The organism is Streptomyces sp. NPDC051173 (assembly GCF_040689515.1).
In the GTDB taxonomy this organism is placed as follows: Bacteria; Actinomycetota; Actinomycetes; order Streptomycetales; family Streptomycetaceae; genus Streptomyces.
The window spans coordinates 1-55,363 of sequence record NZ_JBFBBD010000011.1; the positions used below are offsets into that span (position 1 = coordinate 1).

Consider the following 55,363-nt stretch of genomic DNA (forward strand, 5'->3'; position numbering starts at 1 on the left):
GGACGTGAAGAAGGTCGCCGACCCCGAGGGCGGCGAGCGCGCCGTCATCACCCTGGACGGCAAGTACCTGCCGACCAAGCCCTTCTGATCCTGCATCAGCCAGGTGGGGGCGGGTCGCGTCGGCCCGCCCCTCCCGCTTCACCGCTTCACCGATTCACCGATTCCCGAGGAGTTTCCGTGGACTTCGCCCAGCGCACCATCGACATCGCCCGCCGCAACGTCGCCGAGGGCGGCCGCCCGTTCGCGACCGTCATCGTCAAGGACGGCGAGATCCTCGCCGAGAGCCCGAACAAGGTCACCCAGACCAACGACCCCACCGCCCACGCCGAGATCCTCGCCATCCGCGAAGCGTGCGTGAAGCTGGGCACCGAGCACCTGACGGGCACCACCATCTACGTCCTGGCCCACCCCTGCCCCATGTGCCTGGGCTCGCTCTACTACTGCTCCCCCGACGAGGTCGTCTTCCTCACCACCCGCGACGCCTACGAGCCCCACTACGTGGACGACCGCAAATACTTCGAACTCGACACCTTCTACGACGAGTTCGCCAAGGACTACACGGAGCGCCGACTGCCCATGCGCCACGAGGCACGCGAAGCGGCGGTCGACGTCTACAGGGCCTGGCAGGAGCGCAACGGCGGCGAGCGCCGCGTGGCCGGTGCCCCCACCGTCTGACGCCTCACCCGTGCGGCGAGCGGTCCCCTGAAGTACGCGGCGCGCCGGCTCAACCGCCCGCAGCGGCGCCGTCACGGCGTGGATCCGCGGCACCGCGCAGGTGGCCTCCCGCCGTCACCTCGATCAGCGCGGCCCCGCTGCGCAAGGGGACCGCGGCGACGCACGGGTGGCCGAGCGCGGTGAGCCGGGGCAGGAGGCGTTCGGCCGCTGTGCCCTTCTCGGCATCGGACCGGACGTCCGGCTGCCCGCCGCAGTCCGCGACGGCCGTCTGGCCGCTGACGTGGCCCTGCGCCAGGGCCTCGCGCGGGCTCATGCCGTGGACGAGAGTGCCGAGGACCTGCTGGGCGACGTAGTCCGGGATGCCGTCGCCGCCCGCCGATCCGGCGACCAGGCGGATCTTGCCGCCGGGAGCGAGGACGAGGGTGGGAGCCATCGACGTGACCGGGCGTTTGCGCGGCTCCATGGCGTCGGGGTCGCCGGTGCCCGGCGCACGGGAGAAGTTGGTGAGGACGTTGTTGAGGGCGATCCCCCGCGCTTCCAAACCGGCCCCGAAGTTCATGTTGACCGTGGTGGTCATGGACAGGGCGTTGCCATAGGCGTCCACGATGCCGACCTGACTGGTCGTGTCGTTGCCGGACCGGGCGCCGGAGGGCCCCGCCGGACCGGGGCGCACGGGGTGCACCGCGGTCGTGGGCGAGATCAGGGCAGCGCGCCGGTCGAGGTAGGCGGGGTCGCGCAGCGCCGCCAACGGCACGCGGCCGAAGGCCGGGTCGCCGGTGAAGGCGCGGGCGTCCACACCCGCCAGCCGGCTCGCCTCGATCACGCCGGCCGTCCCGTCGCGATCGGCGAGGACTCGACGGCCACGGGGCGGCCAGGGGACGAGCCCGCGGCGAACAGCGGGAACACGAGTGAACCGACGGCGAGGGCGGCGAGCGCGCGGCGACAGGTGATCACAACCTGATGGATACCCGGCTTCGCCCATGGAGCCGCGGGGCCGACGGGGAATGCCCCGCCGTGCCGGGCCCCGCTCCGCTCCCCCGGCGAGGACCACCCGGCCCTCCGGCGGACGCCCGGCCGCGCGGGCCCCCGCCCGATCTGCCCGGAGGTCGCTGACCTGCCGTGGTCGCGGACCGGGCCGGCCACCGCGTACCCGTACGGCCGCACCACGATTGGCAGGCGCAATCCGGCCCGAGGATGCTTGAGCGTGTCACGGCACGAGAGAGCGGGAGCGGGCACGTGAGGGCACCGGGTGCGAGGCGCACTGCCGTGGGGCGCTGGTGCCTGCGCCACCTCCAGCTCCTGCCCGTCCTCCTGCTCGTCGTGGGCGCGCTCCTCGACTACAACACCTCCCCGCACTTCAGCGCCGAGGCGTTCTACACCGCCGCGCCCATGACCGCCGCCGCGCTGCTGTCCCTGCGCGCGACGATCCTGGCGGGCATCGGTGCCTGCGCCGCCGACTTCGCGCTGCTCACCCACTTCGGGTTCATCGGGGATTCCGGCGGGCGCAGCGAGCTCGCGGCGGTCGCGACCGTCTCGGTCTTCGCCGTCGTCGTCAACCGCCTCATGTATTTCAGCGACGTCCGGCTGCAATCGGCGCGCAAGATCGCCCTCGCCGTGCAGCGCGCGGTGCTGCCCGAGCCGCCGTCCGCGATCGGGCACCTGCGGATCGCCGTGCGCTACCAGTCGGCCGTGAAGGGCGCGCAGATCGGCGGTGATCTGTACGGCGTGCAGGACACCCCGTACGGCGTGCGCTGCCTGGTCGGTGACGTGCGGGGCAAGGGGATGGACGCCGTCAAGGCGGTGGACGTGGCGCTGGGGGTGTTCCGGGAGGCCGCCGACGAGGAGCCCACCCTCGTCCGGATCGCGGCCAGGCTGGAACGGGCGCTGGTTCGGGAGGCGCGGCGGCGGCAGGGGCCGGAACAGACCGAAGGCTTCGTCACCGGTGTGCTCGCCGAGATCCCGCACCGCGGCGACGAGCTACGGCTGGTCAACCGCGGCCATCCTGCGCCCCTGCTCCTGCACGGCGGCGAGGTGCGCAGCGTGGAACCGTCCGTACCGGCCCTCCCGCTGGCGCTGGGGGAATTCGGCGCCGACGAGGACCGGACCGACACCCTGCCCTTCCCTCCGGGCACGACCCTCCTCCTCTACACCGACGGCCTCACCGAGGCACGGAACCGCGCCGGGACCTTCTACGACCCCGGCACCCACCTCCCCGGCCGCACCTTCCCCGGCCCGGACGCCCTCCTCGACGCCCTGCTCGACGATGTCCGCCACCACACCGGCGGCCGCATCAGCGACGACATGGCACTGCTGGCGGTGACGCGGGACGGGGGCGGCGAGAGGCCGTGACAGCGCCGGGCCGCCGGGCATCCCTGGAGCTCCTCGGCGAGGGTCCGGCGGTCACTCCGCGGGCCGCTGGGCCGGGTCCTCGGTCGTCGGCGGGTCGATGACCGGCACCGGTTCGAGGCCGATCTTCTCCGCTATCCGTGTCAGCAGCGCGTCCTGTGCGGCGAGGTGGCCCTGAAGGTGTGCCATCTCGTGCAGGGTCGCGCTCGCGTCGTGGAAGGTCGCTTCGGAGCGCTTGTCCGACGCCGCGGCCTGTACGTTCTGGCCCACCATGATGACGGACAGCAGGACGAGCTGGAGGAACGTCTGCGCCACCCAGGAGACGATGGCCGCCGCGCCCGCGTCGATCGCGTCCGGGAGGCTGATCAGGTCGAAGAGGGCGAAGGCGTAGGCGCACCACATGCTGCCGACCGCCCGTGTGACGACGATCGCGACCTTCGTGTTGAACCGGGTGACCGCGCTGCCGCGCGGGTGCTGGTCGGTGACCTTCACCGGTCCCCGGGCGTCCCGCGCGGCGATGTGCGGGTGCGGCAGGTGTTGATAGATCGTCATGGCGTGGCTTCCTGTCGAGGGGGTGGCGGCGGGCGCGGGCCGCACGGCCGGAAGCGGCACGCCTCTCCCTGCTCTGCCCGCGATTCGGTTCTACCCTGCAACTCGCTTTTCCCGCGCCCGGGTTTGGTCACGTCTGCGCAAGGTTCCCGGAACCGTTCCGCGCGCGTGCGCGCGCATGGCCGGGACAGCGGATAGCGTCGCGCCCATGGACGAACGAAACGGTCTCGCCGTTCCCCATTCACTGGAGGAGGCGTGCGACCCGCGACGCCTGGCGCTGCTGGTGTACGACATGCAGGTCGGCATCCTGGAGCAGATCGGCGAGCGCGACCGCGTCGTCAGCCGGGTGACGGAGGTGGTCGGAGCGGCCCGCGCGGCGGGAGTCCGCACGTACTTCCTGCGCCATGTCACCCTTCCCGCCGAGCTGATGGGCGTCTCCCAGCTGCGCATGTGGCGGGGCTGGCAGCGAGCCGGGCGGGCGGCCGACGTGGTCTCCCCCTTCCCTCCGGACGCCGCGCACACCCAGCTCCTGCCCGAGCTGCGGCCCACGGAGCGGGAGGCGGTGCTCGACAAGATCACCATGTCGGCCTTCGAGGGCACATGGCTCGACATCGCCCTGCGCGACTGCGGGATCACGACGGTGGCCGTCGTCGGGGTCGCCATGGAGATCGGGATCGAGCCGACCGTGCGCCACGCGGCGGACCTCGGTTACGTCCCGGTCGTGGTCACCGACGCCTGCGGGGCGGGCAACGCCGAGGCCGGCGAGCGCTCGCTGGCCGCGCTGCGCTTCGCGGGGGACGCGCTGCTGACGACCACCGAGGAGTTCCGTTCCGTGCTCGCTCCCCGGTGATCGCCGGCGGATCCGGCCGTGCGATCCGCCGAAGGCAACTAACATCCGGACACATGTCCATTCATGAAGTAGAGATCAACGCGCTCCAGGGCGGCTCCGCGGACCTGCGGCAGTACCGGGGCAAGGCCGTGCTCGTCGTCAACGTGGCCTCCAAGTGCGGCCTGACTCCCCAGTACGCCGGCCTGGAGCGGCTGCACGAGCGGTACGCCGCTCGGGGCTTCACCGTCCTCGGCGTCCCCTGCAACCAGTTCATGGGCCAGGAGCCCGGGACGTCCGAGGAGATCGCCCAGTTCTGCTCGGCCACGTACGGGGTGACCTTCCCCATGACCGAGAAGGCCGAGGTCAACGGGGGCGGCCGGCACGCCCTGTACGACGGGCTCGTCCCCACCCCGGACGCCGGAGGCCACACCGGCGACATCCGCTGGAACTTCGAGAAGTTCCTCGTCGCCCCCGACGGCACCGTGGCGGCACGCTTCGCCCCGCAGACCGAGCCGGACGCCGCCGAGGTCGTGGCGGCCATCGAGAGCAACCTGCCCGCCTGACGGCCGGGTGCCGGACCGGACCGCGCACCGTACGGACACGGTGCGCGGTCCGGTTCACCCAGCGCTGCGGTCCTCGATGATCCTCGCCAGCACCGAGGAGAGCGGCTCACCGCCCAGCACGTCCCGCAGTTCCTCGACACCTCGCGACCGCTGCGCCGGGGTGAGTGAAACGTAGTGTTCGATCCGTTCGTTGAACGTCCGCCGGAATCGCGCGTAGAGGCCGTCGTCCTCCAGCACCGTTTCGCCCCGCCCTCCGACAGCAGCAACGCTCAGGATGGGTGGGGCGGTTCCGGCCAAAACTCGCGGGCGCGCCTCGCCGTGCCCCTACGATCCTGGGCCATCACTCACCAGAGGAACCAGGGGACACCGTGACAACGCTCATCACCGACCATCCGGCATGGACACCCCATGCCGACAGCAGCACGACCCGCGCCGTCCTGGTACGCGATGCCGCGTGGTCAGCCCGCTGGAGCGGGACAGACCTCGCCCTGCTCCCCCTCGACAAGACCGTCGACGCACCACCGCGCATCAACCGCACCCCGGCCAACGACGTGCCCACGACCGCACCCGCCCCATTGCATGACGCCTTGACCGCCCTCGGCACGGTCGTACGCTTGCCGAATCCGTCCCTGTGGGACGCCATCACCACGGCGATCCTCCGGCAGGTCGTACGCGCCGCACAGGCCCGCGCCCTCTACCTCCGCTGGTGTGCCGCCCACGGTACCCGCGACACCCCGCACGGGCCCGTTACGCTCACGCCCGCCCCCGACGTCGCCCTCAGCCTGCCCGACGACGCGTTCCGCCGAGTCGGCGCGGCCTTCCACCGCACCGCCTTGCAGGCCGCCGCCGCGGCCTACCAGCAGCACGGCGACAACTGGGCCGGGCTCGGCGCCGACGACCTCGTCAAGGCCCTCGACGCCATCCCGCGCGTGGGCCCGTGGACCGCTTCCGCCGCCGCCGCGGACTACACCGGCGACTTCGCCGTCTACCCGCACGGCGACCTCGCCGTGCGCACCTGGGCCCGCCGCGCAGCACCCGACGCACCCCTGCCCGACGGCGAGCGCGCGTTCGCCGCCGCCTGGCAGCGCTGCGCGCCCGACCGACCGCAGCTCCATGCCCTGACCCTGTTCACTCTCGCTTGGGGGACCCATGCCCGCACAGCCGAGCACAACGGAGCACCAGCCGACCGCACCTGACCTCATCGCCGGCGCTGACCCCTTACGGGAACTCGACGCCCTGTTCGTCAACGCACCGCTGCGCGACTACAGCCTGCGTCCGCGGATCAACGACTACACCCTGCCCGTCCTCGGGCTCGCCTACATCGCCACCTACGCCGCCCACGCCGGCTACAACGTGGGCGTCCTCGACGCCGAGGCGCACGGGCTCGGCATCGGCCAGACCCTCGCCGTCATCAATGCCGCGCGCCCCCGCTGGGTCGGGATGAACCTGCTCGCGCCGACCTACGACCTGTCAGCCCGCATCGCCGCCGGCCTCGACGAGAGCATCGCGCTCATGGTCGGAGGGCACCACGCAAAGGCCATGCCGCATCGCATCCTCGCCGACCCCCGCATGTCCCGCTTACACGCCTTGGTGGTGGGCGAGGGCGAATCCCGCGTCGCCGCCCTGCTCGACAACGGCAAACGCCGCGCCGAACTCCCCGGTGTCATGTGGCGCGACCGCCTGCTCGGCACCACCGCGGTCGGCATCGCCCACGGCAAGGACACAGCGCAGTGGCTCGCCCCCAACGTCAACGAGTTACCGCTCGTCGACCGCGTGTACCTCACCCAGGACCCCTACCGGGCCGAGGACGGCCGTACCGAGGCGAGCATCGTCGGCTCCCGCGGGTGCCCGTACGACTGCGGATTCTGCGGCGCCGCCGTCTCCGCCAACCCGGACATCACTATCCGCACCCGCTCACCCGAGAACATCATCGCCGAACTTGACCACCTTCACGCCGAGTTCGACACGACCGCTTTCCGGTTCGTCGACGACCTGTTCCTCGGCGCCGCCCGCATCGTCCGCCCCACCATGCAGGCGTTCACCGAGCACCGCATCGGCAACCGCTACGTCTGGGACGCGACCGGCCGCATCAACGTCCTGCACCGCGCCGACGACGCCCTGCTCGACACCCTCGCCCACAACGGCTTACGCGAGGTCGCCCTCGGCATCGAATCCGGCAGCGACCGCATCCTGCACGCCATGGACAAGCGCATCACCGCCGACATGACCGAGACCGTCACCCGCCGACTCCTCCAACGCGGCATCGGCGTCAAGGGGTACTTCATCCTCGGCTACCCCGGCGAGCAGCCCGACGACCTCGACGCCACCGTGCGCCACATCCAGAACCTGTGGCACCTCGCCGACACCCTGCCCGGCCGCTTCCGCGCCTCCGTCTTCGAGTTCCGCCCCTACCCCGGCACCCCCATATGGCAGCAGCTCACCGACGACGGCCACGACCCCGACAAGCTGCTCGCCTATGCCGACGTCGACCTGACCGACCACGGCGCCGACGAGTCCCTGCGCGCCCGCGACGAATTCAGCTTCTCCGTCGGCATCCAGTTCGGCGGCGTCCCCCTGCCCACGCTCCGCACCACCCTCGCCGCCCTCGCCCGCGAACAGCACGCCCGCAGCCGCGCAGAGAGGGCGACAGCATGACGGACGCCTCCGGCCTGTTCATCACCCTCGACGGTCCCGGCGGCGTCGGGAAGTCCACAACAGCCGTCACGCTCGCCGAACTGCTGCACAGCCGCGGCACCCCGGTTCACGCCACGACCGAGCCGTCGCACAGCGCCCTCGGCCGCTTCACCCGCGCCCACGCCGACCAGATCCACGGACGCGCGCTCGCCTGCCTCGTCGCCGCCGACCGCTACGACCACATCAACACCGAGATACAGCCCCACCTCGACCGCGGCGAGACCGTCGTGTGCGACCACTACCTCGCCTCCACCCTCGTCGTACAGCGCCTCGACCAAGTACCCGAGCGCTTCCTGCTCGACCTGAACGCCGACATCCTGCTGCCGCACCTGGCCGTGATCCTCACGGCCGACCCACAGACGATCACACGGCGTCTCACGGCCCGAGGAGCACATCACCGGTTCGAGAGGGACCCCGCGGCGCCGGCCCGCGAGGTCGAGCTGTACCGTCTGGCCGCGCAGACGCTCCGGGACATGGGCGTCACGGTGCTGGTTGTCGACACAGCCAGCAGCACCCCATCGGATGCAGCCGACCGAATCGCCGCCGCCGTCCCGGCACCCCCGGTAGCGTCGCCACCAGCCCCACCCAGCACGCATGACCGCACCCCCTGAAACAGAACTCGGAGCACGACGTGCAAGAGACCTGGGACACCGTCGAGCGGCTCGTCGAATGGCTCGACGCAGAAAGCACCGTCTCACCAGAAATGGCGCGTCTGCTGCGCGTACTCAAGATCAGCGAGGAAGCCGGCGAAGTCGCCGAGGCAGTCCACGGCGTCAGCGGCTCCAACCCGCGCAAGGGAAACAGCCACACATGGGACGACGTACAGACCGAACTCTGCGACGTCATCCTGACGAGTATGGTCGCCCTAAAAACGATCACGCCGGACGCGGCAAAGGTATTCGAGAACAGGCTCGCGCACGTCGCCGAGCGGTCGCTCAGCCGCTAAGGCCTGTCCGGCGGATCTTGTGGTCGGTGCTGCGGGTGGTCGTCGTCCGCACCACCGCTACGCGGCGGTGTCCTCAGAGAGGAAACCCGAGAAGTTCCTCGTCGCCCCCGACGGCACCGTGGCGGCACGCTTCGCCCCGCAGACCGAGCCGGACGCCGCCGAGGTCGTGGCGGCCATCGAGAGCAACCTGCCCGCCTGACGTACGGTGCCCGACCGGACCGCGCACCGTACGGATGCGGTGCGCGGTCCGGTTCACCGGGGGCCGCGGTGCTCGATGATCCTCGCCAGCACCGAGGAGAGCGGCTCGCCGCCCAGCACGTCCCGCAGTTCCTCGACGCCTCGCGACCGCTGCGCCGGGGTGAGTGAAACGTAGTGTTCGATCCGTTCGTTGAACGTCCGCCGGAATCGCGCGTAGAGGCCGTCGTCCTCCAGGACCCGGCCCGCGAGCTCCACGAGGGCGGCGGTCCCGGCGAAGTCGTCCTCGGGTACGGGGTGGCCGGGCAGGACGTCCGCGAACCGCCCGGCGTCCCGGCCGAAGCGGGTGCCGCCGAGTCGCCGCACGGTGAAGACGTGCGCGTAGTGCTGTTCGTGGAGGGCCAAGGGAAGCCGCCCCAGAGCCAGCGACTCGTGCAGCGCGGTCAGTCCGGGGGCGAGGAGGTAGTCGGGTGCGGTCGCCACGTGCGGCAGCAGTTCCCGCTGGGGCAGGAAGCGGCAGTCGGCCCGCCGTCCCGCGGCCGAGACGGTCCGCTCCCGATGCCCGCCGAAGGGGCCGCCGCAGACCAGGACGCGCCGGAACCGCGCCCAGTCCCGCAGCAGGTCCGGAAGCCACCGGTGGAGCAGCCGTACGTAGGCGTTGTTGACGTCGAAATCCAGCAGGAAGTTCTTGAACCCGCCGACGTTGACCAGCAGATCCCAGGTGGGTTCCGCATCGGCCGACACCTTCCGCAGACCTTCGACGTCGATGACCGAGCCGGTCAGATGCATCGTGCGACGCGTGGCCGGACCGGCGAGCTCGGCCATGCGCCGGGTGGCGCCGGGGAAGTTCTGCACCACGCTGTGGGTGGCGAGCAGGTGCGCCGCGATGACGTGCTCGTGCGGTGAGAGGCGTCCCAGGTGCCGCGCGGCCTCCGCGAAGGACGAGCGCGGCATGCTCGCGCACAGCTCGCGGATCTCGGTGAGCGGGCGGCCGGTCTGCCAGAAGCTCAGCAGGCTGTCCACCAGGACCACCGGCCGGCGCGCGACGACGGCCCGCACGACCAAGGCGGCGTCCATCACCGAGACCACCTGGTCACTGGAGTTCACCAGGTCGTCGACCGGATCGGTCCCGGCCCCTGCCGCCCAGCCGCAGGCGGCCTCCCGGATCTCGTCGAAGGCGTCCGCGTTGCGCCACGCGAACGCCGCCGCCACGCCGTCGCCCACGAACACCCGCTCGTGGCCGGAGAGCAGCCGCGAGACCGCGACGAGTTCGGAGGCCGGACCGAAGCCGCAGTTCTGCGCGCCCATCAGGATCCGCACGGCTTCAGCCCCCCGGCCGTGCTGAGGCCGGGGCCGCCGCGGCGGCGAGCACACCGACGAGCAGTTCGGCGAACTCGGCCGGGTGTTTCGCGTAGCCGGCGTGGCCGCCGGGGAACTCCACGAGCGCGCGGCCGAGCCGTTCGGCGAGGGCTCTCGCCGGGCGGTGGATGGCATGCGTACGCGAGTCGTGGCCGCCTGCCGGCACGATCCTGTCCGCCACACCGCGGAGCGCGGTGAGATCGGGGACGAAGCGCGTCGACGGGCGGACCACATGGGCCAGGAAGAACGCGCTGTTGTCGTGTGCCTCGGGCAGCTCCGGCGCGGGGCGGCCGCCGAAGACGACTTCGAGCTCGCGCAGGGCCGGGGCGACGCCGTCGCGGCGGAACACCTCGTGGACGTGGTCGAAGAACGCCAGGTGCCGATCGGCGTCCGGCAGCAGCGTCATCGCGGGCGGCTCGTGCGCGACCACCGACCGGATCCGGTCCTGATGGCGCGCGGCGAGGTCGAGCGCGACCAGTGCCCCCGAACAACTGCCGAACACATCGACCGGCTCGTCCGCCGCGCCGATGTGGTCCAGCAGCCGGCAGGCGTCCTCGGTGTGCGTCTCGATCCGCTGGTCCGTCGGCGGGCCGTCGAGCGTGCTGCGCGAATTGCCGCGCGGGTCGTAGGTGACGACGCGGCGACCCGAGGCGAGGACGGCCGCCGCACGCTCGAAGACGGCCGCGTCGGAGCCGCCGCCCGCGATGAGCAGCAGGAGCGGCCCGGAGCCCCGCACCTCGAAGTGGAGCCTCGCGCCGGGTACTTCCAGCGTGCCGTTCTTCAGGGCGTCCATCACACTCCAGGGTCGGGACCGGCGCGGCTCTGAAGGGCCTCGACCAGGCTACGCGCAGCGGAGACCGCGGAGAACAGGCCGCCGCTCCGGCCGGGCGCGTACGCGTCGTCATACGCCCTCCCGTGAGACCGCCCGTCCCGTCTCACTCCTGCGCGCCTGTCTCACCGGTGCGGGGACCGGGCATCGCCTACCTCACGTCACCCACCTCGAAGGAGACCGCACATGGCCCTCAAGAGAGCATGGACGCGTTCCGCCGCACTGGCCACGGCCCTCATCGCGCTGGTCTCGACCGCACCGGCCTCGGCGTCCACCGGCGAACGCCCGCGCCAGGACGGGCCGTTGCAGTGCCAGGGCACCGAGTCCGTCAGCTACCGCCCGGGAGTCACCCTCAAGCCCCGGGACATCGCCATCACGACCCACGGGCGCTTCACCCGGTGCACCGACGGCACGGGCGAGGTGACGAGCGGGTCGTACGAGGAGCACTTCACCCTCTCCGCCGGCTGCAACGATCTCCTGGAAGGGTTCACCACCCGGCGCACCTTCACATGGAACACCGGGGATTCCAGCGTCGCCGAGCTCAGCGGCAGCAGCACCGCGGTGGCGGGTCAGGTCGTCACCACGATCACGGGCACGGTCGCCGAGGGCCGCTTCCGGGGCCGGACCGTGGTGCAGGTCATCACGCTGCCGCAGCCGGGGGTGCTGGAATGCCTCGCCACCGGCTTCACGGGCGCGACCGGCGTGACGACGCTCGCCGTCACGTGAGGCCGCCCGCGCCTCGGCGCACGCCGTCCACGCAGCAGTTGACGAAGTCCTGGACGGCGGTGTCGGTGTCGTCGGCGGGAGCCCAGGCGACGCCGACGCGGCTGGGGCTGACGCCGGTGACGGGGCGGTAGACGATGCCGGGGCGGGCGTAGTAGCGGGCGGCGGACGCGGGGGCGAGGGCGATGCCGTAACCGTTGGCGACCGCGCTGAGCCAGTCGTCGGGCCGGTCGGTGACGGCGCCGACGCGGACCGGCCGTCCGTCGCGTTCGTCGGAGGCGAGCCAGTGGTCCCGCCAGGGGCCCGATTCGGCCGGGGCCGCCACGAACGGCTCGTCCCAGAGGTCGCGGAAGGGGATCAGCTCGCGGGCGGCGAGGGGGTGGGCCGCGGGGAGCACGATCCAGCGCGGCTCGGTGAAGAGCTCCGTCACCCGCAGCGCGTCCTGGCCGGGGAAGGGCAGCCGCAGCAGGGCGACGTCCACGTCCCCGTCGGCGAGTCCCGCGGTCGGGTCGGACCAGGCGGCCTGCCGCATGTCGACCCGCCGGCCCGGCCGGCGGCGGGTGAACTCGGCGACGATGTGCTGCGTCGCCTCGTTGGCGGCGCTGGCCAGGAAGCCGACCCGCAGGACGCCGGCCGCCCGGCCCGCCGCGTTCTTCGTCTCCCGTGCCGCGCGGTCCCACGCGGCCAGGAGCGCCGGTGCCCGCGCAGCCAGCGCCCGGCCCGGTTCGGTGAGGGTCATGCCGGTCCGGGACCGCGTGAACAGCCGCGCCCCGAGCCGGGTCTCCAGCTGCCGGATCTGTTTGGTCAGCGCCGGCTGGGAGACGAAGAGCAGTTCCGCGGCGCGGGTCAGGCTGCCTTCGTCCGCGACGGCGACGAAGTACCGCAACAACCGGGTGTCCACATCCATGCCGTCAGGTTATAGACGCAGGTATTGGACGCCAACGCGGGGTCGGGGGAGGCTCGTTGCAGCGTGCGGGCAGCGGCTCGCCGACATGTGCGTACGGATGCGTACGGAAAGGAAGGCGCATGTTCCTCGCCTATGTGGTCATCACCTCCGTGACCGTCCTGGCCAATGCCGGCATGGCCATGGCGGACTTCTCCCGGGCCGGGTTCGTCCTCACCAACTCGGCCGAGGTGGCCCTCCCGCCGTCCTGGCTGCCATGGCTGGCCACGCTCAAGGCCGCCGGGGCGGCCGGGCTCCTGCTGGGGCTCCTGGGTATCAGGACCGTCGGAGTCGCCGCCGCGGTGGGACTCGTCCTGTTCTTCATCGGAGCCGTCGTCGCGCACGTCCGCGCTCGCGTCCACCGCAACATCGCTTTCCCGGGCGGATACTTGGCGCTGGCCGTGGCGTCCCTTCTCCTCGCCGTCGCGCGGTAGACGCCCGGAGGCGAGAGCCGTCGAGGGAAATTGAGGAGCGCCGCGAGGGCGGCGGGGAATACCGTCCCCCCATGACCTCTCCCTCACGTATCCGTCCGCCCTATGACGCCGACGAGCGCGCGCAGTTGATCACTTGGCTCGATATGCAGCGGGCGATCGTCCAGTGGAAGTGCGAGGGGCTGTCCGCCGCGGACGCCCACCGGTCCCTGGTGCCGACCTCGCCTCGGATGACGGTCGCGGGCCTCGTCTCGCACATGCGGTGGGTCGAACACTGCTGGTTCGAGGTCATGCTCATGGGGCGGCCCTCGACGGGGAGCCCCCTCTTCGACAAGGAGACCGAGGACGCCGAGATGCGGGTCGAGGGCGTCCCGTTGGAGCGGTTGGTCCAGGAATACCAGGCGCAGTGCGCCGTCTCGGACGAGATCATCGCGGCCCACGCGCTGGACGACACCGGGCGGCAGAAGGACTTCCGGGCCGGGGCCGCGACCCTGCGCTGGATCCTGATGCACATGATCGAGGAGACCGCGCGGCACGCGGGTCACCTGGACATCGTCCGGGAACTGCTCGACGGCGGTAAGGGCTACTACTGAGCCCGGCGCCACCGCCCTGCCGTCGGCAGGGCGGTGACCACGGTGACGAGGCCGTACGTCAGGGCGGCGAAGCCGTCGTCCCCGGTCCCGGGGGGCGGTGAGGGGCCGCGGTGAGGGAGCGTGCCCTACCGTTCCCCGGTGAGGGCCGCGTACGCCTGGAGTTCGTCCGGGCGGTGGCTGTCGGTGTCGATGCGCAGGGCGGCGAAGGGCCCGGCGAGCCCCGCGAGGCGGGGCACGGAGCGCAGGGTCAGCCGGTCGCCGGGTGCTATCAGTCCGTCCATCACCGCCTCCACCAAGAGGTGGTTGAGCTGGACGAGGAGCCGGGCGACGGTGACGGAGGCCGTGGCCACGTACAGCTCGCGGTGGACCGGCGGACGGCCGCCCGGGCCGTCCGCCGGTGGTATCTCCACCGTCGTCGGCTGCCAGGAGCCCAGTGCGCGGGGGCCGTCGAAGACCTTGAGCAGTCTGCGCAGTGCGGTCGTGCTCCCTTCGGGGGCGGGGCCGAGCCAGGCCGCCGAGCCGTCCGGGGCGATGTGGTCGAAGGTGAAGCGTTCCCGGAGGTTGTCGGGCCGGCCGGAGAGGAAGACGGTCCGGGTGAAGGCGTGCTGCCAGGGTGCGCGTCGTTCCGGCGGCACCGACAGGGCGAACCGGCAGGTCTCGCGCACCCAGTGCGGCAGGTCGAAGCGGCTGACGACGGAGACGGCCAGGGCCGCGTCGGTACGGCCGGGCGCGCCGGGGTCGGCGATCTCGGCCTTCGCGGCCCGCAGGCCCTCAGGGGTGGTGAGGTCCAGCCGTGCGGCCAGCTCCGGGCGGGCGGCCCGGACGCGCCGTGCCGCTTCGGTGAGCAGGAGTTCGGGGGACAGGGTCATAGGAACACCGTGGAGAGGAGCTCGCGGTCGGGGGCGGGGCTTCGCTTGCCGAGCAGGGACGAGGTCAGCCGGTAGGGGTCGATGTAGGTGTGCTCGCGCCGGTGCCTGCCCAGGGCGGCGACCATCGCGTCGTGGCCTGCCGCCGGGGCGGTGGCCGAGCGGTCGAGCAGGCGCTCGGCGCGGGTGAGGCACTGGCGGAGCAGGTCGTGGCGGAAGGACTGCTGCTGTCCCGGGCCGAGGGTCGCGATGAAGTACAGGCGCATCCCCAGCCGGCACACCTCGGGCTCGTGGTCGGCGCTCAGCGAGCGCAGCAGGGCGGCCACGGTGTGGCTGTGCCAGCCGCCGTGCCGGGCCGAGAGGATCTTTCCGTCGATGGGCACCCGGCCGATCGGCACGCGGTGCACGGACGGGCCCGCCTGGCCCAGCACGCGCTCCAGCAGCTGGTAGTCCGGGTCGAGTTCGTTGTCGTAGAGGAACACGACCTCGTCGTACCGGGGGGCGAGCGGCATGAGCTCGCGCAGGGCGCAGGCGAGGTAGTTGGGCCGTCCGTCCGCGGAGACGATCTGCCGCAGGGGCAGGCCGTACCGGGTCGCGTCGAGGTAGACGGGACCGCCGAGGTCGCGCTGGTCCAGGCCCATGCCTGAGGCGACCAGCCGCTCGATCATCTCCTCCAGCGCGAGGCCGGGCGGCTGGTGTTCCTGCAGGCCGGGGTCGTGCAGGCCCAGCCGGCCGTAGTGCCCGGCCCACAGGCCGAGGACCCGCGCGGCGGCCGGGTGCACCCAGCCGCCGCTCTCGACGGCCTCCGCGTAGGGCCGCAGCGCGGCGGCCTCCGGGCGGCGGCCCTCGGCGCGGTAGCCGACGTAGAACTCGCCGATCTCCTCCTCCGTGAGCGCGGAGTAGTCGGCGTCGCCGTTGGTGCGGTCGAGGTACTCCCAGAAGCCCAGTGTCTGCTCGGTGGGGTGGTAGGTGGTGTGGCTGAACCGGTAGGTGACATCGGCGAGGTGTGCCGTGGCCCGGTAGAGCGCGTCCGCCCAGAACAGTCCCTTGAGGTGGCTGGGGGTGAGCGGCTTGGACGGGGTGATGGTGACCGGTGCCACCAGCACCCGCGGCCGGGCCGCGGCCGCGCTCCCCGGCCGGTCGGTGGCCCCGGCCGGTGTGCGGTCGTTCAGGGTGGCGGTCGGCACGGTCAACGGCGCTGTCCGTGGACGAAGAACACTCGGCGTACGTCCTTGACGTGCCGCTCGGGCACTGGGTCCGGCCACCGGTCGTACGACGCCTGCGGCTCGCCGGGCTGCACGGCCTCGGCCTCGTAGCCGTGGCGGGCGAAGAGTTCCTCGGGCTCGTCGGTGCCGGACACCCAGGGGCAGCCCCAGCGCGCGAAGACGTCCAGCAGGCCCTTCATCTGGGGAAGGGTGAGGGCCGCCTCGTTGACCATGTCGGCGGCGATGCGGCTGCCGGGGGCGGAGAGGGCGGCGACGCGTGCCAGCAGGCGCTCGATGTCCGCCTCGGGGAGGTAGTAGAGCAGCCCTTCGAGCAGCCAGGTGGAGGGCAGGGCGGGGTCGTAACCGGCTGCGAGGAGGCTCTCCTCCCAGTGGTCGTCGGTGAGGTCGACGGCGACGGCGCGGCGGTCGGCCCGGGGCTCGGCCTCCCCCAGCCGGTCCTCCTTGAAGGCGAGCACGGCCGGCCGGTCGAGCTCGAAGTAGCGTATGTGCGCGGGCCAGTCGAGGCGGTAGGCGCGGGAGTCCATGCCGGCCGGGGCCAGGACGATCTGCGTCATCCGCTCGTCCGCGGCGGCCCGCTGGAGGTAGTCGTCCAGGAAGCGGGTGCGGATCGCGTTGTAGTCGGGGGTGCTCGGCAGGGTCTTGGGCCTGTCGGGCGGGAACGTCGCCGCGCGGACCTCGGCGAGCAGTTCCGGTCCCGTCTCGCCGACGAGCAGGGCGGCGTACGGGTCGTCGTAGAGGCGGTCCTCGCGGGCCGACTCGGCGGCGCGGAGGGCGGCGGTGAGCAGAGCGGTCCGCTCGACGGGGTTCAGGAGCTCGGTCATGTCGTGGGGTCTTTCGTCAGGCCGATGTCGTACGGGTCAGGCGCTGCCACAGGCTCTCGTCCTGCCGGAACAGCCGGTCCTTGACCTGGGTCGGGCGGATGCCGCTGCCCACCGCCTCGTGCCAGTCGCGGTGGAAGGCGTCGGTGTCGAGCAGCCGGAGCGCCGGGGCGGTGAGGCGGCCGTCGGCGCGGGCCGCCGCGTACTCCGCCGACTCCTCGGCCAGGGCCGTGTCGAGCAGGGCGGTGAAGCGCTCGCACTCGGCCGTGTGCCAGGGGCTGCGGGGCGCCACGGCGAAGGTGTAGTGCTGCCCCGTGCCGGCGGTGGGCTCCACCCGGCAGGCGATGTTGCGCAGTTGGAGGCCGGTGCGGGAGAGCGTGCCCCGCAGTGCCCGGATGACCTGGGCCTCGCGCAGTCGCTCGCCGACCGCGTCGGAGCGGGTGTTGCGGCCCGCGTACTCGACGCGGGGCACGCCGTCCACGTGGTCGAGGACGCGGACGACGTCGCCGACCGCGTAGCGGTACAGCCCTCCGACGTGGCTGAAGACGACGTGGTAGTCGCGGCCGGCCTCGAGCTCGTGGGGCAGCAGGGTGGCGGTGTCCGGGGAGAGGTCGGCCTCGGCGGGTACGAACTCGTACACGGCGGCGGACGCCACCAGGCCGCCCGCGGAGGGGTGCCGGTCCAGGGCGACGCCGACGGGTCCCTCGGATGCTGCCACGGGCGCGGGCAGCGCGCTGACGCCGACGCCGAACTCCTCCCGCAGCGCGGGCATGTACAGCGACGCGACGCCGGTGGTCCAGCAGAACAGGGCGCGGACGTTCGGCCACACGTGGGCGGGGCGGACGGTGCCGAAGTAGTCGGCCAGTTCCTCGAGCTGGGCAGCGCGCGCCGGGTCCGGGGCGCGGTGCGGCACGCCGCCGAGGGTGCCGTCGCGCACCTCCTTGACGATGCGGGGCCACCACAGGTTCAGCTGGTACGGGACGGCGGCGACCATCGCCGGGTTGATGCCGATCAGGCAGCGCACGTCGCTCTGCACCGCGAGCCGCAGCCGGAGGTACATCTTCTCCAAGTGGTCCCCGGGAGCGACGTCGACCGGGAGGGTCGCCCAGGGTGCCCTGGTGCCGAGTTCGGCGGAGAGCGACTCACCGAACTTCTCGCCGAAGTCGACCTGGCTGGCGCCGACGTGGGGGCGGCCGTTGGCGGTCGTGGGAGGGGCGGACAGCGGGTCGTGCTTGAGGTTGAGCACCGCGTCCGGCCGGTCGAGGATCTCGGGGTAGGTCTCCACCAGCGGCGCCCAGGCGGCGTAGTAGAAGGGGAAGAACGTCGTCTCCATGAAGCGCTGGGTGACGGGGATCTTCTTGTGGGCACCGGTGCTGCCGCTGCTGGTGAAGTAGACGACCGGCGGGTCCGCCGAGAGCAGGTTCCGCTCCCCTGCCGCCATCCTCTCGATCAGGGGGGCGTGGGCCGCGTAGTCCTGCACGGGAACGGCCGCGCGGAATTCGTCGATCGTGCGTATGCGGTCGAATCCGTGCTGCTTCCCGAATTCCGTGCCGGCGTTGAAGCGCAGCAGGTCGCTCAGGACGGCCTGCTGCTGTCCCGCCAGATCGGCCTGCGCCGCGACGAGCCGCTCGCGCTCGGCGAGGACCCGTGCGCGGTAGCGGTCGCCGTGCCCGGGGTCTCCCCAGACGGTGTTCGCGTTCACGGGGCGAGCACCTCCAGCACCGCGTCCGCGGCCCGTGCCGCGCTGGGCTGCTCCTTGATCACTGTCACCGGCAATTCCCGTACCTCTTCCAGCATCAGTTTCCGAAGGCTCTTCTGGTAGTTCTCGAAACCGAACCACTGGGGCCGGGTCCCGAAATGCTCCAGGGGGTTGAGCCGCGCCCCGTTGTCGCTGCGCCGCCACGCGGATTCGGGTGAGACGTCGAGATAGACCACGCGCTCCGGCTTCGGGAAGGAACGCCACCAGGAATACATGGGGCTCTCCTCGATCCCGGCGAGCCGGCACTTCGCGAGAATCTTGTAGTAGTAGGAGTCGACCAGGACGGGAACTCCCGGTTCCTGGGCCTGTATCCGGTCCTTGAGATGCACGACCGCGGTCTGGAGCAGGCTCGCGAGGAAGTCCACGGAGTACGCGTCACCGAGGGCGGGGAGCACGTCGTCGACCACGTTGCGGCGCAGCTGGGTCACCAGCGCGTGTTCGGGGCCGACGAACGCGCTGTCCGTCGACAGGGTCCGCCACGTGGGCAGCCTTTCCGAGAGCTCCGCCATGACCGACGACTTTCCCGCACAGTCGGGTCCGAGCAGCACGGAGAACTGAAGATTACTCATTCCGCTTTTCTCTCCTGCCGGCTCATGAGGGCACCGACGCCCGATCCGTTCCGGCCGATGTATCAGTAGTGGCCGGTCTTGTTGATCACAGCCTGCACCGGGCCGGGGCACCCCGTATCGTGGGGACCCCCCGAGAACGACCACGAGATTTTCCCGATCCGGTTGCGCCGGTGGGATCGAGGCACTTCCGGATGTACGGATCCGGGGCGCACCGGGCCGTACGGGCGTCAGCCGGCCCGCTCGGAAGCCGCCCGCTCGGAGGCGGGGGCCGCGAGCGTCTGGTGCAGCTCCCCGCGCCCGCTGATGCCGAGCTTGCGGTAGACCGCGCTGAGGTGTGTCTCGACGGTGCGTGTGGTCAGGTGCAGCCGCTCGGCGATCGCCCGGTTCGTCTCACCGGCCGCCGCGCGGTCCGCGACCCGGCGCTCGCCTTCGGTCAGCGCGGTCGTCCCCGTCGCGCGGCGCGTCCTCGGCCGCGCGCCCGCCGCGCGCAGGCCCCGCCGCGCGGCGCCGGCGACTCCGAGCGCGCCGCATCGTTCCGCTTCCACGAGGCAGTCGGTGAAGGTGACCCTCGCCGCGGCGAGGCGGCCGTGCCGGGTCTGCGCGGCGCCCAGGCCCAGCAGGGCGTTGGCGAACTCCAGCCGGGCGGGCGAGGGTTTGAGCACCTCGACGGCCTCGTGCAGCAGCTCCATCCCCCGGCTTCCTCCCGTGCTCGCGCCGAGGGCGTGCAGCGCGGCGCCCAGCGCCCGTGCCGTCCCCCAGCGCCTGGCGTGCTCCAGGGCCTCCTCGGCCAGTTCCAGCGCCGCGCGGTGTTCGCCGAGTTCCGCGTGGACGTGCGCGGCCGCGGTCCGCCAGGGCAGTATCACCGGGTTCTCGAAGCCGGCGGCCGCGAGCCAGCGCCCGGCCGAGAGCATCAGGTCGAGGCCGTCCCGGACGTCGCCCTGCGCGACCCGGGCCCGTGCGCACTGGAAGCGGACGTAGGACGAGAGGTAGTCGGCTTCCCGGGGCGCGGCGACGATGAGCTCCGCGGCCATCCGGACCGCGGCCTCGGTGTCGCCGCGTTCGTTGAGCACGGTCAGCTGCACCGCCATCGGCGCCGTCCGCAAGGCCCCCCACTGGCCCGGGGGCAGCTGGGCGGAGAGCTCCTCCCAGGACCGTGTGGCGTCGTCGAGGCGGCCGGCCAGCAGGGTGATCACCGAGCGCGTGTCGACCAGGTCCGCCGGTCCGGAGAGCGTGTGCGCGCGCTGCGCCTCACGGAGCGCGGCGTCGCAGTGGCGGCCGGCCGCGTCCAGCCGGTCGGTCACCGCGAGCGCGAAGACGGCCCCTTGGCCGAGATGCCCGGCCAGTTCCTCCGGGGTCTGCGGCAGGGCCCGTCGGGCGAGCGCGGCGACCTGATCGGCGGGGACCCCGGACAGGGCCGCCGCGAGCGCACACGGGGCGAGCACGGCCCGCTCGCCCGGCGTCCGCCCGGACAACTCCTCGGCCATGCGGTCCAGTTCGGTCCGGGGGACGTTCTTCGTGCCGCTGAGGAGCACGTTGCCGATCCTGAGCCCTTGGAGGCGCAGGGAGATCTCGCGGTCCGCGGGGGTCAGCTCGTCGGCCAGCCGGTCGAGCAGGGGGACGACCTCGCCACCGCGGCCCACGCGCGTGAGGACCGCGCACAGGGCGCCGGCGACGGTGGCCTTGCCGGCCGGTTCGGTCATGTCGTCTATGACGCGGGTGAGTTGCCGTATCGCCGCCGCGGGCCGCAGGTGCGACTCCGCCAGGCCGAGCCGCATCCGCACCGTGGTGCGCTCGTCCGGGGGGAGCGGCTCGGCGAGTGCGCGGCGCAGGCAGCGTGCCGCGCTCTCGGGCGCGCCCTGCCGGACGGCCTGGTCGGCGGCGGCTATGAGGGTGCGCGCGACCCAGGGGTCGGTGGAGGGGTCGCTCGGGACCAGATGGGCGCACACCTGGTCCAAGGAGGCTCCGTCGTCGAACAGCAGACGGGCTGCTTCGGCGTGCCACGCGGCCCGTCGCGGGCCGCCGAGGTCCCGGCAGAGGGCTTCCCGCACGAGCGGGTGGGTCCATCGCAGCTCCGGGGAGTGCGTCAGCAGACCGAGGCGGCGCAGCTGGTCCTCGGCGAGGTAGCCCTGCGCGTCGTCGAGCCCGGCGAGCCGCGCCGGGGTGCCGGCGTCGTCGCTCTTGCCCAGCAGGGCCAGGGCCACGGCGAATTCACGGGTCCGGGGCCGCAGGCCCGCCAGCCAGTCGGCGAGGAACTCGGCGTACAGGAAGGTCGTGCGCTTGGGCAGCTCGCCGGAGGAGAGGGCCGCGGCCTCCACGCGGCCGCTCTCCAGGGCCATGACCAGGGCGCGGAGCAGCAGCGGGTTGCCACCGGTGAGCCGGTGGCAGGACCGCACCAGCTCCGGGACCGGGTCCTGGGCCCAGACGTGCCCGAGGAGGTCCGCGACGCCCGGCTCGGTGAGCGGTTCCGGCCGGAGCGTGCGGCAGTTGGCCGCGAGGGAGAGTGTCGTGAGTTTGTCGCTCGTCTCGTCGCCACGGTGGGTGAGCACGACGAGTGCCCGGGACCGGGTGAGCTTGCGTATCAGGTAGTGGATCCAGCGCAGGGAGGGGGCGTCGGCCAGTTGGGCGTCGTCCACGACCAGGACCACGGGCGTCACGGCCGCGATCCGGAGCGTGAGCCAGTAGAAGCCGTGCAGGACGGGCAGCGGGTCGCCCTCGGGGGCGACGGCCGCCCCGGTGTGCGGCACGGTGGACAGCACGTGCGTCGCCGGTTCGGCGGGCCCGGCGAAGGCCCGCTCCGCCCGCTCGGGCCCCCACTCGGCGACGACCGGCTCGAAGAGCTGGCGCACCACGCCGAACGGAACCTCCCGTTCCGTCTCGTCGCAGCGCGCGTGCAGCACCAGGGCGCCGTCCCGCCCGGCCCTGCGGGCGAACTCCTCGACGAGGCTCGTCCTGCCCATGCCCGCCGCACCCTCGACGAGCACGACCCGCGGCTGCCCCCCGGCAGCCAGGCGCGCCTCGCGCTCCAGTACGGCCATCTCGTCTTCCCGCTCGAACAGGTCCACGCGCTCCCCTCCCGGACGGCCGCGTCCCCCGACCCCGGCCCGTCCAAGATCATAGTGTTTGGGTCCGACTACACCCTTGAGGATGTCCGGCTTGTGCGCGTTGGCCGGGATCCGCGGTCACGGCCGCACCCAGGAAGATGATCTTGAGGGTGCGGGGGTTGCCCGGACCGCGGGCACCGGGACCGGGGAGACCCGTGCCTTCCGATCGGTCTGCAAAGGTCCCGTCCGCACGGCGCCGCACCCGCCGGTGCGGGCACGCGACTTGATCGTTTCCGGCCGCAACGCAAGCCCCGGATCGGGTGAGCCACCACGCCGGAGTGAATCGCACAAGCACCTGGACGCGCCTTCGCCGTGCGACTGCGGGGCGATTGACACCGCCCCGAACTTCCGCGCGACGAAACGCCCTCCGGGGGCCGTGACGCCCCCGATCGGGGGTCGTTTTCCCGATCACTCGTCCGATCCACTGTCAACGAGGAGGCGCAGTGCTTCACCACCAGGACTCCCTCTCGAACACCACGGGGGTGCGTTTGCGATTCGAACACGACAGCCGGCGGCCGCCCGCCCGGGGCAGCTCGGCGACCGGTGCCGGGAGGCCGGCATGAGCCCGCTGCCGCAACTCCGGTGCGTGATCGACGTCATGGTCCTGCTGCACAGGGACGACGGACGGGTGCTCCTGCTGCGCCGGCCCGGGGGCGGCTTCACGGACGGCCTGCTGGCGCCGCCCGGCGGACACGTCGAGCGTGGCGAGACGTTCGTCGACGGCGCGCTGCGCGAGGTCCGCGCGGAGGTCAGCGTGGGCATCGATCCGCTGGACCTGGAGTTCTGCCACCTCATCCACCACCGGGACCCCGGAGGGGAGGACCGGGTGGGCATCGCCTTCACCGCACAGCGGTGGTCGGGGGAACCACGGAGCGGGGAGCCGCGGAAGTGCTCCGCGCTGGTGTGGGCCGACCCCGCCCGCCCTCCGGCGGACTGCGCGCCCTACGGCGCCGCCGTCCTTCGGCAGTTCGCCCGCGGGGCACTGATCTCCACCGACGGACCGTGACCGGCGCCCCGGCGGGAGGAGCCCGGGCCTCCCGCGCCTCCCGCCGGGGCGGGCACCGCCGCCCGGAACGCCCCCGTGGTCTCGGTCATACAGCCATTGAAGCCGACCACTTACAGTGCTCTGGATCATCAACTCCCCACACTGAAAAGGGCGTTTCATGGCGATCACCCGCAGATCCGTACTCAAGGGCTCATCGGCCGCGGCGGCCCTCTCGGTCGTCGGTGCCCCCGGGGAGGCGGCGGCCGCTCCGGACGCCGCGCAGCCCTCCGCCGGGCCGCTGTTGCAGTCCAAGCCGCACCGGGTGGGGGCGCCCGGTGTACTGGGCGTGCACCTGCAGTTCGGCACGGACCCCTCCTCCGCGATGACGGTCTCCTGGATCACCCCGCAGTCGGTGCGGCGCCCGCAGGTGCGGCTGGGCTCGCCCGACGGCGGGCACGGCCGGGTGATCGACGCCGAGACGAAGACGTACCGCGACGGCCTGTCGAAGGAGGAGGTGTACGTCCACCACGCCCGGATCACCGGCCTCCGCCCGGCGACCACCTATCTCTACACGGCCGGGCACGACGGCGCGCACCCGGAGAGCGGCTCGTTCACCACGGCGCCGCGCGGCCGCGCCGCGTTCACCTTCACCAGCTTCGGCGACCAGGCGACACCCAACCTGCGGCGGGTGATCCACCTCCCGGACGGCGTCCCCTCCCCCGTCAACCGCTTCCCGCTCCACACCAGCAGCCAGGTCGGCTCGCCCGCGTCCGCCGACATCGTCTCCGCCGTGGAGCGGGTCGGCCCCCTCTTCAACCTGGTCAACGGCGACCTCTGCTACGCCGCCATCGCCGGCGTGTGGGGCATGAGCCGGGCGGCGACCTGGGCGGACTGGTTCATCGGCAACAGCCGCTCCACCCGGCTGCGCCCCTGGATGCCGTGCGCGGGCAACCACGAGAACGAGAAGGGCAACGGCCCCATAGGCGCGGCCGGTTACCAGACGTACTTCGCGCTGCCGGAGTCGGCCGCCTCCTCGGACGAGGAGACCCACGGCATGTGGTACGCCTTCACCGTCGGCGCGGTCCGCTTCATCAGCCTCGCCAACGACGACGTGGCGCTCCAGGACGGCGGGGACACGTACATCCACGGCTACTCGGGAGGCGCCCAGCGGCGCTGGCTGGAGCGCGAGTTGAAGGCGGCCCGGTCGGACCGGGGCATCGACTGGATCGTGGTGTGCATGCACCAGCCGATGATCTCCAGCACCCGGTCGGCGGGCAGTGACCTGGGCATCCGCGAGGCGTGGGGTCCGCTCTTCGACCAGTACGGCGTCGACCTGGTGGTCTGCGGGCACGAGCACCACTACGAGCGGTCGCACCCGCTGCGCGGCACGCTCCCCAACGACACGCGCACCCCGATCCCCGTGTCGACCCGGACCGATGTGATCGACACCGGCAAGGGCACCGTCCACATGATCATCGGCGCGGGCGGGAACATCGCCACCACGCAGGACGACATGTTCGACACACCGCAGGCCCGGGTCCTCATGGGCCTGAGCGACAAGACGACCCCCTCGGGCCACAAGGACCCCGTATGGGTCACCGAGGACGCCCCCTGGGCAGCCGTGCGGGACCACAAGTACACCCATGGGTTCGCCGCGTTCGACGTCGACCCCGGCGACCGGAAGACCGGGCGCACCAGTATGCGGGTCACCTACTACACCTTCGACGGGCCGCACGGTGATCTGACGCCGGTGGACACCTTCACCCTGGAACGCCCGCGCACCGACGCCCGCTCCTGAACCGGGCGCGGTCCGGCCGCCGTACCTCGTAGGACTGTACGGCGGCCGGACCGCGTCACCGAGGGCGCGTCGCCCGGGCGGTCACAGCCAGCTGACGCGGGCGCTGCCGACCGGCTCGTCACCCGGCGCCACGGCGAGCTCCCCCGCCCACACGCCGTCGAGCAGGCGCCGGACGGCGTCCACGATCTGCGGTACGGCCGCGCGGAGACCGGCCGGGTCCGTCGGCGCGATCTCGTCCGGGGACAGCCCGATCTCCTCCAGCAGGGCGGTGACGTCGGAGAGCTTGCCGGTCAGCCACGACACGGGGTCGGCGGACAGCTCCTTGACGAACACCCTCCGGCCCGGGCTCCAGCCCTGGAAGTTCGGGTGGTGGTGCGTGCGGTCGAAGCTCCCGGGCGCGGAGTCCACCGACTCCAGCAGGTCGACCCGCCAGAGCGGCCGGTCGACCGTGATGGGCCGGGCGGAGTAGATGCTTCCCTTCAGCTCACCGCGCCCGAGGATCCGGAGCTCCAGCCGGACACCCCGTTCCGGGCTGTCCTGTCCTGGCTCCGGATCGGGATCGACGAAATAGAGGTCACTCACCACGACGCCGATCCGCTCGAAGCCGAATGCGTACAACACGGCGACACCATCCTGAAGGTCGGTTGCGTCCTGTCACACGCCTCCAGGATGCCCGGGACGACGACCGCGGAGAAGGACGCGCCCCGCTTCGCACCGCGGGTCCGCCCGGTCCCGGGCCGCACACAATATTCCGGGTACGCGGGGCATGCGCGCCGTAGTGTTCGGGCATGGGCCGACGCTATGTACCGCACGCCTTCTCCCACATCGACGCGCACCCCGACCCGGGACGGCTGGTCGACGCGCTGAACCGCCTGCGGAGCGAGCCGTTCTTCGCCTCGTACAAGCGACGCGTGCACGAGCTGTTACGGGCCCGGCCCGGCCGCTCGTTCCTCGATGTCGGCGCCGGGACGGGGGACGCCGCCCGCGAGCTCGCCGCCGGAACCGGCGCCCGGGTCGTCGCCTGCGACCTGTCCCGGACCATGTGCGTGGAGATGACGAGGGCGGGCCTCGCCGAGGTGGCCGTGGCCGACAGCCACCGACTGCCCTTCAGGAACGCCTCGTTCGACGGCGCGTGGGCCGACCGCGTCCTCCAGCACGTCGAGGATCCCGGACAGGCCCTGGGCCGACCTACCGCGCGTCGTACGCCGCCCATCGCCCGAGGGCGAACCCCGCGCCCTCCCGCCGGACTTCCACGGCGCCCGCTCCACCGAAGTGCGCGGGGACGATCAGCTCCCGCTCGGCGGCGGCGCGTTCGATGATCCGGCGGCGGCTGGCCGCCGCTCGCTCCGCGTCCAGGCAGAAGCAGCTGTTGCAGGAGGGCGTGAGGATCTGCACCGGGCTGTGCAGGAGGTCGCCGACGAAGACCGCCCGGTCGCCCCGGGAGGAGAGGCGCAGCACGGCCGAGCCGGGGGTGTGGCCGGGCGCGGACTCCAGGGTGAGGTGTTCGTCGATGCGGTGGGAGCCGTCCCACAGCACGGCCTGCCCGGCGCGGTGGACGGGCGCGACGCTGTCCTCGTAGATCAGCCGGTCGACCTCGCGGAGGCCGCCGCCGTAGGAGTTGTCCGGGCCGAAGTGGAAGTCGTCGGCGGCCGGGATGAGGTACTGGGCGTTGGGGAACGTCGGCACCCACTCCCCCTCGGCGTCCATGGTGTTCCAGCCGACGTGATCGCCGTGGATGTGGGTGTTGACGACGATGTCGACGTCCTGCGGACGGATGCCGGCCAGGGCCAGCTTTTCGAGGAAGTCGCCCTTCCAGTGGTGGAACCGCGGCGAGCCGGGGCGCTCGCGGTCGTTGCCCACCCCGGTGTCGACCAGGACGGTGCGCCCGCCGCTGCGCAGGACCCAGGTCTGGAGCGCCACGGTGGCCATGTCGGTCTCCGGGTCCCAGTGGTCCGGCGCCAGCCAGTCCTCGTTGTCCTTCCACAGCGCGGCGTCCGACTCCGGAACGATGCCGCGGGCCGGCGCGAACGCCTCCTGCCACTCGACGACCCGGGTGACCTCGACGTCTCCCAGCACGATTCTCTGCACGCTCTCGTTCTCCATACCCTTGACTCTAGAGAGATCGAATGAGCTTCTCGATACTCGATCAGCTCTCTTCGATACGCGTCCGTCTCATGCCTGATGTACAGGGCGCTATCCTTGCCGGATGGACGTGGTGAGCGACGCGATCTCGGCCGTACGCACCGGGCGGCCCTCCTCCAACCGGGTGCGGGTGAGCGGCAGCTGGTGCACGCGCCTCGCCTCGTACGAGGGCGCGGGCTTCCATGTCGTGCTGGAGGGGAGTTGCTGGCTGCTGCCCGACGGCGGTCCACCGGTCACGCTCGGCACGGGCGACGCGGTGCTGCTGCCGCACGGCTCGGGGCATGTGATCGCCGACGCCCCCGTGGACGCGGCGGCCGTGGAGCGGGCGGTCCCGTTCGATCGCTGGCTCGCGGGGACGAGGCCTCCCGGAACCCCCTCCTCCGGCTCTTCCGGCGAAGTGGAGCTGCTGTGCGGGAAGTACCGGCTCGACCGCAGCCGCGTGCACCCGCTCATGGCGGAGCTCCCGAAAGTCGTCCACCTGCCGAACCGGGTGGGCAGCCACCCCGAACTGCGCTCCGCCATCGACCTGCTGGGCCGTGAGCTGGGGGATCCCCTGCCCGGCTCGTGCATCGCGATCCCGAGCCTGCTCGACCTGCTCCTCGTCTACATGATCCGCTCCTGGGTGGCGGAGGGCGCGGCCGGGGCCTGGCCGGCCGTACTGGACGACCCGGTGACGGCCACCGCGCTACGCGCCCTGCACTCGGACCCGGCCACCCCCTGGACCAACGACCGCCTGGCGGCCGAGGCGGGCGTCTCCCGCCCCACCCTGGCCCGCCGCTTCACCACCCTGGTCGGCCGCCCTCCGATGGCCTACCTCACCTGGTGGCGCCTCACCCTCGCCGCCGCCCTCCTCCGCGACACCCCGGACCCGCTGTCCACCATCGCCCGCAGCGTCGGCTACGGCACGCCGTACGCCTTCTCCCACGCGTTCAGCCGGGAGTTCGGCACGACGCCGGGCCGCTACCGGGCGGAGCGACGGGACGCTTCCTGACGCTCCGTCACCTCATTGGGAAAGGAGCACGTCCGCTCCGCGGCGGCCCGGTCACGGCGCCGCGTACGCCCGTACGTAGTCCACCGTCATCGTGGCCGGGAACGCCGTCGTGGCGTCCGGCGGGCCGGGCCAGTCGCCGCCCACCGCGAGGTTGAGCAGGAGGAAGAAGGGGTGGTCGAAGATCCATTCCTTGCCGGGGACGTCGGCGGGGGTGCGGGTCTGGTAGGTGTGGCCGTCCACGGAGAAGCCGAGTTCGCCGGGCTTCCAGTCGACGGCGAAGACGTGGAAGTCGTCGGAGAAGGCGTGCCCGTCCGGGAGACGGTAGTCCTTGGTGAGGCCCTGCTCGCCGGAGTAGCCGGGGCCGTGGGCGGAGCCCCAGACGGTGTCGGCCTCCTTGCTGCCGACCTGTTCCATGATGTCCATCTCGCCGCACTTGGGGTCCTGGCAGGCGCCCTCCCCCTGGTCGTTCCCGAGCATCCAGAAGGCGGGCCACAGCCCCGGCCCGGCGGGCACCTTGATGCGCGCCTCGAAGCGGCCGTAGCGCTGGGCGAAGGTGCCACGGGTGATGAGCCGGGCCGAGGTGATGTCGCAGGGGCCCACGGCGCAGTGCGCGCCGGGCGCCGGCGTGCGGCGGGCGGTGATGGCGAGGTTGCCCTTGCCGTCGAGCGAGGCGTTGTCGGGGCTTTCGGTGTAGTTCTCCCACTCGTGGTTGCCCCAGCCGTCCGCGCCCGTGTCGTGCACCCACTTCGCCGGATCGGGACCGCGCCCGGCGGGGCCGGTGAACTCGTCCGACCACACCAGGCGCATGTCCCCCTTCCCTGGCTTCCCCGAACCGCCCGGAGCCGTGGGGGACGCTGACGGCGCGGGTGCTGCCGAGGGGCCTCCACAGGCCGTCAGGGCCAAGAGGGCCAGGGCGAGTACCCATGGGCGCAGGGGACGCATGCGGGGCCTTGTCGTTCGTCGGGACACGGTACGGGGCAGCCTACGAGGCCGCGGGCGAGCGCCGCCGTCCGGCCGTTGTCAGTGCCGCTTGCGCTCGCCGTGGAGACGGCGGGGGCGGGGCGGATCCGGGCGACGACGTCGGTCGAACTGTCCCGGGACGGGCTGCTGCACAACTCCCTGCGGCTGCGCCGCTACACCGGCGAGCGGGAGATCGCCGCGATCGTCGACGCCCTGACGCCGCGCCCCTGTCCGCTGGCCGTGTGCGACTGCCACATCGGCTATGTGCACCTGGAGACGCTGCCGCTGTACGACGTGTTCGCAGGCGGTGTCCTGGAACGCGTCCCCGCGCCCGCGCCGGGGCCCGTCGGCGTGGCTCTGCTACGGTGATGCGCATGCAGCGCGCCACCACGATGACGACGACGCCGGAGAGTGTCCCGGCGCGCTGACCGATGTCTTGAGTCCGAAGCCCCGGGGCGAGTGCCCCGGGGCTTCTGCTTTCGGTCACTCGCCCGATACCCGCGAGGAGACCGATATGCACGACCACCGCGGACCCGGCCGTGAGCCGGGCCTGTCCGACCGGCGCGTTCCCCGCCCGGCGCGCACCCCCACCCCACTGGTGCCCCGCCCCGGCTCCGAGGCCGTCGGCGCTCCCGTCGACGCGCGCAGCACCGATCCGTGGGATGACGCGGTCGCTTGAGGCCGCCCGCCTCTCCCGCAGAAGTCCCCACAGAAGGTGACAAAGGTCACGGCTGCCAGGGAGCGCAACGGGCGCCTCGGCACCCCGGGCGCCCGCGGTTTCCGGCGGGCGAATGACCTGCTCAACGCACATAAGGTGGGTGACCTGTCTTTTGGTCACCCCGCAAGAACGGACAGCACAGCATGGATTTGAGCGCGGCCAACCGCAAAGGCCTCAGTCTCTTCGCCCTGATCATGATCGGGCTGGGGTCCATCTTCGGTTCGGGCTGGCTCTTCGGGGCCGGCCAGGCCGCCCAGGTCGCCGGGCCCGCCGCTCTGGTCGCCTGGGTGATCGGCGCCGTCTTCATCGGCCTGATCGCCATGTCGTACGCCGAGGTCGGCGCGGCGTACCCGCTGCCGGGGGCCATGGCCCGGTTCGGCACCATCTCGCACGGGCCGGTCCTGGGCTTCGTCACGGGGTGGGCGGTGTGGATCGCCACGGCGTCCCTGATCCCGATCGAGTCGATCGCCGGTACGCAGTACATGGCGTCCTGGAACTTCGGCTGGGCCCGGGGCCTGGTCTCCGACGGCGCCCTGACCGGCACCGGCATGGCGATGGCCCTGCTGCTGACCGTTGTCCTGTGGCTGGCCTGCTACTGGTCGGTCGCGCTGCTGGCCCGCGCGAACAACGTGCTGACCCTGGTCAAGTTCGCCATCCCCGTCCTCGCGGTGGCCGCGTTCATCGCCTCCGGCTTCCACACCGAGAACTTCACCAGCCACGGCGGGTTCGCCCCCAACGGCTGGTCGGCGGTCCTGACCGCCGTCACCGCCTCCGGTGTCGTCTTCGCCTTCAACGGCTTCCAGGCCGTCGTGAACCTCGGCGGCGCCGCCAAGAACCCGGGCCGTGCCATTCCGCTCGCCCTGGTCGGCGCGCTCTGCCTCGGCCTGGTCATCTACCTCGCCCTCCAGGTCGCCTTCCTCGGCTCCGTCCCGCCGGAGCAGCTCGACCAGGCGGGCGGCTGGAGCGGCATCAACTTCGCGTCGCCCTTCGCCGACCTCGCCAAGCTGCTGATGCTGCACTGGGTCGTGACCATGCTCCAGTTCGGCGCCTTCATCTCCCCCTCCGGCGCCAACATCGGCAACGTCGCCTCGGCCGCGTACCTGGCCCAGAACCTCGCCGAGACCGGGTTCTTCCCCAGGAAGATCGCCCAGGTGCACCCCCGCTACGGCACCGCCCGCCCCGCCATGTGGCTGAACCTGGCCTTCTCCGTCCTGCTGCTGCTCACGGTCGGGCACAGCTGGGAGGCCCTGGCCAGTGTCGTCTCGGCGGCCATGGTCGTCTCGTATCTCATCGGGCCCATCGCGGTCGGCGTCTTCCGGCAGACCAAGCCGCACCTGCCGCGCCCCTTCCGCCTGCCCGCGGCCAAGGTGCTCTGCCCGCTCACCTTCGCCTTCGCGGCCTGCGCGCTGTACTGGTCGAAGTGGCCCAACACCGGCAAGGTCGCCCTGCTCACGCTCGTGTCGGTACCGATCGCCGCCGTCGTGCTGCGCCGCCAGGGCGAGACGAGCCTGCGGCGGCAGTTCGCGCCCGCGTGGTGGATGGCCGGGTTCCTGCTGTGGCTGGCGCTGCTGTCCGCCCTGGGCAGCACCGAGTTCGGGGGCCACGGGGTGATCCCCGGCGGCCTCGACATCGCCCTGGTCGCCGTGTCCTCCATCGGCTTCTACTTCTGGGGCGTACGCGCCGGCGTCAACGCCCACCGCGCCGGCCTCCCGGGCCCGGACCCGGTGCTCGACACCGCCCCGGCCGCGGCGCCCGGGCCCGCCGAGGACACGCGGACGCCCGAGCCCGCCCGCTCCTGAGATCCGCGCGGTACCGACAACGCCAGGCAGCCCGGAGGACCGGGCTGCCTGGCGTTGTCCGACCGGCCGCTCAGGAGGCGAGGGCTCGCTCCGCACGTGCGTCGCGCAGGCGGAGCAGCGCCGCGCAGACGATGATCCAGGCGGCCAGGGTGGCGATGCCGCGGGCCAGGCCGTCGTGGTGGAAGTAGGCCAGGCCCTGGAGGGCACGGACGCCGGCGCCGACGGGCAGGACGCCGGAGAGCGGGTGCAGCCAGGCGGGGAGGTAGGCGGCGGGCATGACGCCGCCGCTGGTGCTGTTGCCGAGGGTCAGCAGGACGACCGAGGCCAGTCCGGCGCCCGCGGGCCCGGTCCACCGGATGAAGACCATGGTCGCGCCGCCCGCCGCCATGGCCATCAGCGCGATCGTCCCGGCGATGCCCACGAAGGAGCCGGGCAGGGCGCCGAACCCGGCGCTGCCCGCGATGAGGGTGATGACGATCCCGCCCAGCACGCCGAAGAGCGCGAGGCTGGCCATGCGCTGCCGGAAGCGCAGGCCGGGCGCGGCCTGGTAGGTCATGATGCCGAAGAGATAGCCGGCGAGGACCAGGCCGAAGGCCGCGTAGAAGATCGACAGGCCGCGGGTGTCGCCGCTGGAGGCGGGGAGGACGTCCTCCTGGGCGAGCCGGTGCCCGCCCGCTCCGGCGACGTGGCCGAAGGCTCCGGTGAGAGTGCCGGTGACGGAGGCCCCGTTGGCTCCCGCGTACAGCAGCCTCGGGTCACCGTGGCCGCCGCCGGGGAGGTAACCGGGGAGATAGGCAGCGTAGACGCGGCGGTGGGCGATGGCGTCCCGGGCCGCGCTCTCGTCCACGTAGGGCCGCACGTCGAAGCCACCGGGCAGGCCGGAGTCGAGAGCGCCCTGGAGCCGGTGGGCCTCCTGGGACGTGCCCACGGCGGCGACCGGGAGGTCGTGCGGCTCGGGGGCGTGGAAGGCGGCGAGGTAGACGCTGACGAAGATCGTCCCGATGGCGAGCACGACCGCCACGGGGAGGAGGATGCCCTTCAGGCCGCTCTGCGGGTGCTGCGGCGGCGCGGGATCCGGTATGTCGTTGTGGGAGGGGTGCTGCGTCGAGGGCGCGGAGAGCGACAAGAGAACCGTCCAAACTTATAAGTTGCCTGATAACAGTAGCAGCGGATGTAAGCTGCCTTACAAGTGGTGGTCCCCATGAACGAACAGTCCCCCTACACCGGCTACCTCGCCTGGCGCTTCAGCCAGGCCATGAGCACCCGGCTGGAGCGGGAACTGCGCGCCCTGGATCTGACCCTGGCGCAGCACCACGCGCTGCGGCACGCCCTCCTGGAGCCCGGGGCCTCCAGCGCCGAGGCCGCCCGCCGGGCCGGGGTCACGGCCCAGTCCATGGGGGCCGCCGTGACCGGGCTCGTGGAGCGCGGACTGCTGGAGCGCCGCCCCCACCCCACCAACCGCCGGGTGCTCTGCCTGCACATCACCGACGAGGGCCGGCGGCTGAGCGAGCGCGCGCTGGCCGTCGTCGGCAAGGCGAACGACGAGGCGCTGTCGATCCTGTCCCCCGAGGAGCGGGCGACCGCGCACGACCTCCTGCGCCGCCTGGCCGAACACCTCAACCCCGACACCCTGCCCCCGTCGGCCTGACGCCGGACAACGCCGAAGGGCGGCAGCACCAGGTGGTGCTGCCGCCCTTCGGCGTTGCGCTGTGCCGCTCCGGGTCAGTACGCGGAGTTGACGTTGTCCATGGAGCCGTAGGTCTTGGCGGCGTAGTTGCAGGAGGCGACGATGTTGGCGACCGGGTCGTAGATGTCCCAGGACGTGCCGTCGACGTGGAACGCCTTGAAGGTCGGGTCGATGATCTGGAGCAGACCCTTGGAGGGGATGCCCGCGACGGCGTTGGAGTCCCAGTTGTTGATCGCCTGGGGGTTGCCGGTCGACTCACGCATGATGTTGCGCTTCAGGCCCTCGTACGAGCCGGGGATGCCCTTGTCGTGCATGATGTCGAGCGCCTGGTTGATCCAGCCGTCCAGGTCGTTGGTGTAGGCCTTGGGGGCGGCCTCGACCGGCTTCCGCTCCTCGGAGCGGCTCGCGGCCTGCTTGTCGGTCCGCTCGGTCTTGGCGGCACCGGCGGCGGCCTTGGCCTGGGTGACGGCGGCCTGCTGGGCCTGCTGCGTCTCGCCGGAGTCGTCGGAGGCGGTGGTGTTCCACGCGACGGGCTTCACTGCCATGGGCTGGGCGTCGGAGGCGGCGAAGGCGTTCGGGACGACCGCGAACGTCAGGGCGGCGGCACCGGCCGCGGCGATGCCGACGGCGGAGAGCTTGTGAGCCTTGGGCAGACGGGTATAGCCGGAGATGGTGGAGCGCATGATGAGCTGAACCTCTTCCAATCGCGTGAGTCGCAGTGGCCCGGATCGGCGCGAAGAGAGCGCCGTGTCTCGATCGACGGCGCCGTGCGACTCGGCAATTGTTAGCGGCGGCGAAAGGCGCTGGCAAAGGTGTGACGTACTACCGGGTCTCGTTGCGCGGGGGTCCCCGCAGGTGGCCGAAATGCCCGGTTCAAGCCCTCGCAGGGGTACTAGCGGGGTTCGTAAGTGATCTGGGCCCTATGCGCGGCCTCACACGCAGCGGCCTCCCGACTCACAGGGGGTGAGCGCCCGTGTACGCACCGGCCACCGTCGGCGCACCCTGGCGGCGCCTCGGCCGAAGAGGTCCCCGCACGCCCCCGCACGCCCCTGACGTACGCTTCTGACCAGGCAACTTGGTTCCCGGGAGCAGTCATGTCCACCACCGCAGACGGCCGACTGACGGCACGTCAGCCCCAACTCCGCGAACCCGACAGGATCCGAGGGCTGCTCGACGCCGTCATGAGCGTGGGGCACGGCCTCGAACTCCCCCAGGTGCTGCGGGGCATCGTCGAGGCGGCGGTCACGCTCACCGATGCCGAGTACGGGGCGCTCGGCGTGGTCGGTGACGGGCAGCGGCTGTCGGAGTTCCTGCCCGTCGGGATGTCCGACGAGCTCACGGCCCGCATCGGCCGCACGCCCTGCGGCCAGGGCATCCTCGGCGAGCTCATCCGCAACCCCGAGCCGCTCAGACTCACCGACCTGTCCCGGCACCCGCACAGCTACGGCTTCCCCGAGCACCACCCGCCGATGCGCAGCTTCCTGGGCGTGCCGGTGCGCGTCCGCGACGAGGTCTTCGGCAACCTCTATCTCACCGAGAAGCGCGCCGGTGCCTTCGACGAGGACGACGAGGCCCTGCTGACCACGCTGTCCATCGCGGCGGGCGTGGCCATCGACAACGCCCGCATGTATCACGAGAGCCGCCGCCGGGAGCGCTGGCTGGAGGCGCTCGGCGAGATCACCCGGAGCCTGCTGTCCGGCACCGAGGCCGACCGGGCGCTGGGGCCGGTCGCCGAGCGCGCGATGGAGGTCGCGGACGCCGACCGCGCCGCCGTGCTGCTCCCGGCCCCGGCGGCCGCGCCGGGCGGGCTGACGGTGGAGGTGGCCCACGGTCTCGACGCGGACCGGCTGCGCGGGCGGACGGTCCCGGCGGAGGGCTCACCGTCCGGGACCGCCGCCCGCACCGGGAAACCCGTGGCCGCCGCGGACGCCTCCTTCGGCGGGGCGGTCACCGGGCCCGCCATCGCCGTTCCCTTGCAGACGGGCTCCGGTGACCGCGGCGCGCTGTGGCTGGGCCGGGTGAGAGGGCGGCCCGCGTTCGACGACACCGAGGTACGGCTGATCTCCGGCTTCGCCGACCAGGCCGCGATCGCCCTCGAACTCGCCCAGCGGCGCGCCGAGTCGGAGGAGCTGGCCGTGCTGCACGACCGGGACCGGATCGCCCGGGACCTGCACGACCTGGCGATCCAGCGCCTCTTCGCCACGGGCATGACCCTGCAGAGCGCGACCCGGCTCATCGAGCGCCCCGAGGCCGCCGAGCGCGTCGGCCGCGCGGTGGACGACCTGGACACCACCATCCGCATCATCCGGTCCACCATCTTCGGGCTCCGCACGGCCGGTGGCGGCGGTACGGGGCTGCGCCGGCGCATGGCCGAGACCGCCCAGGCCGCCTCCCGCACACTGGGCTTCCCGCCCGCGCTGCGGATCGACGGCCCGGTGGACACCGACGTGCCGGACGAACTGGCCGCGCAGATCCTGGCGGTGGCGGCCGAGGCCCTCAGCAACGCCGCCCGGCACGCGCGCGCCCGGCGCGTGGACATCGTGCTGACCGTGGACGACCAGGTGACGTTGACGGTGGCCGACGACGGCGTGGGCATCGGCACCGGACCGCACACGGGGGGCCTGGCCAACATGCGGTCCCGTGCCGAACTGCACGGCGGCGCGCTGTCGGTGGAGTCACCGGAGTCCGGCGGGACCAGGATCGTATGGCGCGTCCCGCTGCCCGGGTGACCGGACGGGCATCACGCGACGCCCCGGCCCTCCAGCTGGCCGCGTGCCCGCCCGACGAGCTCCGCCGCCTGGACGCGACGGCACACGCCCAGCTTGGCGAGGAGGGCGGAGACGCGGTTCTTGACGGTCTTCTCCGCGAGGAACAGCCGGTCGGCTATTTGACGGTTGGTCAGACCCTCGCCGATCAGCTCCAGGATCTGCCGCTCCCGGGGCGAGAGGCGGTCCAGCTCCGACTCCTCCGGCTCCTGCCGGGGAGCGCGCAGCCGGGCCATGACACGTGAGGCGGTGCGCGGGTCCAGCGTCGACCGGCCCGCGGCCACCGTACGGACCGCCGTCACCAGATCCGAACCGTTGATCTGCTTGAGGACATAGCCCGCCGCTCCGGCCATGATGGCGTCGAAGAGAGCCTCGTCGTCGTCGAAGGACGTCAGCATCAGGCAGGCGAGGTCCGGCATCCGCGCCCGCAACTCGCGGCAGACCTCGATGCCTTCGTGGTCACCGCCCCGCTCGCCGAGCCGGACGTCCAGGACCGCCACGTGCGGCCGGGTGGCCGGCACCCTGGTGAAGGCGTCCTGGCCGGTGGCGGCCTCCCCCACGACCTCGATGTCCCCCTCCGCTTCGAGGAGGTCGCGCACGCCGCGGCGCACCACTTCATGGTCGTCGAGGATGAAGACGCGCAGAGGCACGGCATGGTTGTCCATACGTTGCTCACTCCGTGGGGCGGGATGTACGGAATTGACGCTTCACCATATGCCCCGGCGAGGCGAGCCGGGTCCGGCGGCCGCGGGCCAGTCGGCGACCGGGGACAGCGCCGCGCGGCGGCGGCGCGGACGGCGCACTTCCCACAGCCGACCACACTCCCACCAGGGCCGTTCGGCCCTGGTGGGTAGGGCCGGACGGGCCCCGCCGGCGGTTGCCATACTGACGCCGCCCACCCGCCGAACGGCGGGCGCCGCGCCCCGTATAAGGAGCTCTCCACCCGTGACCCCCGTCAACGCCGACTACCACGCGCTGCTCGCCCGGCACGACGCCATGCGGCTGCGCCAACGGCTCCTCTCCCCCGGGCGGCAGCAGGAGGGTGCCGCGCACGAGGCGGACCGGCGCCACGACGGGGAGGCCGACCAGCGGGTGATCGTGCGTCACCTCGACCTCGTGATGCCCCTCGACACCCTGATCGCCCATCTCTACGACGCGATGTTCGCCCAGCGGCCGTTCCTGCGTTCGCTGTTCCCGCACTCGATGGAGTTCCAGCGCAGGCACCTGGAAGCGATCCTGCGGTATCTGATCGAGAACCTGCACCAGCCGGACGAGGTGCGGTCGGTCTTCGGCCGGCTCGGGCGTGAGCACCGCAAACTCGGGGTGCGGCCCGCGCACTTCGCGACGTTCGAGGCCGCGCTGCGCGAGGCCCTGCGTCGCACGGCGGGTGTGCGGTGGAACCAGGCCATGGAGGAGGCGTGGCTGCGCATGCTGCGCTTCGCCGTCACGGCCATGGTCGAGGGCGCGGACGCCGCACTCGCCGAACCGCCCTCCTGGCAGGCCACGGTGGTCGCGCACGAACTGCGCCGGGAGGGCCTCGCCGTGCTGCGGGTGCGGCCGCACGAGCCCTATCCGTACCGGGCCGGGCAGTACGCGTCCGTGGCGTCCCCGCTGCTGCCGCAGGCCTGGCGGCAGTACTCCCTCGCCCGCGCGCCGCGGCCGGACAGCGAGCTGGAGTTCCATGTGCGGCTCACCGGCACGGGCGGCGTGAGCGAGGCCCTGGTGCTGGGCACCCGCGTCGGGGACACGCTGCGGCTCGGCCCCGCGGGCGGGACCATGACGCTCGACGACGACGTCACCCACGACCTGCTGCTCGTGGCGGGCGACGTCGGCTGGGCCGCGGCCAAGGCACTGCTGGAGGAGCTGACGGCCTGTCGGAAGGTGGGCCGCCGGGTGCACCTCTTCCTGGGGGCCCACGCACCCTCGGGGCTCTACGGGGAGGAGTCGCCGGAGGAGCTGGAGCGCCGCCGCCCGTGGCTGCGCGTGGTCCCGGTCATCGGCGAGGGCCCCGCCACGGACCCGTACCGGCCGCTGGCCGAGGCCGTGGCGCGCCACGGCGACTGGTCCGGGCACCTCGCCCTCGTCAGCGGCCCGCCCGCCATGGTGCGCGCCACCGTGGCGGGCCTCGTCGGCGCGCGCCTGCCCGCCGAGCACATCCGGCACGACCCCCTGCCCTACGGCGGTGACCAGGTGCCGGTCATGCGCTGACGAGGTGGTCGGAACCCTGGTGCCCGGTCGGACCGTCCGCTACGTTCGCCTCACGTACGGCGTCGCTTCACTTCAGCGACACCTTCCCCTCGCCGGCACTCGCTGCTCTTGGATCGCACCGCAGGCTCCGACTCACTCACCCCAAGGGGTCCCCGACTCATGTCCGAACTCAATCGGCGGCGATTCCTCCAGATCGCCGGCGCGACCGCCGGTTTCGCGGCCCTGTCGAGCAGCATCGAGCGCGCCGCGGCCATCCCGGCCATGCGGCGTTCCGGCACGATCCAGGACGTCGACCACATCGTCGTCCTGATGCAGGAGAACCGATCCTTCGACCACTACTTCGGTTCGATGAAGGGGGTGCGCGGATTCGGTGACCCCCGCCCGGCCGCGCCCTCGGCGGGCAGGTCGGTCTGGCACCAGTCGGACGGCACCAAGGACGTGCTGCCGTACCACCCGGACGCCAAGGACCTCGGGATGCAGTTCATCGAGGGCCTCAACCACGACTGGGCGGGCGGCCACCAGGCCTGGAACGAGGGCAGGTACGACAAGTGGATCCCGGCCAAGGGCCCGGGCACCATGGCGTACCTGACACGGGGGGACATCCCGTTCCACTACGCGCTCGCCGACGCGTTCACCGTGTGCGACGCCTATCACTGCTCCTTCATCGGGGCCACCGACCCGAACCGCTACTACATGTGGACGGGACACACCGGCAACGACGGCAAGGGCGGCGGCCCGGTCCTCGGCAACGAGGAGGCCGGCTACGACTGGACGACGTACCCGGAGCGGCTGGAGGCGGCCGGGGTCTCCTGGAAGATCTACCAGGACACGGGCGACGGCCTGGACGCCGCCGGCCACTGGGGCTGGCTCGACGACGCCTACCGCGGCAACTACGGCGACAACTCGCTCCTCTACTTCAACCGCTTCCGCAACGCCAAGCCCGGCGACCCGCTCCACGAGAAGGCGCGCACCGGCACCAGCGTCAAGAACGGCGACGGCTACTTCGACGTCCTGCGGGCCGACGTGAAGGCCGGCAGGCTTCCGAAGATCTCCTGGATAGCCGCGCCCGAGGCGTTCTCCGAGCACCCCAACTGGCCGGCCAACTACGGCGCCTGGTACATCTCCCAGGTGCTGGACGCCCTCACCTCCAACCCCGAGGTGTGGAGCAGGACGGCCCTGTTCATCACGTACGACGAGAACGACGGCTACTTCGACCACGTGCTGCCGCCGTTCCCGCCCGCCTCCGCGGCCCGCGGCGCCTCCACCGTGGAGGTGCAGCCCGACCTCTTCGCCGGCGACGGCCACTACGCCGCCGGGCCCTACGGTCTCGGCCAGCGCGTGCCCATGCTCGTGGTCTCCCCCTGGAGCACCGGCGGCTTCGTCTGCTCGGAGGTCTTCGACCACACCTCGATCATCCGGTTCATGGAGCGCCGCTTCGGGGTGCACGAGCCCCATGTGTCCCCCTGGCGCCGGGCCATCTGCGGCGACCTCACGTCGGCCTTCGACTTCCGGCTCCGCCACGACGCGCCCGCCGCGCTCCCGGACACGCGCGCGTACGCGCCGAAGGACCGGCTCCGGCACCCCAGTTATGTGCCCCAGCCGCCCGCCCATCCCTCGCTGCCGAAGCAGGAGCGGGGCTCCCGGCCCGCGCGCCCGCTGCCCTACGCCCCGGTGGTGGACGCGGCCGTCACCCCCTCGACCGGGCGCGTCACGCTCGACTTCAGCGGAGGCCCGAAGGCGGGTGTGTGCTTCACGGTGACATCCGCCAACCGCGCGGACGGGCCGTGGACGTACACCACCGCGGCCGGCGCCAAGCTCTCCGACACCTGGAACACGGCGTATTCGCACGGCTCGTACGACCTGTCGGTGCACGGCCCGAACGGCTTCCTGCGCGCCTTCAAGGGCTCCGGCACGGCCACCGGCCCCGAGGTGACCGCCCGGCACGACTCCCGCGGCGGCCGGGTCGAGCTGACGCTCACCAACCACGGCAAGGCCGACTGCCACCTCACCGTCACCAACGCGTACGGCGGGCACCGCGAGACGGTCCGGGTGCGCGCGGGCAAGAGTGTCGTACGCGAGCTGGACCTGCGGCACAGCAAGCGCTGGTACGACCTGTCCGTGGTCAGCGACACGGACAGCGCCTTCCTGCGCCGCTTCGCCGGCCACGTGGAGACGGGCGAGGCGGGCGTGAGCGACCCGGCGATCATCACGGCGTGATCCGTACGGGGCCCGGCACCACGCCGGGTCCCGTACGGGCCACCGCTCGACACCCGGTGGGAACCGGCCTCCACGGGCCGCACCGGCCGCGCCGTGAGCCGCCGCGCCCGTCCGGCGGAAGCCCACGTCGCCGCCGTGCCGCCCACCGGGCCCGGACATCGGCCCTGCCGTCGCGGACAGCCGGTGGCGTACGCGGCCTCCCGCCGGTGCGCCGGCCGTCCGGGCGCCGCGCGCATGGCTCCGCGCATCCGTCCGGGAGGCATCCGAGGAACAGGGGCCGGACGTCGACGTTCCGCCCGTCGGACACCCGTCGACGAGCCGCGCCCGACGCCGACGGTGGCGTTAACCGGCCCTGGACACCGGACCGTTGACACCGCCCCGCGCGAGGACGCGCGTCCCTGACATGGCGCGCCCAGCGACCGGAAAGCACCGTTCCGGCCCCGGCGCGCCCGGCTCCCGGGTGGCGTATACCAGTGGCATGGGCCACCGCGGCCAGCGGTTCACCGCCACGCCCCCGCGGAGCCTCCGGTTCCTCCCGGATGACGGAATGCGCCGGTCCGAGCCTGGCAGGCCGCGGCCGGACCGCCGGAACCCCCGGCTCGTCACCACTGCCGCACCGGCGCGGCAAGGACGTCTTCCGGCCGCCCGCCCCACTCCCGCGCACCGGCCGGAAACGGTGCTTTCCGCCTCCTCCCGGGCCCATGAGACTCCCTGCCGTAAGCACATCGAGCGAGCCGGTTCAAGAGAGGAGTGTGTCAATGTACGCAAGACTCACGGAGCTGGGCAGCCGGGTCCTCGGGCTGTTCGTACCCGAGGTCGACGCGGCCGCGCTGGAGATCCTTTCCTGCGGCAACTACCCGGCCTGCTGGCAGTGCAGCGGGAAGTGCGGCTACAACGCCCCGTGCTGGGCCTGTTGCAACTCCAACGGCTGCCCGACCATCGTCTGTCAGTGCTAGCCACCACCACATCGGCCGAGAGACGCCGCCGCTGAGGGCGGCCCTGCCCGGAACCGCCTGATCCGGTCCGGGACCTCCCGGCCCGTACGTCCGCCCCGGCCGGGAACACCGCTCAAGGAGGAAGTCAGGTGGGCTGTCTGGCACTCGCGATCCGCTGTCTGATCGGCGGGGTGTTCCTCACCTCGTTCATCGGCAAGGTGGCCGGACGAGGAGCGTTCGACCGGTTCGTGTCCTCGGTGAGGGACATGCGGGTGCTGCCCACCCGAGCGGCGGCCCGGTCGGTGGCGCGGTGCGTGGTGACCGCCGAGGCCGCCGTGTGCGTCACGCTCGCGACGCCGGTACGGGCCGTCGCCGTAGGGGGATTCGTGCTCTCGGGAGTTCTCCTGACGGTGTTCGCCGCCGGGATCCTGCTCTCCCTGCGCCAGGGCGTGCGCACGCCGTGCCGGTGTTTCGGCGCGTCCACGAGCCCGCTCGGCCCGGGGCACGTGGCACGGAACCTCACGCTGACGGCCGTGGCCGTCACCGGCGCGGTCGCCGTGCCGGCGGCCGGCCCGGCCACCCCGGGCGCGACGGTCCTGTCGGTGCTCGCGGGGCTGCTCCTGGGCGGCCTGACGACCGCCCTCGACGACATTCTCGATCTGTTCCGGCCCGTCGACCGCGCTCCGGGCCTCGCCCGCGGCCGGTGAACCCAGAGGAGACGACTCCATGCCCGTCCTGATCGCGGCAGTGGTACTGGTGGGATCACTCTGCACGCTGGACCTGCTGCTCACACTCGGTGTGATCAAACGACTCAGGCAACACACCGCGCTGCTGTCCAAGATGGCCGCCGACTCGCCCGGCAGACCGCCCGTCATCCCCGTGGGCGAGGAAGTGGGCGACTTCTCCGCCGTGTCCGTCGGCGGCGACGTCCTCACGCGTGAATCGCTCGTGGGCGAGACGCTGGTGGCCTTCTTCTCCCCCAGCTGCGAGCCCTGTCACGAGATGCTGCCCAGGTTCGTGGAGTACGCGCGGACCGTCAGCGGCGGCCGGGACCAGGTCCTGGCCGTGGTGGTCGGCACCCCCGACCGCGCCGAGGAACAGGTCGCCGAACTGGCCCCGGTGGCCCGGGTCGTGATCGAGAGCGGCAGCGATGCCAGGGTCTCCGACGCGTTCCGGATCAAGGGCTTCCCGACCCTGCTGGAGATCACACAGAACGAGCAAGGCCGCCAGGTCGTCGCCGGGAACCAGGTGGACCTGGACTCCACCGCGGTCGTGGCATGAGCGAGCGGGAACCACCCCCGAGCGGCCCGGGGCCGTCGGTGGCGGAGCGCGCGCCGCGGGCCGCCGAGGGCTCCCCGGCACCGGAACCGGTCGGCGACTCCCCCGCGCCGACCGCCCGGTGCGCGGACGAGGCCGACCGGGCGCCCGTACGGTCCACCGGCCCCATGGCCGTGCTGCGCCGGATCGCAGCCGCCGGCGCGATGGTGGGCCGCGCGGCGCCCGGTGTCCTCGGCGGCTACGCCGTGCTCTCGCTCTCGGCCGGCGCGCTCCCCGTGGTCACCGCCTGGCTCACCAAGCTGCTCCTGGACGGGCTGAGCACCGGTGCCTCACCGGCCCGGCTGATCGGCCTGGGCGCGGGGCTCGCCGCGGCGGGCGTGCTGGTCGGCGTGGTGCCGCAGGTCAATCGCTATCAGCGGACGGAGCTCGACCGCAGGGTGGGCCTGCTCGCCGAGGACCGGCTGTTCGCCTCCGTGGAGGGCTTCGCGGGCCTGGGACGGTTCGAGAACCCCCGGTTCCTCGACCGGCTGCGGCTCGCGCAGAGCTCGGGCGGCGGCACGCCGAACCAGGCCGTCGACGGGGCGATCGGCATCACCCGGTCGGCCATCACCATCGGAGGATTCCTCGGTTCACTGTTCGTGCTCAACCCGGTCATGACGGCCCTGGTGCTGGCGGCGGCGGTCCCCACGCTGCTGTCCGAGGTCGCGCTGGCGCGGCGGAAGGCGCGGACGCTCTGGGAGATCGGCCCGGTCGAGCGCAGGCAGATGTTCTACCGCGAGCTGCTGTCCAGCGTGGAGGCCGCCAAGGAGATCCGGCTCTTCGGCACCGGTGCCTTTCTTCGCGGCCGGATGCTGACGGACCTGCGTACCGCGAACGCGGCGAAACGGGCGGTGGACCGGCGGGAGGCCACGATCCAGACGGGCCTCGGCCTGTTCTCCGCGCTCGTCTCCGGCGGCGGGCTGCTGTGGGCGGTGAACGCGGCCCGTTCGGGCGCGCTGTCCACCGGCGGTGTCGTCATGTTCGTGGCGGCCGTGGCCGGGGTGCAGGGCGCGCTGGCCACGCTGGCCAGCGAAGTGGCCCGCGCGCACCAGGCGTTACTGATGTTCGACCACTATCTCGTGGTCGCGCGGGCCGGCTCCGATCTGCCCGTTCCCGTACGCCCCGTCGAACTGCCGCCCCTGTCACAGGGCATCGAGCTGCGGGACGTGTGGTTCCGGTACTCCGCCGACCACCCCTGGGTACTGCGCGGCGTCGACCTCCGCATCCCGCACGGCCGGGCCATGGCGCTGGTCGGGCTCAACGGTGCGGGGAAGTCGACGCTGGTGAAGCTGCTGTGCCGGTTCTACGACCCCGACCGTGGCGCGATCCTGTGGGACGGCGTGGACCTCCGCGAGGCGGACATCGCGGAACTTCGGCGCCGGATCGGGGCGGTGTTCCAGGACTACATGCACTACGACATGACGGCCGCCGAGAACATCGCCCTCGGCGACCTGACCGCCCTCGACGACCGCCCGCGGTTGCGGGCCGCGGCCGAGCGAGCCGGAATCCACGCGCGACTCACCGCGCTTCCGTACGGCTACGACACCCTGCTGTCACGGAGGTTCTTCATGGAGGCCGACAAGGACAACCCGGAGACGGGCGTGGTCCTCTCCGGCGGCCAGCGCCAACGGCTCGCCCTCGCCCGCGCGTTCCTCCGGGACAGGCGCGATCTGATGATCCTGGACGAGCCCTCCGCCGGACTGGACGCCGAGGCGGAGCACGAGATCCACACAGCGCTGCGGCAGCACCGCGGCGAGCGCACCAGCCTGCTCATCTCGCACCGGCTCGGAGCGGTGCGGGACGCCGACGTCATCGCCGTGCTCGAGGACGGGCGGGTCGTGGAACAGGGCTCGCACGCCGGGCTCATCCGCACCGGCGGCCGGTACGCACGGCTCTTCGCCCTGCAGGCAGAGGGCTACCGGGCCGGCGCGCTCACGGGAGATCCCCCATGACCCCGATGACCCCGATGACATGGACGCGCACAGGGTGGGTGGCGCTCGCCCTCGCGGTGCTGTCACGCAGACTCGTCGTGGTCACCGTCCGCGGATCGAGCATGTCGCCGGCCTTCCATGACGGCGACCGGGTCCTGGTGCGGCGCGGGTCGTCCCCTGCCGTGGGGCAGGTGGTGGTGACCGAGAGGCCGGCGCGGGGCGGCGCGTGGCCGCGCGGACCGGTGCGGTCCACGGCGGAGGCGACCGGACGCGAGTGGCTGATCAAGCGGGTGGCCGCGGTACCGGGAGATCCGGTACCGCGCGCCCTGGCCTCCGTCCCGGAAGAGCGCGTACCACCGGGCAAGTTGGTGCTGCTCGGTGACAACCGGACGGTCAGCCTCGACTCACGGGAGCTGGGGTATTTCCCGGCCGACCGGGTGCTGGGGATGGTCCTCCCGCGCGGGCCGGTGAGCCAACGGCAGCGCACTCCTGCCTCGGCGCGGCCGCCCTTTCGGCGGATCTGAGCGGATCAGATGATGCCGCTCGCGGCATTCGGCAACACAAGGATGGGCTGAGCTCCGGGCCCGAGCACGTCGATGACTCCGTTGCTTTCCACTCCGACAAGGTTCAAGACGTTGACGTGGGAATCCGCGTGCGCGGGCGTCGCCAGTGCCGCGCCTCCCATGGTGAGCAGGAGGCTGGCGGCGAGTGTGGTCAGGGCGCGCCGGATCGGCTTCATGGAGTCTCCCGTGGCTGCGTGGGCGGTTGCGCGGTGAGCTCTTCCCGCATGGTCGTGCGCCGCAAACGGCTCTCCCGCATGGTGCGACAGCACACCGCGGCGCTCACACCACCGCGCGCGCCGCGAGGGGGCGTTCACGCCTCCGCCGGGCCGGACCCGTCAATTCCCGCCATTCTCGGCGCCAGTCCGGACATGCCACGCCGTACCGGGCGGGGGCAATGGGAGGGGTTCGGTAGCCTATCGCCCGATATGACCCGCGTCTTGATCCGCGCCGTCGTCAACCCGGGCCCGCACCACGCCTACTCGCCGGTGGACATGATGTCGATCAAGGCCGTCCGCCGGAGCCCACGAGGAGAACCGACGTCATGTCACAGCAGCAGCGCGGGAAGACCGCACTCCGCCGCGAGCTCAGCCCGGTGGAGCGGTAGTACTGGACGGCCGACCGGACCTCGCCGCTCAGCGGTCTCGTCCGCACCCGGGTCCACGGGTCCCTGCCGCTGCCGCTGCTGCGCCGCGCGCTGGACGTCCTCCAGGCCCGGCACCCGCTTCTGCGCGTCGCGATCACCTGCGACGAGAACGGCGAACGGCCCTCCTTCCGGCCGGTGGACGGCACTCCGGTCCCGCTCCGCCATGTCGAGGTGGCGCCCGGGGACCCCGAGGCCGACACCCGGTGGGAACGCGAGGCGAATGACCACGAGTTGGCCGAGCGCATCGACTGGCGCACCGGTCCACTGCTGCGCGCCGCCGTCATCACGCGGGCCGCGGACACCGAGCGGACAGAGGACGTGCACGACCTGATCCTCACCGCCTCCCACTGCGTCGCCGACGGCATGACAGGCCTGTCCGTGCTCAGGGAGTGGATCGAGATCGCCGCCCAGCTGGACGCGGGCGAGGAGCCGGAGCGGACGTCGCGCGAGGCGCTGCCCGCCGCGGAGGACCTCATGGCTCTCATCGTCCAGAAGTACGGCGGCTCGTCGGTGCGCTCCACCGACCTCGTCAAGCGTGTCGCCGAACGCGTCGTCGCCACCCGCGGGGAGGGCCACGACGTCGTGGTCGTCCTCTCCGCCATGGGTGACACCACCGACCGGCTCCTCGACCTGGCCCGGCAGGTCAGCGACCTCCCCGCGCCCCGCGAGCTGGACATGCTGCTCACCGCGGGCGAGCGCATGTCCAACGCGCTGGCCGCCATGGCCATCCAGGCGCTCGGCGCCGAGGCGTGCTCGCTCTCCGGCCCGCAGGCCGGGGTGCTCACCACCCCCGCGTACGGCAAGGCGCGGATCGTGGACGTCGCGCCGCGGCGGGTCCGGCAGGCGCTGGACCGCGGCGCGATCGTCCTGGTCGCCGGCTTCCAGGGGCTCAGCCCCGAGACCGAGGACATCACCACGCTGGGCCGCGGCGGGTCCGACACCACGGCCATCGCGCTGGCCGCCGCGCTCAAGGCCGACGTCTGCGAGATCTGCACCGACGTCGACGGCGTCTACACCGCCGACCCCAGGATCGTGCCGGAGGCCAGGCGCCTGGACCACATCACCTTCGAGGCGATGCGGGAGATGGCGGCGAGCGGTGCGAAGGTCCTGGCGCTGCGCAGCGTGGAGTACGCCCGGCGGTGCGGGGTGACCGTGCTCGTCCGCTCCTCCTCCGGCACCGGGCCCGGCACCACGGTCTCCGCCTCGGCGGACGACGGCCACGGGGAGGGCGGCGCGATCACCGGCGTCGCGCACGATGTGACGTGCGCCAAGGTCACCGTCACCGGGGTGCCGGACCTTCCCGGCACCGTCGCGCGCGTCTTCCGGGCCGTGGCCGACGCGGGGTGCGAGGTCGACACGGCCGTGCAGAACGTGCCGGACCCGGACGCCGGGGTCACCGACGTCACCTTCCTGCTGCCCGGGGACGGCGCGCCCGCCGCCGTGGCCGCGCTCCGGGAGATCCGCGCGGAGACCGGATTCAGCGAGGTGGGCCAGGACGACGACGTCGCCAAGGTCTCCGTCGTCGGCAGCGGCATGCGCGCCCGGCCCGGGGCGGCGGCGACCTTCTGCGAGGCCCTGGCCGAGGCGGGGGTGAACATCGAGGTCATGTCGACGTCGGAGATCCGGATCTCCGCCGTCTGCCGCACCGCGCGGCTCCACGACGCGATACGCGCCCTGCACCGGGCCTTCGGTCTCGACAAGCCGGGGGTAGGGTCCGGGGCATGAGTACGCAGCCCGCGCCGGGGCGCGGCCGGACCGGGGATCTCCCGCACTTCCGGGAGGTCCCCGAGAACCACATCGGCCGCGCCCTCGACCACGCCTCCCTGGGCTTCCACGAGACCTACGACGACGAGCTGCGGCGGCGCCACCGCCGGGCCCTCCTGCGCTGCGACCGCCTCGGCGCCTACGAGGAGGACCGGCTGGTGGGCCTGCTCGCCGCGCACCGCCTCCAGCTGTCCGTGCCGGGCGGCCAACTGCCCTGCGCCGGGCTGACCTTCATCTCCGTGGCGCCGACCCACCGCCGCCGCGGAGTGCTCTCCGGCCTGCTGGAGGAGCTGTGGCGGCACTGCGCCACGACCGGCCGGCCGCTCGCCGCGCTGTGGGCCTCCGAGGCCGCCATCTACGGCCGTTACGGCTTCGGGGCCGCGACGTCCCTGTGCACCGTCGAGATCGACTCGCGGCGGCCGCTCGGCCTGCGCGTCACCCCCGACCCCGGCCCGCTGCGCCTCGTCGACCCGGCCGGGGCGCCCGCCCTGCTCGGCCCGCTCCACGAGGCCGCCCGGGCCCGCCGTGCCGGGTGGCCCGCCCGCGACCGGCACTGGTGGCGGGAGCAGGTCCTGCCCGAGGAGGACGAGGACGACGACGAACTCGGCCCGCCGCGCGTCGTCGTGCTGGGCCACGGCACGCCCACGGGCTACGCCGTCTACCGCACCCGCGACGGTGACGACGACGGCACGCCCGGCCTCGTCCAGGTCGACGAACTGGAGGCCGGGACCGCGCAAGCCGCGGCGGCCCTGTGGAGCTACCTCGCTTCCATCGACCTCACCGGCCGGGTACGGGCCTGGGGCCGGCCCGCCGACGACCCGCTGCTGCTGATGGCGGCGGACCGTGACCAGGTGCGCGTCACCGGGCAGTTCCCGGCGCTGTGGCTGCGCCTGGTGGACGTGCGGGCCGCGCTGACCGCCCGTTCCTGGGCGGCCCCCGCCGACGTCGTCCTCGATGTGCGGGACACCCGGATCGCCGCCAACCACGGCCGGTTCCGCCTGGTGGCGGCGCCGGGCGGCGGTACGTACGAGGCGACCTCCGCCCCGGCCGACCTCTCGCTCGACGTGTGCGACCTGGCCGCCTGCTATCTCGGCGGCACCTCTCCCAGCCACCTGGTGCGCGCCGGGCTCGCCACCGAGCACACGGCGGGCGCGGCCGCGGCGCTCGACGCCGCGTTGCGTACCGAGTATCTGCCGTTCGCCGGCGACGAGTTCTGAGCGGTGCGCCGGTCCGGGCCCCCGGCGGGCGGTGGTTCAGGCGACCGCCAGCCCGCTGGGTGAGGTCGCCAGTCCCAGGGGGGTGCTGCCGACGGCCTTCAAGGTCTTCGCGTCGATCGCGTCGACGGTGCTGGAGGCGTTCGTGGCCACCCAGACGGTGTCACCGGCCACCGTGATGCCGGTCGGTACGTGCTTCACCCGCACCGTGCCGATCCTGCCGCCGTTCGCGTCGAGCACGGTGACGGTGTCGTCGTTGGCGCCCGTGACGTACACGCGCGAGCCGTCCGGGCTGACCGCGACCTGCCACGGGCTCCTGCCGACGCGGACCCGCGCTCTGACCTCCAGGCTGCCGCTGTCGATGACCGACAGGGTGCCCTGCCGGGTGTTGACCACATAGACGCGGGTGCCGTCCGGGTGCGTCGCGACACCGTTCGCCTGCGCCTGGCCGGACAGGGTGCGCCTGGTGCCGCCGTCGCCGGTGTCCAGGACGGACACGCCATCGGTGCAGGTCACATAGAGGGTCGTGCCGTCCGGGCTGAGCGCGACGCAGCGTGGCGCGAGGCCGGTCCGCCAGGTGTCGTCGGCCGTGTCGGTCCCGGTGTCGATCACCGACAGGGACCGCGATCCGCCGGGGCCGGGGTCCGGGCCGGTGTCGGCCACGTAGACGTACGCGCCGTCGGGTGACGCCACCACCCCGTGCGGGTAGAGGCCCACGCGGACGGTGGAGACGATCCGGCCCTGGGTGGTGTCGAACACCGAGACGTCGCCCGCGCCGGAGTTGCTGATGTAGAGCTTGCCGCCGTCGGGGGTGCGGGTGATGCCGAAGGGGTTGATCCCCGCGTCGACGCTCGCGACCAGGGTGTGGTTCGAGGGGTCGACGACCGAGATGGTGTTGCTGACGATCCCCGCCGCGTAGACGTGCGTGCCGGTGGTGGGGCCCGTCTTCGGGGCGGTGTCCTGGATGCCGGGGAAGTTCGTGCCGGCCGTGCCGTGCGGGAAGTCGCCCTTGTGGGTGGTGTCGCTCTCGACGATGCGGCTTCTGGCGTACGGGCGGGAACCGCTGCCGGGGGTGCCGGGCGCCACGGGCGACACGGTGGCTGGTCTGCGGGCCGCCTCGGAGTCCTGGTGCGGCGGGCTCTGGTCCGCTCCAGGGAACTGCGCGGGCGGCAGGGTGGCGACGTCGTGCTCCGCGCTCCACAACTCGTCTCTGGTGCTGGGCAGTTGGGGGAAGGGTCTGGGTTCCGGGAAGCCGAGCGCCGAGGTGAGGTCGCCGAAGGTCCGGCGTCTCCAGTCGCTGATGTTCGGCTCGCGCACCCCGGTGACGCGCTCCAGGAACCGCAGGACCGAGGTGTGGTCGAAGGGCTCGCTCGCCACGAATCCGCCCTGGGTCCAGGGCGACACGATCAGGCACGGCACGCGGATGCCGCCGCCGATCGGGAGGCCGCCGACGAACTCGTCCGCGGTGCCCGGCGCCGGCATCGGGGGGACGACGTGGTCGAACAGCCCGTCGTTCTCGTCGTAGTTGATGATGAAGACGGTCTTGCGCCAGGCGTCCTGGTTCGCGGCGACCGCGTCCAGCTGCTGCGCGAGGAAGTCGGCGCCCGAGGCCGGGAGGTAGTCCGGGTGCTCGCACTGCGGGGAGGTCGGGATGATCCAGGAGACGGCGGGCAGCCGGCCGGCCCGCGCGTCGCGCGCGAACTGGTCCGCCGGGGCGATGGTCAGGCCGTGTTCGTACAGCGGGTCGCCGGGCGCGGCGTCCTGGAAGGACTGGAAGAACTCCAGGGGGTTGCAGCCGTAGTCGTCCTCCTGCTGGTACACGTGCCAGGAGACGCCCGCCTTCGTGAGGCGCTCGGGATAGGTCGTCCAGCGGAAGGGCCGCGGGATCTCGTTGCTGATGATGGGCCCGCCGGACCGGCCGCCCGGGTCGACCGTCCCGGTCCAGTGGTAGAGCCGGTTGGGCCAGGTCGGCCCGAGCACGGAGCAGTGGTACGCGTCGCAGAGCGTGAAGGACTCGGCGAGCGCGAAGTGGAAGGGGATGTCGTCGCGTTCGTAGTAGCCCATGGTGTACGGGCCGTTCTTCTCGCCGTCGGCCTTGCGGTGCGCGGGGAGCCAGTTGTCCATCCGGCCGCCGTTCACGGCCGCGTGCTGCACCTTCCAGGCGTGGCTGGTGGACGGGATGGCCTGGGAGCTCGTGGTCCGCGTGTCGAGGTGGAAGGGCAGGAGGTAGCCGTCGGGGTTGGCCGGGTCCGGCTGGTAGAAGACAGGACGCCCGCCGGGCAGCTGCACCGCGTGCGGGTCGTCGAACCCCCGCACCCCGTGCATGGTGCCGAAGTAGTGGTCGAACGAGCGGTTCTCCTGCATGAGGATCACCACGTGCTCGATGTCGTCCAGGCTTCCGGGGTTCCGTACGGGCTCGGCCATCGCGCGCCGGAGGTTCGGCGGCAGCACGGACGCCACGGCGGTCAACCCGCCGATCCCCAGGGCCGATCCGAGCAGCCGCCGACGGGAGAGCTCAGCCATGGTCCACCTCGGTGCCGAAGGGAGGGGGGAACGCGCGACAGCACACACCATGCGGCCCGCGGGCACAAGAGGTATCACGCCTCCCACGTGGCCGGACGCGGATTCGGCGGAATTCAGCCCGGTGGTGCTACCTCTCGTTCATCGCCGGTCCAGCAGCAGTTCCAGTACGCCGACGGCCGAGCGGAGCGTCTCGCGCTGTTCGTCGGTGAGGCGGGCGATGCGCTCGGCCAGCATCTCCGAGCGCTCCCGGCGCAGCGTGGCGAGCAGGGCGCGGCCTTCGGGGGTGACGGCGACCAGGTGGGAGCGCCGGTCCTTGGGGTCGGGCTCTTTGGCGACCAGGCCGCGGCGCGTCAGGGCGGCGAGGGTGCGGGTCATCGACGGCGCGGCCACGGCCTCCCTGGCGGCCAGCGCGCCGAGCCGCAGGGGCCCGTGCTCCTCGGTCCTGGCCAGGGCGGACAGTTGGGAGAAGGTGAGGTCCTGGCTGCCGGACGCCTGGGCCATCTGCCGGTACAGGCGGGCGATGACCAGCCGCAGCCGGGTGACTTCGGCCGCTCGGGCGTCCGGGGGCGTGGTCATGGCTTCGGTGCCTCCTTCGCGGCGCGGTGCTGGGCGGTGGCCGCGCTCCGGCCGCGGACGAGGGACGCGGCGGCCGCCACCAAGGACATCACGATGGCGAGGGAGAACACCACGACGAGGCCGTCGTGGAAGGGGCCGGAGATGAGGTCGGGGAAGAACTGCCGCCCGGTGAGCGTGACCTGACGGGCCGTCGGGAGCTGGGCGAGGACGTGCGGGCCCAGCAGCTGCCGGATCGGGCTGTAGCCGAGGAACGCGGCGAAGAGCGTACCGACGGGCGGCAGGGTGGCGATGGAGTGGGCGGAGGCCGGCGGCACGCCCTGGGCGACGAGTCCGGAGCCGAGGGTACCCGGGAGCGAGCGGGCCAGTCCGGCCACCATCAGGGAGAAGAAGACGCCGATGGAGAGCACCATGCCGGCGTTCTGGAAGGTGGCGCGCATCCCGGAGGCGGCGCCGCGGGCGTCCGCGGGGACGCTCGACATGATGACCGCGGTGTTCGGCGCGGCGAACAGCCCGCCGCCGAGGCCGTTGACGAAGACCAGCAGGGCGAACGCCCAGTAGGCGAAGTCGGTCGGCAGGAGGAGCAGTCCGGCGAAGGACGCGGCCATGACGGCGAAGCCGGCGGCGGCGAACGGGCGGGCCCCGAAGCGGTCGGAGAGGTGCCCGGCCAGGGGCGCGGCGGCGAGGAAGCCCACGGTCAGCGGTATGAGGTAGATGCCGGCCCACAGCGGGGTGTCGGCGTAGTCGTAGCCGTGCAGGGGCAGCCAGATGCCCTGGAGCCAGATGATCAGCATGAACTGGAGGCCGCCGCGGGCGATCGAGCCCAGGAGCGCCGCGGCGTTGCCGCCGGCGAAGGCGGCGTCGCGGAAGAGGCGGAGCGCGAACATGGGCTCCGGGACGCGGCTTTCGACCAGGCAGAAGGCGGCCAGCAGCAGAGATCCGCCGATCAGTCCGGCGAGCACCCAGGGGTTGGTCCAGCCCATGGTGTGGCCGCCGTAGGGCTGGATTCCGTAGGTGATGCCCGCCAGCAGCGCGGTGAGGCCGAACCCGAAGGTCACGTTGCCCCACCAGTCGACGCGGGCGGGCCGCCGCACGCCCGTCTCGTGCAGGGAGCGGTACGCCCAGACCGTTCCGAGCAGGCCGATCGGCACGTTGACCCAGAAGATGCTGCGCCAGTCCCACTGGGCGAGCAGGCCGCCGAGCACCAGGCCGATGAAGGATCCGGCGATGCCGGCGACCATGTTGACACCCAGTGCCATGCCGCGCCGGTGGGCGGGGAAGGCGTCGGTGATGATGGCCGCGGAGTTGGCCATCAGCATGGCGCCGCCGACCGCCTGGACCACGCGCCAGCCGATGAGCCACAGCGCTCCGGCCCCGCCGCGCAGGGGGTCGACCGAGAGGATCACCGAGGTGACGGTGAAGATCAGGAAGCCGGCGTTGTAGATCCGTACGCGCCCCCAGATGTCGCCCATCCGCCCCAGGGACACCACCAGCACGGCGGTGATCAGCATGTAGCCCATCAGCATCCACAGCAGGTAGCTGACGTTCCCCGGCCGCAGGGGGTCGAGCCGGATGCCGTTGAAGATCGCGGGCAGTGAGATCAGCACGATGGACGCGTTGATCGTCGCGATCAGTGTTCCCAGCGTGGTGTTGGACAGCGCCACCCACTTGTACCGCGGATGCTCCGCGTCGAGCCACTGCGCCCGCCCGGCCCCGCGCTCCTCGATCCCGATCCTCGCCTCCATGCCCAGCCGCCTTCCGCCCCGAGGTACTTAGCCGCTGTTAACTAAATTGTCGCGCGGGGCGGCGCGGGCGTCCATCGGAGGAACCTGTGAATCGGCGGAGGCCGGGAATCCGGGCCCTCAGCGGAGGGTGTAACCGCCGTCCGGGTAGAGGGTCGCGCCGGTCGTGAAGCCGTTGGTGAAGAGGAAGAGCACGGTCTGGGCGACCTCGTCCTCGGTACCGAGGCGGTGCAGGAGCGTGTCCCGGCGGTACTGCGCGAACGCGGCCTCGCGGTCGGGTTCCGGGCGGTGCGACCACAGGTTGCCGTCGATGGTGCCGGGCGAGACGACGTTGACACGGACCGGTGCCAGTTCGACGGCCAGCCCCCGGCCCAGGCCCTCGATCGCCGCGTTGCAGGCCGCGTAGGCGGGCGCGGGAGCGGGCGGACGCGCGCCCGCGGCACCGGACATCAGGACCACCGACCCGTCCGGGGACAGCTTGGGAGCGGCGTGCCTGACCGCGTGGTACTGACCCCAGAACTTGGAGACGAAGGGGCTCTCGGCGTCCTCGTCGCTCAACTCCCGCATCGGGCCGACCCGGTAGGAGGCGGCGGAGGTGAACAGGTGGTCGACGCGGTCGAGTCCCGCGAAGAAGCCGTCGAGCGACGACCGGTCCGTGGTGTCCACGGTCCGCCAGGTCGCGTGGTCGCCCAGTTCTCCCGCGGCGGCGGCCAGGCGCTCCGGGGTACGGCCGCCGAGGACGACGCGCGCGCCCGCCGCGACCGCCTGGTGCGCGACGCGCAGCCCGATGCCCGAACCGCCCCCGATGAGCACGACCGTCCGCCCTCGCAGAGACCTGTGATCAGCGGAAGAGGCGGCGTGGGAAGGCTCGTTCATGTCGGCTCCGTGCTCTGCTCTGCGGCGTCGGGGACAGCTGGTCACCACATCTCAGCGCGCGTGTCGATCATGCTATTCCCGCGCCACGCGCCGTGCGGCGCTCAGCTCGCGCCCCAGGAGCGGGCCGCCACGCCTCGGTGGGCGCTGACGGCGCGGTCCAGGTTGGTCGCGGCGCTGATGAGGGCGAGGTGGGTGAAGGCCTGGGGGAAGTTGCCCAGGGCCTCGCCCGCGGGGCCTATCTCCTCGGCGTAGAGGCCGAGGTGGTTGGCGTGCGTGATCATCTTTTCGAAGATGTAGCGCGCCTCACCGACGCGTCCGGCACGGGCCAGGGCCTCGACGTACCAGAAGGAGCACAGGTTGAAGGTGCCCTCCTGGCCGGTCATCCCGTCGGAGCCGTCCGACCGGTAGCGGTGCACGAGGCTGTCGCTGACGAGCTCGTCGGCGATGCGCCGCACGGTGGACAGGAACCGCGGGTCCTTGGGCCCGGTGAACTTCACCAGCGGCATCACCAGCAGCGAGGCGTCCAGCACGGTGCTGCCCGGGTACTGGCAGTACGCCCCGAGGTCCGGCGCGTAGCAGTGCTCCTGGACGTAGCGGTAGGCGGAGGCGGCGGTGTCGCGCCACCGCTCGATCGGGGCGGGCATGCCGCGGTGCCGGGCGATGCGGATCGCCCGCTCGAACGCCACCCACGTCATCAGCGCGGAATAGGTGAAGCGCTGCCGTCCCCCGCGGGTCTCCCAGATCCCGTCGTCCGGTTCCTCCCAGTGCTTCTCCAGCCACTCCAGCTGCCGGGCCAGCGCCTCCCACAGCTCGTACGAGATCGGCTCGCCGTGCTTGTTGTAGAGGTAGACCGAGTCCATCAGCTCGCCGTGGATGTCGAGTTGGACCTGCCGCGCGGCGGCGTTGCCGATGCGGACGGGGCGGGCGCCGCAGTAGCCCGACAGGTGTTCCAGCACGGTCTCCGGCAGGTCGGCCCGCCCGTCGATGCCGTACAGCAC

53 protein-coding genes and 5 pseudogenes (1 of these 58 cut by a window edge) are annotated in these 55,363 nt (G+C 72.6%); 31 read left to right on the forward strand and 27 right to left on the reverse strand.

Going from position 1 to position 55,363, the window contains the following annotated elements; genetic code table 11:
* Together AB0435_RS09335 and AB0435_RS09340 are read left to right on the forward strand one after the other, a co-directional pair.
* Positions 1-88 (forward strand): annotated as a pseudogene (locus tag AB0435_RS09335) (cyanate hydratase); the annotation flags it as partial.
* Between the two features lie 89 nt (positions 89-177).
* On the forward strand, positions 178-675 hold the full coding sequence (locus AB0435_RS09340) for a nucleoside deaminase (protein WP_366426567.1): 498 nt from the start codon (positions 178-180) through the stop codon (positions 673-675).
* Between the two features lie 49 nt (positions 676-724).
* Here the strand turns inward: AB0435_RS09340 and AB0435_RS09345 are convergent, their stop codons facing one another.
* Complete coding sequence (locus tag AB0435_RS09345) at positions 725-1,498, reverse strand: gamma-glutamyltransferase (RefSeq protein ID WP_366426568.1); 774 nt, start codon at positions 1,496-1,498, stop codon at positions 725-727.
* Complete coding sequence (locus tag AB0435_RS09350) at positions 1,495-1,629, reverse strand: hypothetical protein (RefSeq protein ID WP_366007856.1); 135 nt, start codon at positions 1,627-1,629, stop codon at positions 1,495-1,497. Before AB0435_RS09350 ends, AB0435_RS09345 begins: the two co-directional genes overlap by 4 nt.
* 312 nt (positions 1,630-1,941) lie before the next feature.
* Between AB0435_RS09350 and AB0435_RS09355 the strand changes: the two genes are divergently transcribed.
* Positions 1,942-3,024 carry a PP2C family protein-serine/threonine phosphatase gene (locus tag AB0435_RS09355; RefSeq protein WP_366426569.1) on the forward strand — a complete coding sequence of 361 codons (1,083 nt, stop codon included), beginning with the start codon at positions 1,942-1,944 and terminating at the stop codon, positions 3,022-3,024.
* Positions 3,025-3,075: 51 nt separating this feature from the next.
* Here AB0435_RS09355 and AB0435_RS09360 read toward each other — a convergent pair whose 3' ends face one another.
* The gene (locus tag AB0435_RS09360) at positions 3,076-3,573 is read right to left on the reverse strand and encodes a hypothetical protein (protein WP_366426570.1); all 498 of its coding nucleotides are present in this window, start codon (positions 3,571-3,573) and stop codon (positions 3,076-3,078) included.
* A gap of 205 nt (positions 3,574-3,778) precedes the next feature.
* Between AB0435_RS09360 and AB0435_RS09365 the strand changes: the two genes are divergently transcribed.
* On the forward strand, positions 3,779-4,420 hold the full coding sequence (locus tag AB0435_RS09365; protein ID WP_366426571.1) for a cysteine hydrolase: 642 nt from the start codon (positions 3,779-3,781) through the stop codon (positions 4,418-4,420).
* Positions 4,421-4,473: 53 nt separating this feature from the next.
* Positions 4,474-4,962 carry a glutathione peroxidase gene (locus AB0435_RS09370; protein WP_366426572.1) on the forward strand — a complete coding sequence of 163 codons (489 nt, stop codon included), beginning with the start codon at positions 4,474-4,476 and terminating at the stop codon, positions 4,960-4,962.
* 54 nt (positions 4,963-5,016) lie between these two features.
* Here AB0435_RS09370 and AB0435_RS09375 read toward each other — a convergent pair whose 3' ends face one another.
* Positions 5,017-5,199, reverse strand: coding sequence for a hypothetical protein (locus AB0435_RS09375; RefSeq protein WP_366426573.1), 183 nt, complete (start codon positions 5,197-5,199; stop codon positions 5,017-5,019).
* Positions 5,200-5,330: 131 nt separating this feature from the next.
* On the opposite strand from AB0435_RS09375, the gene AB0435_RS09380 reads away from it, so the two are divergent.
* From AB0435_RS09380 to AB0435_RS09400, 5 genes and pseudogenes are all read left to right on the forward strand, one after another.
* Positions 5,331-6,158: a hypothetical protein gene (locus tag AB0435_RS09380; protein ID WP_366007861.1), complete on the forward strand. Its 828-nt coding sequence runs from the start codon at positions 5,331-5,333 to the stop codon at positions 6,156-6,158.
* Positions 6,112-7,617, forward strand: a complete 1,506-nt coding sequence (locus tag AB0435_RS09385) for a radical SAM protein (RefSeq protein WP_366426574.1) — start codon at positions 6,112-6,114, stop codon at positions 7,615-7,617. Before AB0435_RS09380 ends, AB0435_RS09385 begins: the two co-directional genes overlap by 47 nt.
* A complete protein-coding gene (tmk, locus tag AB0435_RS09390; protein ID WP_366007863.1) occupies positions 7,614-8,267 on the forward strand; it encodes a dTMP kinase in 654 nt (217 codons plus the stop codon). The genes AB0435_RS09385 and tmk overlap by 4 nt, the downstream gene beginning before the upstream one ends.
* A gap of 20 nt (positions 8,268-8,287) precedes the next feature.
* Complete coding sequence (locus tag AB0435_RS09395; RefSeq protein WP_366007864.1) at positions 8,288-8,602, forward strand: MazG-like family protein; 315 nt, start codon at positions 8,288-8,290, stop codon at positions 8,600-8,602.
* 88 nt (positions 8,603-8,690) lie between these two features.
* A pseudogene (locus tag AB0435_RS09400) lies at positions 8,691-8,801 on the forward strand (glutathione peroxidase); the annotation flags it as partial.
* 53 nt (positions 8,802-8,854) lie between these two features.
* Here AB0435_RS09400 and AB0435_RS09405 read toward each other — a convergent pair.
* Both AB0435_RS09405 and AB0435_RS09410 read right to left on the reverse strand, forming a co-directional pair.
* Complete coding sequence (locus AB0435_RS09405; RefSeq protein ID WP_366007865.1) at positions 8,855-10,117, reverse strand: hypothetical protein; 1,263 nt, start codon at positions 10,115-10,117, stop codon at positions 8,855-8,857.
* Positions 10,118-10,121: 4 nt separating this feature from the next.
* The gene (locus tag AB0435_RS09410) at positions 10,122-10,949 is read right to left on the reverse strand and encodes an alpha/beta hydrolase (protein WP_366426575.1); all 828 of its coding nucleotides are present in this window, start codon (positions 10,947-10,949) and stop codon (positions 10,122-10,124) included.
* A 222-nt stretch (positions 10,950-11,171) separates the two neighbouring features.
* Here AB0435_RS09410 and AB0435_RS09415 point away from each other — a divergent pair, with 222 nt between their 5' ends.
* Positions 11,172-11,711, forward strand: a complete 540-nt coding sequence (locus AB0435_RS09415) for a hypothetical protein (RefSeq protein ID WP_366426576.1) — start codon at positions 11,172-11,174, stop codon at positions 11,709-11,711.
* Here the strand turns inward: AB0435_RS09415 and AB0435_RS09420 are convergent.
* Complete coding sequence (locus tag AB0435_RS09420) at positions 11,704-12,615, reverse strand: LysR family transcriptional regulator (RefSeq protein ID WP_366007868.1); 912 nt, start codon at positions 12,613-12,615, stop codon at positions 11,704-11,706. The two genes, AB0435_RS09415 and AB0435_RS09420, sit on opposite strands and share 8 nt — an antisense overlap.
* Before the next feature lie 119 nt (positions 12,616-12,734).
* Between AB0435_RS09420 and AB0435_RS09425 the strand changes: the two genes are divergently transcribed.
* Complete coding sequence (locus tag AB0435_RS09425; RefSeq protein WP_366007869.1) at positions 12,735-13,085, forward strand: DoxX family protein; 351 nt, start codon at positions 12,735-12,737, stop codon at positions 13,083-13,085.
* 71 nt (positions 13,086-13,156) lie between these two features.
* A complete protein-coding gene (locus tag AB0435_RS09430) occupies positions 13,157-13,675 on the forward strand; it encodes a DinB family protein (protein WP_366007870.1) in 519 nt (172 codons plus the stop codon).
* A 125-nt stretch (positions 13,676-13,800) separates the two neighbouring features.
* Here the strand turns inward: AB0435_RS09430 and AB0435_RS09435 are convergent, their stop codons facing one another.
* From AB0435_RS09435 to AB0435_RS09460, 6 genes are all read right to left on the reverse strand, one after another.
* Positions 13,801-14,544, reverse strand: a complete 744-nt coding sequence (locus AB0435_RS09435) for a DUF6182 family protein (RefSeq protein WP_366426577.1) — start codon at positions 14,542-14,544, stop codon at positions 13,801-13,803.
* Positions 14,541-15,728 (reverse strand): hypothetical protein, encoded by a 1,188-nt coding sequence (locus AB0435_RS09440; RefSeq protein ID WP_366007876.1) that lies wholly within the window; start codon positions 15,726-15,728, stop codon positions 14,541-14,543. Before AB0435_RS09440 ends, AB0435_RS09435 begins: the two co-directional genes overlap by 4 nt.
* 2 nt (positions 15,729-15,730) lie before the next feature.
* A complete protein-coding gene (locus AB0435_RS09445; protein WP_366007872.1) occupies positions 15,731-16,588 on the reverse strand; it encodes an SAM-dependent methyltransferase in 858 nt (285 codons plus the stop codon).
* A 16-nt stretch (positions 16,589-16,604) separates the two neighbouring features.
* The gene (locus AB0435_RS09450; RefSeq protein WP_366426578.1) at positions 16,605-18,287 is read right to left on the reverse strand and encodes a GH3 auxin-responsive promoter family protein; all 1,683 of its coding nucleotides are present in this window, start codon (positions 18,285-18,287) and stop codon (positions 16,605-16,607) included.
* Complete coding sequence (locus tag AB0435_RS09455) at positions 18,284-18,913, reverse strand: hypothetical protein (RefSeq protein WP_366007874.1); 630 nt, start codon at positions 18,911-18,913, stop codon at positions 18,284-18,286. The genes AB0435_RS09450 and AB0435_RS09455 overlap by 4 nt, the downstream gene beginning before the upstream one ends.
* A gap of 227 nt (positions 18,914-19,140) precedes the next feature.
* Positions 19,141-21,975, reverse strand: a complete 2,835-nt coding sequence (locus tag AB0435_RS09460; protein WP_366426579.1) for an AAA family ATPase — start codon at positions 21,973-21,975, stop codon at positions 19,141-19,143.
* Positions 21,976-22,573: 598 nt separating this feature from the next.
* On the opposite strand from AB0435_RS09460, the gene AB0435_RS09465 reads away from it, so the two are divergent.
* Both AB0435_RS09465 and AB0435_RS09470 read left to right on the forward strand, forming a co-directional pair.
* Positions 22,574-23,020 (forward strand): NUDIX domain-containing protein, encoded by a 447-nt coding sequence (locus AB0435_RS09465; protein WP_366008204.1) that lies wholly within the window; start codon positions 22,574-22,576, stop codon positions 23,018-23,020.
* A 157-nt stretch (positions 23,021-23,177) separates the two neighbouring features.
* Complete coding sequence (locus AB0435_RS09470) at positions 23,178-24,797, forward strand: metallophosphoesterase family protein (protein WP_366008205.1); 1,620 nt, start codon at positions 23,178-23,180, stop codon at positions 24,795-24,797.
* A gap of 81 nt (positions 24,798-24,878) precedes the next feature.
* Here the strand turns inward: AB0435_RS09470 and AB0435_RS09475 are convergent, their stop codons facing one another.
* A complete protein-coding gene (locus tag AB0435_RS09475) occupies positions 24,879-25,418 on the reverse strand; it encodes a hypothetical protein (protein ID WP_366008206.1) in 540 nt (179 codons plus the stop codon).
* 167 nt (positions 25,419-25,585) lie between these two features.
* Here AB0435_RS09475 and AB0435_RS09480 point away from each other — a divergent pair.
* Positions 25,586-25,921: pseudogene (locus AB0435_RS09480) on the forward strand (methyltransferase domain-containing protein); the annotation flags it as partial.
* A 64-nt stretch (positions 25,922-25,985) separates the two neighbouring features.
* Here AB0435_RS09480 and AB0435_RS09485 read toward each other — a convergent pair.
* On the reverse strand, positions 25,986-26,900 hold the full coding sequence (locus tag AB0435_RS09485) for an MBL fold metallo-hydrolase (RefSeq protein ID WP_366426580.1): 915 nt from the start codon (positions 26,898-26,900) through the stop codon (positions 25,986-25,988).
* Between the two features lie 103 nt (positions 26,901-27,003).
* Here AB0435_RS09485 and AB0435_RS09490 point away from each other — a divergent pair, with 103 nt between their 5' ends.
* Positions 27,004-27,930 (forward strand): AraC family transcriptional regulator, encoded by a 927-nt coding sequence (locus tag AB0435_RS09490; protein ID WP_366008208.1) that lies wholly within the window; start codon positions 27,004-27,006, stop codon positions 27,928-27,930.
* Between the two features lie 51 nt (positions 27,931-27,981).
* Here the strand turns inward: AB0435_RS09490 and AB0435_RS09495 are convergent, their stop codons facing one another.
* The gene (locus AB0435_RS09495) at positions 27,982-28,737 is read right to left on the reverse strand and encodes a glycoside hydrolase family 16 protein (protein ID WP_366426581.1); all 756 of its coding nucleotides are present in this window, start codon (positions 28,735-28,737) and stop codon (positions 27,982-27,984) included.
* Between the two features lie 363 nt (positions 28,738-29,100).
* Between AB0435_RS09495 and AB0435_RS09500 the strand changes: the two are divergent.
* The 3 genes and pseudogenes from AB0435_RS09500 to AB0435_RS09510 all read left to right on the forward strand — a co-directional run.
* A pseudogene (locus tag AB0435_RS09500) lies at positions 29,101-29,259 on the forward strand (radical SAM protein); the annotation flags it as partial.
* A 145-nt stretch (positions 29,260-29,404) separates the two neighbouring features.
* Positions 29,405-29,569 (forward strand): hypothetical protein, encoded by a 165-nt coding sequence (locus AB0435_RS09505; protein WP_366426582.1) that lies wholly within the window; start codon positions 29,405-29,407, stop codon positions 29,567-29,569.
* Positions 29,570-29,751: 182 nt separating this feature from the next.
* Positions 29,752-31,407, forward strand: a complete 1,656-nt coding sequence (locus AB0435_RS09510) for an APC family permease (RefSeq protein ID WP_366008211.1) — start codon at positions 29,752-29,754, stop codon at positions 31,405-31,407.
* A gap of 70 nt (positions 31,408-31,477) precedes the next feature.
* On the opposite strand, the gene AB0435_RS09515 is transcribed toward AB0435_RS09510, so the two are convergent.
* Positions 31,478-32,533: an ABC transporter permease gene (locus AB0435_RS09515; protein WP_366426583.1), complete on the reverse strand. Its 1,056-nt coding sequence runs from the start codon at positions 32,531-32,533 to the stop codon at positions 31,478-31,480.
* A 75-nt stretch (positions 32,534-32,608) separates the two neighbouring features.
* Between AB0435_RS09515 and AB0435_RS09520 the strand changes: the two genes are divergently transcribed.
* Positions 32,609-33,055 (forward strand): MarR family transcriptional regulator, encoded by a 447-nt coding sequence (locus tag AB0435_RS09520; protein ID WP_366008213.1) that lies wholly within the window; start codon positions 32,609-32,611, stop codon positions 33,053-33,055.
* A gap of 74 nt (positions 33,056-33,129) precedes the next feature.
* On the opposite strand, the gene AB0435_RS09525 is transcribed toward AB0435_RS09520, so the two are convergent.
* Entirely contained in the window at positions 33,130-33,777 is a 648-nt protein-coding gene (locus tag AB0435_RS09525) for a transglycosylase SLT domain-containing protein (protein WP_366426584.1), read from the reverse strand.
* A 474-nt stretch (positions 33,778-34,251) separates the two neighbouring features.
* Between AB0435_RS09525 and AB0435_RS09530 the strand changes: the two genes are divergently transcribed.
* A complete protein-coding gene (locus AB0435_RS09530) occupies positions 34,252-35,823 on the forward strand; it encodes a GAF domain-containing protein (protein WP_366426625.1) in 1,572 nt (523 codons plus the stop codon).
* An 11-nt stretch (positions 35,824-35,834) separates the two neighbouring features.
* Here AB0435_RS09530 and AB0435_RS09535 read toward each other — a convergent pair whose 3' ends face one another.
* On the reverse strand, positions 35,835-36,524 hold the full coding sequence (locus tag AB0435_RS09535) for a response regulator transcription factor (RefSeq protein WP_366007311.1): 690 nt from the start codon (positions 36,522-36,524) through the stop codon (positions 35,835-35,837).
* A gap of 280 nt (positions 36,525-36,804) precedes the next feature.
* Between AB0435_RS09535 and AB0435_RS09540 the strand changes: the two genes are divergently transcribed.
* The 7 genes from AB0435_RS09540 (at position 36,805) to AB0435_RS09570 (ending at position 44,991) form a co-directional block, all read left to right on the forward strand.
* Positions 36,805-38,067 carry a globin domain-containing protein gene (locus tag AB0435_RS09540; protein WP_366426585.1) on the forward strand — a complete coding sequence of 421 codons (1,263 nt, stop codon included), beginning with the start codon at positions 36,805-36,807 and terminating at the stop codon, positions 38,065-38,067.
* Positions 38,068-38,226: 159 nt separating this feature from the next.
* Entirely contained in the window at positions 38,227-40,284 is a 2,058-nt protein-coding gene (locus tag AB0435_RS09545) for a phosphocholine-specific phospholipase C (RefSeq protein ID WP_366007313.1), read from the forward strand.
* Positions 40,285-41,042: 758 nt separating this feature from the next.
* A complete protein-coding gene (locus tag AB0435_RS09550) occupies positions 41,043-41,240 on the forward strand; it encodes a hypothetical protein (protein ID WP_116215183.1) in 198 nt (65 codons plus the stop codon).
* A 128-nt stretch (positions 41,241-41,368) separates the two neighbouring features.
* A complete protein-coding gene (locus AB0435_RS09555) occupies positions 41,369-41,926 on the forward strand; it encodes a MauE/DoxX family redox-associated membrane protein (protein WP_366007314.1) in 558 nt (185 codons plus the stop codon).
* Positions 41,927-41,945: 19 nt separating this feature from the next.
* Positions 41,946-42,500 (forward strand): hypothetical protein, encoded by a 555-nt coding sequence (locus AB0435_RS09560; protein WP_366007315.1) that lies wholly within the window; start codon positions 41,946-41,948, stop codon positions 42,498-42,500.
* On the forward strand, positions 42,497-44,488 hold the full coding sequence (locus AB0435_RS09565) for an ABC transporter ATP-binding protein (RefSeq protein ID WP_366007316.1): 1,992 nt from the start codon (positions 42,497-42,499) through the stop codon (positions 44,486-44,488). Before AB0435_RS09560 ends, AB0435_RS09565 begins: the two co-directional genes overlap by 4 nt.
* Complete coding sequence (locus AB0435_RS09570) at positions 44,485-44,991, forward strand: S26 family signal peptidase (RefSeq protein ID WP_366426586.1); 507 nt, start codon at positions 44,485-44,487, stop codon at positions 44,989-44,991. The genes AB0435_RS09565 and AB0435_RS09570 overlap by 4 nt, the downstream gene beginning before the upstream one ends.
* A gap of 5 nt (positions 44,992-44,996) precedes the next feature.
* On the opposite strand, the gene AB0435_RS09575 is transcribed toward AB0435_RS09570, so the two are convergent.
* Together AB0435_RS09575 and AB0435_RS09580 are read right to left on the reverse strand one after the other, a co-directional pair.
* Entirely contained in the window at positions 44,997-45,206 is a 210-nt protein-coding gene (locus tag AB0435_RS09575) for a hypothetical protein (protein WP_366007318.1), read from the reverse strand.
* 368 nt (positions 45,207-45,574) lie between these two features.
* On the reverse strand, positions 45,575-45,838 hold the full coding sequence (locus AB0435_RS09580) for a hypothetical protein (protein WP_366007319.1): 264 nt from the start codon (positions 45,836-45,838) through the stop codon (positions 45,575-45,577).
* A 309-nt stretch (positions 45,839-46,147) separates the two neighbouring features.
* On the opposite strand from AB0435_RS09580, the gene AB0435_RS09585 reads away from it, so the two are divergent.
* Together AB0435_RS09585 and AB0435_RS09590 are read left to right on the forward strand one after the other, a co-directional pair.
* Positions 46,148-47,398 carry an aspartate kinase gene (locus AB0435_RS09585; RefSeq protein WP_366007327.1) on the forward strand — a complete coding sequence of 417 codons (1,251 nt, stop codon included), beginning with the start codon at positions 46,148-46,150 and terminating at the stop codon, positions 47,396-47,398.
* Entirely contained in the window at positions 47,395-48,654 is a 1,260-nt protein-coding gene (locus tag AB0435_RS09590) for a GNAT family N-acetyltransferase (RefSeq protein ID WP_366426587.1), read from the forward strand. Before AB0435_RS09585 ends, AB0435_RS09590 begins: the two co-directional genes overlap by 4 nt.
* 36 nt (positions 48,655-48,690) lie before the next feature.
* Here the strand turns inward: AB0435_RS09590 and AB0435_RS09595 are convergent, their stop codons facing one another.
* From AB0435_RS09595 to AB0435_RS09620, 6 genes and pseudogenes are all read right to left on the reverse strand, one after another.
* The gene (locus tag AB0435_RS09595; protein ID WP_366426626.1) at positions 48,691-49,746 is read right to left on the reverse strand and encodes a YncE family protein; all 1,056 of its coding nucleotides are present in this window, start codon (positions 49,744-49,746) and stop codon (positions 48,691-48,693) included.
* Between the two features lie 27 nt (positions 49,747-49,773).
* Positions 49,774-51,174, reverse strand: a pseudogene (locus AB0435_RS09600) (alkaline phosphatase family protein); the annotation flags it as partial.
* Between the two features lie 138 nt (positions 51,175-51,312).
* On the reverse strand, positions 51,313-51,750 hold the full coding sequence (locus AB0435_RS09605; RefSeq protein WP_366007321.1) for a MarR family transcriptional regulator: 438 nt from the start codon (positions 51,748-51,750) through the stop codon (positions 51,313-51,315).
* A complete protein-coding gene (locus tag AB0435_RS09610; RefSeq protein ID WP_366426588.1) occupies positions 51,747-53,492 on the reverse strand; it encodes an MFS transporter in 1,746 nt (581 codons plus the stop codon). The genes AB0435_RS09605 and AB0435_RS09610 overlap by 4 nt, the downstream gene beginning before the upstream one ends.
* Before the next feature lie 117 nt (positions 53,493-53,609).
* Complete coding sequence (locus AB0435_RS09615) at positions 53,610-54,365, reverse strand: SDR family oxidoreductase (protein ID WP_366426589.1); 756 nt, start codon at positions 54,363-54,365, stop codon at positions 53,610-53,612.
* Between the two features lie 101 nt (positions 54,366-54,466).
* Positions 54,467-55,363 carry the end of a glycoside hydrolase family 15 protein gene (locus tag AB0435_RS09620; protein WP_366426590.1) on the reverse strand. It continues 969 nt past the right edge of the window, so the window shows 897 of its 1,866 coding nt (coding positions 970-1,866); its start codon lies off the right edge, out of view — the gene reads right to left on this strand; its stop codon occupies positions 54,467-54,469.

Bases quoted from the DNA above. Each gene is read 5' to 3' on its own strand.
- AB0435_RS09465 (WP_366008204.1), top strand. From the start codon at position 22,574: ATGAGCCCGCTGCCGCAACTCCGGTGCGTGATCGACGTCATGGTCCTG.
- AB0435_RS09370 (WP_366426572.1), top strand. From the start codon at position 4,474: ATGTCCATTCATGAAGTAGAGATCAACGCGCTCCAGGGCGGCTCCGCG.
- AB0435_RS09410 (WP_366426575.1), bottom strand. From the start codon at position 10,949: ATGGACGCCCTGAAGAACGGCACGCTGGAAGTACCCGGCGCGAGGCTC.
- tmk (WP_366007863.1), top strand. From the start codon at position 7,614: ATGACGGACGCCTCCGGCCTGTTCATCACCCTCGACGGTCCCGGCGGC.
- AB0435_RS09615 (WP_366426589.1), bottom strand. From the start codon at position 54,365: ATGAACGAGCCTTCCCACGCCGCCTCTTCCGCTGATCACAGGTCTCTG.
- AB0435_RS09585 (WP_366007327.1), top strand. From the start codon at position 46,148: ATGGCTCTCATCGTCCAGAAGTACGGCGGCTCGTCGGTGCGCTCCACC.
- AB0435_RS09610 (WP_366426588.1), bottom strand. From the start codon at position 53,492: ATGGAGGCGAGGATCGGGATCGAGGAGCGCGGGGCCGGGCGGGCGCAG.
- AB0435_RS09560 (WP_366007315.1), top strand. From the start codon at position 41,946: ATGCCCGTCCTGATCGCGGCAGTGGTACTGGTGGGATCACTCTGCACG.
- AB0435_RS09455 (WP_366007874.1), bottom strand. From the start codon at position 18,913: ATGAGTAATCTTCAGTTCTCCGTGCTGCTCGGACCCGACTGTGCGGGA.
- AB0435_RS09365 (WP_366426571.1), top strand. From the start codon at position 3,779: ATGGACGAACGAAACGGTCTCGCCGTTCCCCATTCACTGGAGGAGGCG.
- AB0435_RS09485 (WP_366426580.1), bottom strand. From the start codon at position 26,900: ATGGAGAACGAGAGCGTGCAGAGAATCGTGCTGGGAGACGTCGAGGTC.
- AB0435_RS09550 (WP_116215183.1), top strand. From the start codon at position 41,043: ATGTACGCAAGACTCACGGAGCTGGGCAGCCGGGTCCTCGGGCTGTTC.
- AB0435_RS09435 (WP_366426577.1), bottom strand. From the start codon at position 14,544: ATGACCCTGTCCCCCGAACTCCTGCTCACCGAAGCGGCACGGCGCGTC.
- AB0435_RS09385 (WP_366426574.1), top strand. From the start codon at position 6,112: ATGCCCGCACAGCCGAGCACAACGGAGCACCAGCCGACCGCACCTGAC.
- AB0435_RS09545 (WP_366007313.1), top strand. From the start codon at position 38,227: ATGTCCGAACTCAATCGGCGGCGATTCCTCCAGATCGCCGGCGCGACC.
- AB0435_RS09505 (WP_366426582.1), top strand. From the start codon at position 29,405: ATGCACGACCACCGCGGACCCGGCCGTGAGCCGGGCCTGTCCGACCGG.
- AB0435_RS09605 (WP_366007321.1), bottom strand. From the start codon at position 51,750: ATGACCACGCCCCCGGACGCCCGAGCGGCCGAAGTCACCCGGCTGCGG.
- AB0435_RS09495 (WP_366426581.1), bottom strand. From the start codon at position 28,737: ATGCGCCTGGTGTGGTCGGACGAGTTCACCGGCCCCGCCGGGCGCGGT.
- AB0435_RS09525 (WP_366426584.1), bottom strand. From the start codon at position 33,777: ATGCGCTCCACCATCTCCGGCTATACCCGTCTGCCCAAGGCTCACAAG.
- AB0435_RS09535 (WP_366007311.1), bottom strand. From the start codon at position 36,524: ATGGACAACCATGCCGTGCCTCTGCGCGTCTTCATCCTCGACGACCAT.
- AB0435_RS09470 (WP_366008205.1), top strand. From the start codon at position 23,178: ATGGCGATCACCCGCAGATCCGTACTCAAGGGCTCATCGGCCGCGGCG.
- AB0435_RS09510 (WP_366008211.1), top strand. From the start codon at position 29,752: ATGGATTTGAGCGCGGCCAACCGCAAAGGCCTCAGTCTCTTCGCCCTG.
- AB0435_RS09575 (WP_366007318.1), bottom strand. From the start codon at position 45,206: ATGAAGCCGATCCGGCGCGCCCTGACCACACTCGCCGCCAGCCTCCTG.
- AB0435_RS09590 (WP_366426587.1), top strand. From the start codon at position 47,395: ATGAGTACGCAGCCCGCGCCGGGGCGCGGCCGGACCGGGGATCTCCCG.
- AB0435_RS09580 (WP_366007319.1), bottom strand. From the start codon at position 45,838: ATGGCGGAGCGGGACCGGAGTGCCGTCCACCGGCCGGAAGGAGGGCCG.
- AB0435_RS09415 (WP_366426576.1), top strand. From the start codon at position 11,172: ATGGCCCTCAAGAGAGCATGGACGCGTTCCGCCGCACTGGCCACGGCC.
- AB0435_RS09570 (WP_366426586.1), top strand. From the start codon at position 44,485: ATGACCCCGATGACCCCGATGACATGGACGCGCACAGGGTGGGTGGCG.
- AB0435_RS09425 (WP_366007869.1), top strand. From the start codon at position 12,735: ATGTTCCTCGCCTATGTGGTCATCACCTCCGTGACCGTCCTGGCCAAT.
- AB0435_RS09520 (WP_366008213.1), top strand. From the start codon at position 32,609: ATGAACGAACAGTCCCCCTACACCGGCTACCTCGCCTGGCGCTTCAGC.
- AB0435_RS09420 (WP_366007868.1), bottom strand. From the start codon at position 12,615: ATGGATGTGGACACCCGGTTGTTGCGGTACTTCGTCGCCGTCGCGGAC.
- AB0435_RS09430 (WP_366007870.1), top strand. From the start codon at position 13,157: ATGACCTCTCCCTCACGTATCCGTCCGCCCTATGACGCCGACGAGCGC.
- AB0435_RS09565 (WP_366007316.1), top strand. From the start codon at position 42,497: ATGAGCGAGCGGGAACCACCCCCGAGCGGCCCGGGGCCGTCGGTGGCG.
- AB0435_RS09490 (WP_366008208.1), top strand. From the start codon at position 27,004: ATGGACGTGGTGAGCGACGCGATCTCGGCCGTACGCACCGGGCGGCCC.
- AB0435_RS09360 (WP_366426570.1), bottom strand. From the start codon at position 3,573: ATGACGATCTATCAACACCTGCCGCACCCGCACATCGCCGCGCGGGAC.
- AB0435_RS09445 (WP_366007872.1), bottom strand. From the start codon at position 16,588: ATGACCGAGCTCCTGAACCCCGTCGAGCGGACCGCTCTGCTCACCGCC.